Source organism: Aquiflexum sp. TKW24L, from assembly GCF_023502205.1.
Lineage (GTDB): Bacteria > Bacteroidota > Bacteroidia > Cytophagales > Cyclobacteriaceae > Cognataquiflexum.
This window is the reverse complement of record NZ_JAMFLG010000030.1, coordinates 1-56,143: the sequence shown is the minus strand read 5'-3', so window position 1 is coordinate 56,143 and position 56,143 is coordinate 1. Positions and strand designations below refer to the sequence as shown.

Below are 56,143 nucleotides of genomic sequence, written 5' to 3'. Positions count from 1 at the left end.
TGTTAGGCTATACAACAGAGCGCTATCCGAAACTGAAATTATGAGTCTAGCAAATGTTGGAGGCGCCTTTAGGACAAATGAAAATCCGACCATTAAAGGCGGGGAAACAACTTCCTCTGAAAATGCTGATCTGGATGAAAAAGATGCCCAAAAACGGAATACTTCAAAGGTTACTAAGATTTTCCCCAATCCTGTACTTGATGTGATAAATTTGGAACTTTCAGGCATCGAGAAGGATCTAGTACAAATTAGTATATTCGATATGAAGGGTATTCTTTTACTTAACCAGGAATTTGAATCTGATAACGGAGATTTGCTTTTGGATATTTCCCAACTGAGATTAAAGCCCGGCACTCATGTGCTCTTAGTCAATTCCAATGGACAGCAACAGGTATTGAAATTCCTAAAAAAATAATTTTGTAAATAAAATCGGTGAATACCAGCCTCCAGAATCTTAGTTAGATTTTGGATGCTTTTATACAGGGAAATTTTGGGAAATTGTTGATCAAATTAATTCAAACTATGTAAAACAGTCTAGAGAAAGCACAAAAACAAAAAGGTACCAAATATCATACTTTTTTCTAATGCAATTTGGGACTTGAGACTACATTAAAGCTTCCAAAAGATGTTAATTACTTCTGTTCCTAATAACTGTCAAATTTTAGGTTCCAAGTTTGTCCAAAAAATAACAATCTTTAAAACGAAATGGTCTAAGGTTAAAGAATCATATCGTTATTACTTTCTCAAATTTTCCCTCTATGCCCTTCATTCTTATTTTGTACCTCCTTAAAAGTCTCATCACTTTTACATCTGTATCCCAAGAAGCACCTACACCTTTGGCATTTCCCGGTGCAGAAGGTTTCGGAAAATATGCGACAGGTGGGCGTGGAGGAATGGTGTATATTGTCACCAATCTTAATGACAGTGGATTGGGAAGTTTGCGATGGGCAGTAGAAGCCAAAGGGCCTCGCACGATCGTTTTTGAAGTATCTGGAAACATAAGCTTAAAAAGCAGGTTGAATGTCGGAGATGGAAATCTAACCATCGCGGGCCAAACTGCTCCTGGCGATGGAATAACAATTCAAAATTTTCCCTTTAGAATAATCAATAAATCAAATATCATTATTCGTTTTATTCGATTTCGTCTCGGAGATTTGGGAAATGAAGCTGAGGATGCATTTGAGGCTAGAGGAGGAAGTAACAACCTTATTATAGACCATTGTTCTTTTTCTTGGGGCATTGATGAAACATGTTCTGTATATGATGTAACTAACACTACGGTTCAATATTGCATTATTTCTGAAGGTCTTAATGATTCCAAACATCCAAAAGGGAAACATGGGTACGGCTCATTAATGGGAGGATCAAACTTGTCTTTATACAAGAATTTGTGGGCTCATTTTTCGATCAGGATGCCTTCTATGGCACACCAAGGTGGTTCTTGCCTAATTGACATTCGTAATAATGTTATTTACAATTGGGGCATGCGGTCAAGTGATAATGGATCATTTTGTTTAGCAAATTTTGTTAATAATTATTATAAACCAGGGCCTGCAAGTTTCGAAAGGGGAGGGTTCACCCCTCTTCATTTTTTATGGCCTACTGCAGCAAACAAAAATCCTGAAAATTATGGAAAATTCTATTTAGAAGGCAATATTTTGGAAGGAAAAAAGGAAGTAAATTCTGATCAATGGAAAGGTGTACGCTTGGAAAATAGTGAAAATTCTCGTGTTTACTTGGACGCAGTCAAGCATAAAGATAAAAATGGAGGTATTATTCCAATGATTATCCAAAAAGAGATTTATTCCAAAACCTTAACTTCAATTGATGCACTCGAACATGTTTTGGTAAATGCCGGATCAAGTTTATCGCGGGACTCAATAGACATCAGAGTTGTAAGAGAAGTGCGGAGTGGAAAAACGACCTACAAGGGATCAAAAACAGGTCTCCCAGGAATTATTGACAGCCAAAAAGATGTAGGAGGATGGCCTACTTTAAAATCCTCTATCCCACCTAAAGATACCGACCGGGATGGAATGCCAGATGAATGGGAGATTGAAAATGGTTTAGATCCTGAAAAAAGAAACGATCGATTTTATGATTTAAATCCAAATTTCACCAATTTGGAGATGTACTTAAACAGCTTGGTAGAACATCTTAATATTTTTTGATTCAAATAAGGATTCTGGAACCATATACTTCATCCAATAAATAATTTCAAAGGCTTATTTTCTTTCAAAAAGAAAATCAACTATTCTTATTTTTTAAAATTAAACTATTGAAACTGCTGCTTTATTTTTTATTTGAAACAGATAAAATTGATTTAAACCCTGAAAAAACTGGTTTGTAAATCAAAATTTTGGAAAAAATTTTCAAGAGACCATATTTGGGGTAAGGTTTGATACCTGTCAAACCCTTCTGAACGCTTGATCACCCAATCTAGGCAATCAGAGAAATTGATTAAACAGACTTCAAAAAGTCTGATGGAAAGATTATGTCCAAAAAATCAAAATCTTAAACTAGCTTATGAGCCCCACCGTAATAATTAATTTCAAAGTACATGTTGTACTAATATTTTTGCTTTTTTGTTCTCAACCAATTGTCCTTTACAGTCAATCCACTCCTGCCTTTCCAGGCGCATCAGGTTTTGGAAAATATACCACTGGTGGAAGGGGAGGGAAAGTTTTTATTGTAACAAATTTAAACGACAGCGGACAAGGAAGTCTCAGAGAGGCGGTAGAAGCAAGTGGAACAAGGACAGCAGTTTTTGAGGTTTCAGGAAATATTCATTTAAAAAGCAGATTAAATGTTGGAAGTGGGAATTTGACAATTGCCGGCCAAACTGCTCCAGGAGATGGGATTACACTCCAAAATTACCCGTTCCGGATAATGAATAAGTCAAATATAATAATCCGCTTTATTAGATTCCGCCTTGGAGATTTAGCAGGTGAACCAGAGGACAGTTTTGAGGTCCGAGAAGGAAGTAACAATTTTATTATAGATCATTGTTCTTTTTCTTGGGGAATTGATGAAACTTGCTCTATTTATGATATAAAAAAAGCAACTCTCCAGTACTGCTTAATATCCGAAGGGCTGAATAGTTCTGTCCATTCTAAAGGCAATCATGGGTATGGTTCATTAATTGGAGGTGAAGATTTTTCTTTATATCAAAACCTCTGGTCCAATTTTTTGATTAGAAATCCAGCTATCACTACAGTGGGTTTAAATGGTGTCATTGATATCAGGAATAATGTTATCTATAATTGGGGTCAGCGCTCAACCGATAATGGCTCACTTTCTAGTGTAAATATGTATGATAATTATTATAAACCTGGACCGGCAAGCTTTCAACGAGGAGGTCAGACCCCACTCAATTTCTTATGGCCAACTGGGGACCCCGGTACCTACGGGAAATTTTATCTTGAAGGAAATCAATTAGTTGGCAGACCTGAAGTTAAAGATAACCAATGGATAGGTGTAAGGTTGGAAAATGCAGAAGCCACAAAACTTTACCTTGAATCCTGTAAAAACAAAGATTCAAATGGAAAACTTGTACCCTTTCCAATTCCTACAGGATTATATACAAGATCTTTGAGTTCAGAAGAGGGATATGATGCAGTCCTAAATCACGCCGGAGCAAGTTTGTTTCGAGATGCCGTAGATAAGAGATTGGTCGAGGAAGTACGAACAGGAACTGTAACCTTTAAAGGATCAAAAACAGGAATTCCCGGCATCATCGACAGTCAAAAAGATGTAGGGGGATGGCCGGTTTTGAAATCCACTACAGCCCCAAAAGATACGGACCGGGACGGAATGCCAGATGCATGGGAAGTAGAAAATGGTTTGAACCCAAACTTGGCGGATAATAATGGTTATAACCTCAGTAGCAGTTATACGAATATTGAGGTATACATCAACAGCCTGGTTAAACATATTTCTGAGTTAGATGCAACCACTCCCCCCTCTATTCCCCAATTAGAAAGCCCCCTCAACAATACGTTGGGTGTTGCCATCAATCCCACCCTAAAATGGAAAAGTGCCGCTAATGCACTAAACTACCAACTTCAGGTCTCGAAAACCCAAGATTTTGCGACTTTAGTGGCTAACGTAGAAAATCTGAGCTCACTACAGTATTCCTTTCAAAAACTGGCAGGAGATACACAGTATTATTGGAGGGTGAGAGCAAAAAATAGCAAAGGAACGAGTTCATGGTCTAGTATATGGAATTTTAAAACCGTCACTTCTGTGGTTATCCCTGAAGTTCCCAAGCCAATCAGCCCAACAAACGGAAGCTTAGATCTGTCAACATCTTTATTTCTCGAATGGGGGGCTGTCGATGGGGCCAAAACTTACCGGGTGCAGGTGGCAAAGGACGAAAGTTTCACCTCAATCGTTTATGATATTTATAACTTAACAAATCCTGGTATAGAAATTAAAAATCTCACCTCCGGTTCCTCTTTCTTTTGGAAAGTATTGGCAACAAATGGTGCGGGAAGTAGTAATTTTTCAAATGCATGGGGTTTTACAACCAAAACAAGCAGCATCACCGAAACCGTCCCTGTAACAGGTATTTCTATCAGCCCTACTAAAGCAAGCTTAGAAATTTCCAAAACCTTGCAGCTTGTCAGCACCCTGTCCCCCTCAAATGCAAGCAATAAAACAGTAACATGGACTTCCTCAGATCCAACCATTGCGGGAGTTAGTTCCAGCGGATTGGTTACTGGGATAAAAAGTGGTTCTGCTAATGTTACTGCAAAATCGCAGGATGGAAACTTTACCGCAACCTCCCAAATCACGGTATCAACTAGTGTGACTTTAAGTATATCGGGATTTACCTTGGTCAATGCAGATACTGATTCGGACATCATCACTATTTCCAACGGCACAACTATAGATATAAACCAAATCAAAGGAATCAATTTAAATATCAGGGTAAATACCAACCCAACCCCTGTCGGCAGTGTATCCATCAAATTGTCAGGTCCTGTCAGTGAATCTATTACAGAGAATGTAGTCCCCTATGCCCTATTTGGGGACAGCCGGGGAAATTATAATGGAAAAATTTTACCGGAAGGAAATTATATTTTAGAAGCAATACCCTACTCAGAATCTAACCTGGCCGGAACAAAAGGAAATCTTCTTTCAATTGGTTTTACGATTGGGCAAAAGGTTATCGCTCCAACTGCTCCAACCTTAACTAGTCCCGCCAATAACAGCACAGGACTTCCCACAAACCCAAAGTTATCTTGGTCTGCCGTATCAAATGCTGAAACTTATGCAGTGGAGGTTTCAAGAAATTCGGACTTCAGTACATTGGTTTCAAATAGTAAGCTATTATCAATCAATGAAGTAAGTATTTCAGGCTTACAAGAGGATGTATTGTATTATTGGAGAGTAAGAGCCACGAATCAAGCCGGAAGCAGCCCTTATTCCACTGTCTGGAATTTTAGAACCAAAAAGCCGGCATCTCTTCCTGCTGTTCCAACTCTTGTCAGTCCTACCAATGGGGCAAAAGACTTGTCCACCTCGCTTACATTACAATGGAATGCTGGCGTGGGCGCAAAAACTTACGGTGTTCAAATTTCGAAAGAAAGCAATTTTGCCAGCTTATTCTTGGACAATCCGGCAGTCACTTCAACTTCTTTACAAGTCAATAACCTGCAGGCAGGCGTAACCTATTACTGGAGGGTAAGCGCTACCAATGAATCAGGCAGCAGCAATTATTCTTCTGTCTGGAGCTTCCAGACTAAGCTGGCAGTAATTCCTCCGCCTGCCCCTGTCTTGACCAGCCCGTCCAACAATGCTACTGGTTTGGCAACCACTCTAAAATTAACCTGGAATGTAGTCACCTCGGCAAGCGGTTATGCCCTTGAGGTTTCCAAAAATTCTGATTTCAAAACTTTGGATATTGATATTAAAACTTTGAAAACCAACGAATTTACGGTTTCGGGACTCCAAGAAGATACTTCCTATTTTTGGAGGGTCAGGGCTTCAAATTCAGCAGGAAACAGCCCTTACTCCACTGTTTGGACATTCAGGACAATCAAACCAATCCCCGTTCCGGCAGCACCTAATCTGGTAAGTCCTTCCAATGGGGCAAAAGATCTTTCGGTTTCACCAAGATTGCAATGGAATACTGTGACCGGGGCGAAAACCTACCGGGTCCAAATTTCCAAGGAAATTAATTTTGCCACTCTCTCCCTTGACAATGCCGCAGTAACGTCAAATTCACTTCAGGTCAGCGGCCTTCAGGATGGCGTAACCTATTATTGGAGGGTCAGGGCTACCAATGAATCAGGCAGCAGCAGTTATTCCTCTGTGTGGAGCTTCCAGACAAAACTGGCTGCAATTCCGCCACCTGCACCTACATTGAGAAGCCCTTCCAATAATGCTACGGGTTTGGCAACCACCCTAAAATTAACCTGGAATGTAGTCACCTCGGCAAGCGGTTATGCCCTTGAGGTTTCCAAAAATTCTGATTTCAAAACTTTGGATATTGATATTAAAACTTTGAAAACCAACGAATTTACGGTTTCGGGACTCCAAGATGATACTTCCTATTTTTGGAGGGTCAGGGCTTCTAATTCAGCAGGAAACAGCCCTTACTCCACTGTTTGGACATTCAGGACAATCAAACCAATCCCCGTTCCGGCAGCACCCAATCTGGTAAGTCCTTCCAATGGGGCAAAAGATCTTTCTATTTCTCCGAGGTTACAATGGAATACAGTTACCGGGGCTAAAACTTACAGGGTCCAAATTTCCAAGGAAATTAATTTTGCCACTCTCTCCCTTGACAATGCCGCATTAACGTCAAATTCCCTTCAGGTAAATAACCTTGAGGAAGGCGAAACCTATTATTGGCGGGTAAGTGCAGGCAATGAGGCAGGAAATAGTGCATTCTCTTCCGTGTGGAGTTTTAATACCAGAATTTCGCTTGATCCCCCAATAGCCCCTACACTCGTCAGTCCTTCTGACAATGACATCGGATTATCTACTGCGATAAAATTGACTTGGACACTTATTACCGAGGCGGATAAGTATGGTATCGAGGTTTCTACCAATAAGGATTTCAGTTCCATAATTTCCAGCAACTTTACCTTGAAAGATAATGAATTTACAGTGTCTGGATTACAAGAAGAAACCCAGTATTTTTGGAGAGTAAATGCTTCCAATTCTGCAGGAGTGAGTGGATGGTCTTCGGTTTGGTCTTTTACAACAAAAGAAAAAATCAATCCTCCCTCTGCCCCTATTTTACTAGGTCCGGCAAATGAAAGTGTTGGATTAACAGGCAAAACAGTATTTACCTGGACTAAATCCGATGGTGCAGATGTCTATGGCATCCAAATTTCCAAAGACGCGAGTTTTACCCTTATTCAAGTTGATTTGTCCAGTATTCAGGTCCAATCATTCGAAACCAACAGCTTGGAAAAAGGAGTGACTTATTATTGGAGGGTATTTGCTTCCAATGAGGGAGGACGGAGTGAATTTTCAGAAATTTGGAAATTTGAAACATTAAACGTTCCAGATGCTCCTACGCTTCAAAGTCCAAGTAATGGAAAAAAAGATCTGGAAATCAACCCAAAATTAGTTTGGAAAAGTGCAGCAGGTGCAGATTCTTACAGGTTACAAGTTTCCAAATCAAAGGATTTCTCTCAAAACATCGTTGATAACAGTAATTTAGTCGAGACCTTTATTACTATTCAAAACCTTGAAGAAGGAATTACCTACTATTGGAGAGTCAGGGCTACAAATATTGCAGGAAACAGTGCTTATTCGCCTATTTGGGAATTTTCAACAAAAAAACCTTTGAAAGCTCCGACAGCACCCATCTTGGTTAGTCCTATTTCCTCCATCATACTGGACAAAGAGAATATTATGCTTGAGTGGAAACCAGTCATTGATGCAGAAAGGTATCAAGTTCAAGTTTCAAAATATTCAAATTTTAGCCAGGCAATAGTCATTGAAAAAAATTCTATAACAACCGATACATTTAAGGCTGAGGGTTTGGAGCCAAATCAGGTTTATTTCTGGAGAGTGATGGCGATCAATATTGTAGGTACTAGCCCTTATTCGACAGTCTGGAATTTTGTCACCAAACCTCTTCCAATACTGGATTTACCCGTCTTATTAAGCCCGGGAGATAGTACTACTTTGGATAGCACATCAGTAGCGTTCCTATGGGATGCCGTAGAAGAAGCAGAATACTATCAATTAGATGTGTCTTCCGACAGCACTTTTAAAGAAAATGTAATGAGCTTCACACAAATTCTTGAAACGGAATTTGAGTTGGATAGTCTTGAAAGGGATGTTAACTATTATTGGAAGATAACTGCAAAAGGAAAGCGACCATCAAGCGTATCTGAAACCTGGCACTTTATAATAGCAGAAGACCAAGCAGCACTTCTTGCAAGATTATCACCGGTCAAAATCAAAACCTATCCAAATCCATTTACAGATATCATTAATCTGGAGTTTTCCAAACCCATTGAGGGAGAAGTCAACATCAGTATATTTGACGGCAAAGGAAGCCCTGTTTTCGAAAGTAAGGTTACCGATCCAAAAGAAAGGATTTCCCTAGAAATCCCCCAAGGCCTCCCCGCTGGCATTTATGTCATTAAAGTCCAGGGTTTTGGTGTAATGGAAAGTAAGAGGTTGGTTAAACGCTAGGATAGAGCAGGGAAAAAATTGTTTTGAAAATCCCTTAACTAAGAGCAAAGAGATTCTGTGCCAAAAGCTATAGTATCAATGACATAACTTCACGGCAAGCTCGGGGAACGTTGTTATGGTATTTTGGGGAGGAGGAAAAAACAGTTGCACCGCTTTTTCTTTCTTCCTATCAACCATAACAACCCAAATGACCGATATCTATAGCTCGTGGAGCAGGCTAATTTAATTTCATCCAAAGGTCATTACCCTTTTTGAGATTCTTTAATAATGTTGAATACTCAGAATTTTGGATTGAAAATTGAAGAAATAAATAAGGTTATCTGCTTCTTTGCCGGAAACCTAATATTCTACTACTTATTGGACGTCCGCTTGCCGGTAGGCATGGAAGTGTCCAGTCAAAAAACACGCGCTTATTGGAGAAAGACCGCCTGTTGGAGCGAATTTATTTACGTAACATTTCAACCATTTGACAAGATTTCTGTTGGATTAACATTCAATTGGCAAAATTGCGAGCCTACCTAAAATATTTGTTGGGTTTGATTTATTACAACTATATCCATTGGTCATTTATTCTCCCAATCCAGAATTTTTTTAAAATAGTTTTTTTGGATATTTCCAAAGAACCAAATATCTAATCAAAAAATATTTATTCTTCATGATGCCAATAGAAAATTTCTAGGCATTTTTGTTTTGGGAAATAGCCTAAAGCCAAATCGGATTATTGTCAAAGCATCTTTTATGGGCCTCTGGCTTAAATTTGCTTGGTTAATCGTGATAAAAGAAAAAAGCTTAAACAAAAGCATTGACATAATAACAAAATAAATGGCAAGATTTTTTTTTACACAAATTGGAAATATTGAAATGATTGTAGAAGGAGGCAAACCTTTAGGAGGGGCAGTAGTTGCCACTCAAGTGTGGATGAATGCATTACACGATTTAGGACATGAGGTGATTTTGGCCAACTATGAAAATGACAAAAGGAAGGTTTTAGAGGAATATTCATGGATAGAGATTTGCTCCGTATACCACCAACATAAAGGGATGCCTGTTCTTAGATGGGTAAGTTACCGGTTACCTAGGTTTTTTAAAGCGTTAAAAAAATGTAATTGTGATTATTTGGTGGAATCAATTCCCACTTGGAATTCATTTTTCGTTGGGGTTTTGTGTAGGATATTAAAAGTTAAACAAATTATCAGGGTAGCCAATGACAACATGCTTGATCATAGGATTAAATTAACCCATACTTTCTTCGAAAGATTATTTATTGATTTGGCTTTTCGAAGAGCCTCATTCATTCTTGTACAAAATCAATTTCAATTTGAAAAATTAATAAAAAGGTTTCCAAGGCAAAAAATTATCAAATTCTCAAATCCTTTTGTAATTAACACCGATTTTTTAGAGGTTAAACCCAAAATGGAAGGTTATATTGCTTGGGTGGCAAATTTCCGACGTCAAAAAAATCTGGAGTTGTTGTTTAGGATTGCAGTAACCTTACCATCTGAAAACTTTAAAGTTGCAGGAATGCCTAATTCAAGCATTGATAAAGAAACCTCTTTTTTTGTTGATAAGCTTAAGTCACTTTCTAATGTAGAATTTGTAGGACTGATCCCTAGAAATGAAATACTTCTGTTTTTTTCTAAATCCAAATTTTTGTTGAATACCTCAAGGTATGAAGGTTTTAGCAATACCTTTTTGGAAGCCATGATTACAGGAACGCCTATTCTCACCACAAATCATGTAAATCCTGATGGCATAATTGACCAGTATAATTTGGGCATAATCTATGAAAATGAGGATGATCTTCGTTTGAAGTTGAATGGGATTTCGGAAACAAACTACGTAAAGAAATCCACCAACTGTATTGATTATATTCAAGAAAACCATGACCATTTAACCTTGGGTAAATTGCTCCTTGAATTTTTGGGGTTGACCTAGATCTTGCTTTTCAAGTTTTATTCGGATGATTGATTACTTTTATATGCCTGATTTTATTTTTATCGTAATTGCAAGATTCAAATCTACTTCTTTTTTACCTCTCACTCTATTTTGATCGTGTGCTTTATAAATAGTAAAAAAAGATTCTCTAAGATTATTTTCGGCAAGATATTTGTGTGAGAAAAAAAATATTTTCTAAGATTCTTAGAGAATGTAAATCATTTGTAAGCCCTAGTAAATTATAAGCCATGAAAATCTTAAATCAAAGATTACTAATAACATGTTTTTTATTATTTTTTCAATCTCACCTCTTCTCTTCCTCCGCTTTAAGTCAAACTTATCCTCCATCTGATTTTGATCCCAATCTCAGTCAAATAATCGCCTTTCCGGGTGCAGAAGGATTCGGCAAGTATACCACAGGTGGCCGAGGAGGACAGATACTCAAGGTCACCAACTTAAACGACTCAGGGCCAGGTAGCTTGAGGGAAGCCATCGATACACGAGGGGCAAGGATTATAGTGTTTGAAGTCTCGGGAAATATCAAGTTAAAATCAATTTTGAAAATTAGACATGGCAATATCACGATTGCAGGGCAGACCGCTCCCGGAGAAGGAATCACCATTCAAGATTATCCTTTCCAAGTTGCAGATGTTAAAAATGTAATAATTCGATTTATCAGGTCACGGCAGGGGGATTTAGCAAATGTAGAAGGGGACTCTTTTGATGCTAAAAATGTTGTTGGTTTAATAGTAGATCATTGTTCATTTACTTGGGGTACGGATGAGACTTGTTCTATATATGATGTCCATGATGCAACTCTTCAGAACTGTATCATAGCCGAAGGGCTTAACAGTTCAGTTCACAGCAAAGGTAGGCACGGTTTTGGATCCATCATGGGCGGAAACGGATTTTCTTTAATCCACAACTTATGGGCACATTTTGTGATCAGAGTGCCGAGTATGGCAAGCGGATCAATACCTAGTTTGATGGATTTGAAAAACAATGTAATTTATAATTGGGAAAGTAGGGCTGCGAATAATGGGTCAAAAGTCAACGCAAATTTCTTTTCAAATTATTACAAGCCCGGACCTGCAACCTTATCAAATGGAGGATATACCCCTCTTATATATCTTTGGCCAAGTGCAGTTAACTCTGACCGTTCTACATATGGAAAATTTTATCTAGAAAGCAATAAATTGGTTGGTCATTCCATAATTGAAAGTAACCAATGGGCGGGCGTGCGATTGGAGTCTACTGTGTTGACAAATACCTATTTGGAAAGTTTGAAAAACAAAGACCAAAATGGTAAGCTAGTACCCTTTCAGACCCCTGCTAATTTATATGACCAAAACATTTCAGCTGATGCAGCTTTTCTTTCTGTTTTAAATAACGTTGGAGCCAATCTTTTTAGGGACGCAGTTGATCAGCGAATTCTTGACGACGTCAAAAATGGAACAATTACTACCAAAGGTTCAAAAACAGGTTTGTTGGGAATTATAGATAGCCAAAAGGATGTGGGTGGTTGGCCTTTACTCAAAAGCTTATCTGCTCCTTTGGATACTGATCAGGATGGAATGCCAGATGCATGGGAATCGGCCAATAAACTTAATCCAACTCAATCCAATGACCGTGAATACAACCTCAGCCCTTATTATACCGATATCGAGGTGTATATCAATTCCTTGGTAAGTGATTTGGTTAAAGACCAATATCCTTCAACACCCCTTGCCGTAACACCCTTGCTTCCATCCTCAAATGCCAACAATGTTACTCCTATAGATGTCAGTTTTGCCTGGGAACCTGTTGTCAATGCAGATACCTATCAAATCCAAATTTCTAAATCATCCTCTTTCAGCAGTGGAAACATAACTCTCTCCAATCTTAAAAATAAAAGTCTTGTTTATCCCCAATTAGATGCCAATAGCACCTATTTTTGGAGGGTTCGGGCCTTCCTCAGTGGCGTAAGTGGACCCTACTCCGTCTCCAGAAGCTTCCAAACCAATTCTCTCAATGCAGTGCCGGGGAGAACTGTTCTACTTCAACCAAGTGATAACCAATCAGAAGTTAGCCTTTCTCCTATTTTTTCATGGGCCAAAGTCCCCAACACCCAAAGTTACCAAATCCAAGTATCCTCTCTTTCCGATTTTTCTGCTTTAGTGGTAAATCAAAGTGAGTTGCCAGAAACAAGTTTCATCAGTCCAAAACTGGCTGAAAACAAAACATATTATTGGAGGGTAAGGGCAAGAAATGCCAATGGATCTGGAAGTTATTCTAGTGTAGGATCATTTAAAACTGTTTCATATTCCTCCGTGCCAGAGGTGGTCGTGCCCATAAGACCCACTAATGGAGTCAATATCAACCCCGTTAATATCAAACTAGAATGGAACCCAATTTCTAGTGCAGAATCCTACCGGGTTCAAATCTCTACCAACAACGCATTTAGCAGCACCGTACTGGATAAAATCGGAATATTAGACAACTTTTTAGATATCCCCAACTTAAAGTCCAATACCACTTATTATTGGAGGGTTGTTGGAATAAACAGAACAGGGACCGGCTGGTATGCTTCAAACTTCTCTAGCTTCCGAACAAGCCCATTTACCCAGACACCATCTCAAATTGTTTTAATTAATCCAGTAAATGATTCCAATCTATTTTCTACCTCCATCACCTTCTCATGGAATGGGGATCCTATTGCCCAAAATTACACCTTCCAATTATCAACCAACGAAAATTTCACTAGTTATGTAGCCAATATATCCGGTCTTACCTCCACTTCAAGGACTGTCTCCAACTTACAGACCAATACCCAATATTATTGGAGGGTATGGGCTACCAATGATGCGGGTAGCAGTCCTTTTTCTGAAGTCCGAAAGGTTAGGTCTGCTACTTATTCAGGAACTCCACCTGCAACCACATTGGTTAGCCCAGCCAACAATGCGGTTGTAGGATCCACTGATATTTTATTTAATTGGCAAAATCAACCTAATTCTGAATTTTACAGACTGGAAATTTCAGAATCTGTAACCTTCAGCTCTTTGGTTTTTGTGAAGAGTTCAATCCGGGAAACCTCTTGGCTTGTCCCTACTTTGACTTCCAATAAGACCTATTACTGGCGTGTAAGGACATCCAATCCTGCAGGGACTGGTAAATATTCAGAAGTCTGGAAATTTTCGAGCAGCACAGGCACTGTCTCCTTGTCTCAACCAGTTTTGAAATCACCCGATAATACCGCACTCAACCAGGCTACAAACCTGAGCTTTTCATGGTCATCGGTATCAAATGCCACTTCTTACGACATCCAAATCTCGGAGTCCAATACGTTTTCCAATATTGCCTTCTCTCAAAGCAATGTTACCACAACAAGTGCCAACTTTGCCTCCCTATTGGAGGACAAAACTTATTTCTGGCGGGTCAGGGCCAAAACAGGCAGTACCAATTCCAACTGGTCTGACATTTGGAATTTTAGTACCCAAGGTCAAATTGGGACCTCTCCCTTAGATGCAGGTTTGGTAGGGTATTGGACTATGGAGGAAGGTAGCGGCACACGCCTTCTTGACCAATCAGGAAAAAACAACAACCTGACCCTTCTAAATCAAGCAGGTACCTCATGGGCCAATGGGGTTCAAGGTAAGGCCGTATTATTAAATGGAGGTAGCAATACTTTTGCGAGTTTGGCACATAACAGTTCCCTCCAAATCCCAAATGGTCTTACCATCACTGCATGGGTAAGGCCCAATCTCCTTCATCGGGGTACCATCATGAACAAATCCGCCGGTAATGGCTTTGAATTTTGGTTTGATCTTGACGGGCAATTGGAATTTAGGCTTAACCGGACCAACAACGGTTCCTCCTACCGCTTACGCTCCAATTTTAATTATTCCAATTCCCTAAAAACATGGATACATGTAGCCGCTACCTTTGATGGCAGCGCCTGCAAGATCTTCATCAATGGGGTAGAAGACAAATCTATCACCTATAACCCATTCAGCATTGGAACGACATCCGGTAATCTGATTTTGGGAGCCTTAGGTACCATCCAACGCTGGCAAGGAGGAATGGACGAAGTGAGGCTGTATAACAGGGCTCTCAGTATCCAAGAGATCAATCTAGCTAAAGAAAATTCCGGTTCAATAGAATCCCTAAAATTCAGCCCAATGGCATTGTCCGGATATTGGAAAATGGATGAAGGAAGTGGAAACCAATTCCTAGATGCATCCGAAAATGCAAACCATGGAAGTGTTAGTAACACTTCCGGCATGTCTTGGTCAAGTGGGAAACTTGGGTTGGGTGTCAACCTGACAGGATCTTCCAACCAATTCGCCCGCGTTCCCCATCATTCCAGTTTGGAGCTATCCAAGTCCCTAACCATTGCAGCTTGGGTCAAACCGAACGTTATGCATAGGGGAACCATCGTCAGCAAATCTGCAGGAAATGGTTTTGAACTTTGGCTCGATTTAGATGGTAGCATAGAATTCCGCTTGAACAGGACCAACAACGGGTCAACCTACCGGATTAAAACTCCTTACAATTATACCAATGATCTTAAAAAATGGGTCCATGTAGCCGCTACTTTTGATGGACAAACCATTAAGGTATATATCAATGGGGTTGAAAACATCAGCAGAACCTATAGCTCCCCTTTTGAAATTGGCACGCTGTCGGGCGATTTGGTCATTGGGGCATTGGGAACCATTCAAAGATTTAATGGAAGTTTGGACGATTTGCAAATATACGGTGGTGCACTCTCTGCTACTGAAATACAAGCAATCATAGGGCAAAACAACGTTTTCAGGATTAATGATCAAGGCATGGATAAAAACCTGAATCGGACCCAAACACAAGAATCACCAACTCTCCAAATTTTGGAAGAAAAAACCTTATCAAAGGAGGAATCCAAGGCAATTCTTTTTCCAAACCCTGCGCAAGATAAAATCTCTGTAAGCCCACTTTGGATTCAGGAAGGACCTTTACAAGTTGCGATTGTAGATTTGAATGGTAGAACTGCTACTGAGAAAATCATGGAAGTAACGAATCATACTTTGGAAATAGAGTTTTCCGATTTAAATTTGGTATCAGGTTATTACATCCTGATTCTGCAGGATACTCAACATAGAGAAATATTTAAGTTTATAAAAAAATAAGATCCACCTTCATCTAATGATCCTGTCAAAAATGAAGTGAAGATTAAAAATTAGATATTAGATCAGAAAAGTAATGTGGTCAAAAATAGTTGGTGAATTTTACTGAAAAAATTATTATAATGTTTCGCAGATTTGAAGAGGACGTAAGCTCTGCTGAGGAGCAACTTACCAGCAATAAAATCTGCCAAGTGGAATGAAAGGGCTTCGTATTCCGGAGCCCTTTTTTATGCTTCATTCTTCTTTTCCTATGGCTAAGAAAAACCTTTTCTTCTAGCATTTTTAAAGTACAGATACCACTTCAAGAAGCTTTTTCTATTTCTTGTTGAGAGCCAGCGGTGGATATTTAAATTGGTTTTTAAATGTCCAAAAAATGACTCGAGACCGTTGTTTGACTTTGGAATTCTAGTATTATCCAGGTAAGCAAATAGGTTCGATAAAGCGTTTTTCTATACCTAAAAGGAACGTCTAAGCAGTTTGTGTTTATACCAATACTTTCCCGTTATGGGATTGACAGTTTTTTCATGAACAAACTGATGGTGCCTAGCATCCCAATTGGCCTGTTCGAGTAGCCAATAGCTGACTTCCTATTTGGACTGGATAAGGTGAATGGTAGAGAAAATTTTTCGGAGTTTTTGCACGGGAATGCTCTTAGGATTGCTGGAAAGCCATATTCTGCACATTCAATGCACATGGATCACACATCGCTGCAGGGTGACGTGCGGACAAACTGTACGGATTGCCCTGAGCAATCCCCGATATCCATCGCAGGTAATTGATTCGATCTGAACTCCAAGAATTAGCAGATTTTCTAGGTCTTCTTTGAGTTCCTCGTATTATCGTTCACCGTCGCTGAATCGACAGAGCTGGGTGAATTTGATGGTGTTGTCCCGATACAAAATCAGGCATAAATCCTTGGTAAAATACGTACCGTTAATGAGAAGATTTACCCGCTCGGAAAGGTAAACACTCAGCCTTTCCAACAACCCATTTTTCAAACCACACAAACCGATTGGTTTTGGCTACCGAGGGGTTGGAACCGGTCAAGAAAATGCAACAATTTTTAAACTTATACCGTTGCTTACCGGCCTGTTTTCCCCACTTGATTAAGTCAAGAAAACCACAAGCCCAACACCACTTTTTAGGAAATTTTCATGAAACAAAAAAACCTTATTGAAACCGGTTTCAATAAGGTGTTCGTAATTAATTTAAAATCAGATTGTTAAAAGGTGTTTTACCAACTATTTTTAACCATTATATCCCCTTTTCAGAATTAAAGGATAAAAAAGGAGTAAGGTGAAATATTTACCTTACTCCACTTTTACTGAAGGAATTTTCCAAGAAGCCCTAAGAAAGTCTGAACGTACTGCAGTTCTTTGAGTCTGTTTTGAAGGATTATTGCATTAAGCCTCACCTGTTAGACTATGGAAAATCCTTTGGATAACTTTGTTAGGTGCAACAAATTTTTCGTAGTACTCTTTAGCTCCTTTTTCCAGCTTTGCTCTATATTCCGGATCCTCTAATAAATGGTGAACAGCTGATTCAACCTCATCGATGGATGAAATAAAATGTATATTTTTTCCATGTACAAGATCTTCAGGCAATATGTTGGATAGTGGCATTGAAATAATGGCTTTCCCCATTGCTAAAAATTCTCCCAATTTCCAACCATGACAATTATGTACCGTAGGAGTATTGAAAACAATGGCGGATGCTTTTGTTTTGTTTATATATTCGATTGTAGAATAAGGTTTCAAAAAACAAAGGTGCTTATATTCTTCATATTCGGGATGATGCTTCTTCGCCAAAAACCCCCCTTCAAAATTGTAATCCCCATTTAGACAAGCTTCAATGAATTTTTTTCTCATTAAATTAGTCTGTTCAATGCTATTGAAACTATTCCATAATCTTCCGATTAAAAATATATAAGGCTTTGTATCGGAAATTTCGTTTTCATGTTTGGGTGTAAGATAATCATTCAAACTTCCGCGCAGATTTTGAGAACGGTAATTCAAGAAAAAACGTTTCCAAGAAAGATGAGTTGCCGACCTGGACTTTATAAAATTTGTCAAACTATGATAGATAGCATTAGGTTTATCCCATAATTTAATCCCGAAGCCAGGTGGGATACTTACCATTTTTTTCTCTAAATCACTTTTTACCAACTTATCATTGATATTTATTTTTGCATAAATATCAGCCCATTTGTATGCTTCTTCTACAACAACAGATTTATCTTGAAAATCAATAATTATGCGTTTAGAAATTTTGTTTGGTGAAACAACTACAAGTGCCAAATAGCAATTAAATGCTCCTTTAGTTCTATCAAGTTCCTTAAAATATTTATTTGAAAATGAAACATGCTGTTTACCAAATTCATCAATAATACCCTGAATGTAGAAAGTTGAAAATAATACCTTACTCGAAGGCTCAATGAAAACTTTGTCTATATTTCCCATAGTATAAATAATTAATAATCATACACTTTATCAGTATAAGTTTTTGTCCTTAATTGATAGAATAATACACTTTAGTTTTAGCTTACACCTTGAAGCTCAACCATATTTTTAAATTCTCTAGATTCATTTTGTAAACTGTAAAAATCCCCTGAATATTCTATCTGACCCTTATTAAGAAAATAAATTGTGTCTGCTGATTTAATTGTAGAAAGTCTATGGGCAATGATTATCAACGTAAATTTACCTTTTAATTTTTCGAATGATTCCTGAATCTCCTTTTCTGTTGCGGTGTCTAATGCTGAGGTTGCTTCGTCCATCACCAATAAATCTACATCTTTATAAATTTCTCTAGCGATGGCAATTCTTTGTTTTTGGCCACCCGAAACCATTATCCCGTTGTTCCCCAAGGGTGTATCTTCCCCTTTTTCAAGGCCATCCAAAAAACTGGTTAAAGAGGCAAGGTTAACAGACTCCTTAAATTTTTCGAAATTTTTAGGAGTTTTCTCTGACCAAAAAGTAATATTGTTAAACAATGAGTCACTAAAAATTACAGGTTCTTGGGTAATATACCCAATCCTTGCCTGAAAATTATTCAAGTTACTATTTTTAATATCCATTCCATTTACCAAAAGTGTTCCAGAATCAGCAAAAAGTAAGCCTGTTAAAATATTTGTAAGTGTTGTCTTTCCACTACCACTTTCCCCTACAAATGCAACAGTTTTATTTTTTTCAATCACAAGGTTAATTTGTTGGAGAAATTTTCGGTGGTCATAAGAAAATGAAACATTCTCCAATTCAATAGATTCTATGTTTGAAATCCTTTCACCAACATTATAATCCAATTTGTTGGCTTTTAATTCCTCAACAAATTCCTTAAAATTATTTAATGAACCTGAATAGTTCAAAAATCCATTCCAGCTATTTTGATAATTAATTAGTTGATTTAATGACCGGTAGAAAAACATCAAGCTCAAAATAATCGGTCCTAAATCTGACTTAAAATAGGAAACTTGCACTAAGATAACAACTACTACAACAGTGATAGAAAGAGGTTCCTTGGTAGATAAAAGGACAGAATTAAAAAAGCCAATTTTCCTAAAATTAATCGCTAGGCTTGTTATAGTTTTCTTTAACCGAAGGCTAAAGGCATCTACCTGACCTGTAGCTCTTAAATACTTAAAATTATGAACTTGCTGCATCATCAAACCATGAAATACATGGTTTGCATTGGTGATTTTTTTAGATGTATCTTTTGTTTTAGTATATAATTTTGTGTAAAGTAAATTGGACAGGCCTCCCCCAATAGCAACAAAAAGGGCAAATTGGGGGTTAGTGAGAAAGGCAAGTGCCATATAGACCAAAACCGAAATGATCGATTGGACAGATGATGAATAATACCTAAAGGCTTGTTGAAGTCTTTCAATTTCTCCACTCAGTGTATTCTGAATTCGGCCCGAATCGAGCGATATAAAATACCCATAATTGATGCTACTAATGCTGTTTACAGCTTCGATCCTGATTCTTTTAACAAAATTAGTTGTAAGAACCACGTTGTAATAGGATTCACAAAATTTGGCTATACCTTTCATAAGGAAAAAAAACAAGATAATTAACATAACTGATACCAAATTTAAAGGTATACCAATAGAAGTGAGGAAATTCAAAAACACATCAAAATTACCCATCCCTTCGGACACGACCTTTTCTGAACTGCTGCCTGAAGTCCCCCCTACCATTTGAAGCAAAGGAATAAACATCGCTAGCCCTAATCCATCCAATAGGCCGACTGAAAAACTAAGAAACAAAGCAATAAGCATTTTATTACCCAAGTAGGTGTAAAAAAATAGAAAATTTGGTAGCCTCTTTTTAAACATCTTATCGTAAATTACATTATCAATTGTGGTTTATAAATAAAAATACTTTATAATTAAAAAATCTTAAATCCATTTTGTTTTGAATTTATATTATTAACTAAAAGCTGGTTGTATAAACTTATGATCTTGGATGAACTTTCTTCTAAAGAATAATTCTTCTGTACAAAATCAAAAGCTTTATTTAACTCTTTTTCAACAAATTCCCAGTTATTCAAAAGCATCTCTATTTTTAATACATAATCTTTAGGATCTTGGTGAGCGACTAAAAATCCCTTTCCTTCGGATAGTAACTCCATATTTCCACCTGAAGTTGAGGCAATAACTGGTATTTTTTTAGACATAGCTTCCAAGATAGTCCTACCTAAGGGTTCATTATCAGATGGGCAGATTAGAATATCAATTTGAGAATAAACGAGATCGACATCAGGAACAAATCCAAAAAAATTCAAATTAGGAAATTTCTTTAGAATGGAGTTTATTGGAAAATCTAAGGTATTTCCAAAAACATTAAACTTAAATTTGTAGCGATCATTTTTATTTAAAATATCACAGATTTCTAAAAATAAATCAAACCTTTTCCGTTTCTCCAAGTTACCTATAAATCCTAAGTTAATAATTTCAGTAAGTTTTTTTCTATTTGTATGTTCTGATACGACGATGGGGTTTGGAATTTTAATTTTTATATTTTTAAAATTTTCCAAAGGTTTCCCGTTAAATTCTGACAAATATACGTATGCACTGGGGAATTTCTTAAGAAAAGACAAATATCCAAAAAAAGGCAATCTTGAATTTCTTAAATGGAAAACGTGCCTGACTTTTGAAATTTTTGCCACAAGAGTCCATCCAATATGAATCCTATTGTCATTACTATGGATTATACAAACTTGGCTAGATTTTACATATTTAATTAGTCTAGGCATTTCAAAAATCATGAAAAAAAAGAGATTTTTTTTATGATTTATCTTTAAGATATTATTTAATGGAAAAATAACGGGTTTTTCTCCCGTAGAAGTTAAAATCATTGATTCAAGCTTTTTATTTTCCTGATGCATTATAACACTTACATCAACTCCTTTCTCTTTTAATCCTTTGATTAATCCAAGAGAAGACCAATGACTACCACCAATTGTATCGCCTGTATATGGAAATAAAACTTTCATAATTTTGGAGATTTTAATTTAATCTTAAGGTAAGTTACTTGCAGTGAGATAGCCCAAAAAATTTCTTCCAATCATTAAATGGTCATGGTTTTTGGTGACATAATCCACAGTATTTTGTGACATTATTTGAAATTCTGATAATTCCATCGCGTCTAATTTAGACTTGAAATCTTTTGCGTCCTTGTAAAGTATTCCTAAATCAAATTTGTCAATAATACCATCAGGATTGACAGTATCCGTACTGAAAATCGGCATTCCTACCGTCATGGCTTCTAAAAAAGTGTTGCTAAAACCTTCATATCGGGAGGTGCTCAGCAAAATCTTTGCCATTTTCATAAATTCTAACATACCACTTTGGGAAACCTGACCTACAAATTCAACATTTGAAAGTGTTTTCAATTTTTCTACATAAATTTCAGTCTCTTCATCCATCGGAATCAATGGGATTCCAGCAATTTTAAACATTTCATTTTTACAAATTAAGGAAATCTCATAGAGTAGTTTGAGGTTTTTTTGATGCCTAAAATTTGCCACCCAAGCTATATAACCAGTTGCTTCCTTTCTAGGGTGCAAATAATCATAATCTAACACTATCGGATTAAATAATTTAAAAACTTTTTTACCATGAAACTGCGATTTTATGCCTTGATATTGAAATTCATTTTGAGTCACAATAAAATCAGCCAGCCTATATGACATTCCAACCAAGAATTTATCAAAAGGTGATAAAGATTTGTCCAGAGAAAGGTCTACATTTTTATCATTGGCTATCCTAATGATATGCTTGACACCTATAGCTTTACAGATCAAAGAAACATAAAATGAAAATGGACTAGGAATTGAGGTATATAGGTAATTACATTTTGTTTTTTGTAAGGCTAAAAACAGTTTGGGGAGACGGTAAAAATACCTTAGTCCAAATTTAGAGTATTTTTGGGAATGATAAATTTTTACAGGTTTCACCCATTCAAATTCAGGCATTAAAGGACGATCATCATCTTCTAACTTGGCCTGAAACACCTCATGAGCTAATCCGTGCAAGGCTTTCATCCAAACAAGCGTTTCTACCACAGATCCTCCCCGTGGAACACCATTTTCTACAATTATTTCTATGTTGCTATGTTGCAAGAAGAAAAACTTAAACATAAATTTAACTATTTATACCTTTAAATGATCGCATCTTGGATTATTATTGGTGATTGTTTTTTATTATAGGTGAATTTGAATCTGATTTTGCGAAAGGTAAAAACAAGATTGCAAACATCATCAACATGGCATTGGCTGTCGTATATCGCCCGGTGAAAAAATATAGTCCAAAACAAAGTACTATAAACCAAAATTGAAAAAATTCATCTTTGGTTAATATCCGTCTCCATACAGAATAAAATGCAATCAATATCATCATCAAATACAAAAACAAGCCAAGGATTCCAGATGCATGTATCAAATTAGCAAAATCCGTATGCAAAGACCTTTCCCCAAAAATTCTTTTCCCATAATTACCTTTGGAATCATCTAAGCGATAACCAAACCATGGATCATAATCATAATAAACAAACAGGTCTTTATAAATTATGTCTAATTCCATTAACCTTCCTTCACCTTCCAGCTCTCTATTATCTAAATCTCGACTTTCATACCTTTCGAGTAGTTGGGGTAGAAAACTGGTATTTGAAATCACGACAACAGTAATTATCAGTGTAATAAAACTATATAACAAGAATTGCTTGATTTTTTGAAAATCCAATAATTCTACCATCACCAAAATTGTCCCTATCAGTGATAAGACCATTACAGTCCGCCTTAAGGTTAGTAAAACCAAAAATACACTCACAAAATAAACTCCTAAGTATAGAACATTTTTATCCCGGATTCCTCTTCTAAGAATTAAAAATAAAGCTAAGGGAAAAATATTATAATAATCATTTGAAACATTACCAAAAAGTATTCCAGACGTTATTCCATAAATAGCACGGGGATTATATTTAAAGATTGTAGATAGTCCTGTGTTTATACTAAAAATTAACATAACTAAAAATGCCGCTGTACTAAGTTCATAAAAGACCTTTTCACGAGAATATCTTTTAAAAATATATGGTATTAAGGCAACTCCTAAAAACAACCATGTCACATTAATAAAATATGGTCTGATAGTTTTGAAATCTACTTCAATATTCTTCAATAAAAAAAGAAAATATAGAAAAATTAAGATAGAAAAAGGGTTCTGTTTGACAAAGGGTAAATTATAAATCACTACGTAGAACAATATCCCTGCTACAATTAAGAAATGGAAAAAACCTGGAAGCCTTGTTTCAATAATGTGGTAACTAAACAATATAAATGGAACATAAATAATAATTAGGGATTGCTTTTTGACAATCAAATAAATTGTCAAAATTGGCAATGCAAATTCAACCAATAGAAAAAAACCCTTCATTATAGTTTTGTTGTATAATAAATTTATTATACGGCAGCTTTATTGCTGCCAAATATCCCTTTTAACCCTTTTCTTTCTCTTTTTGATTCTTCATAATAGCCATAATTATATCCTCTGTAAGTAAGTTCCTTAGAAGGAACATCATTTAGAATGGCATAAATATTTTGCAAACCCTTTTTATATTTTATAGCGTTGATCTCCTCAATAAATGATTTCTCACTATAATTATATCTTAAAACAAAGGAAATCAGGTCAACATGTTTGATCACTTCAAAAGATTGACTGATCAATCCAACAGGGGGAGTATCAAGAATAATTACATCATATATCTTTTTTAATTGATTCAATAAAGAAATAAATCTTTCAGAAGCCAACAAATCAGAAGGGTTGGGTGGAATACCACCTGAAGTCAATATATCAAAATCAGGATAGGTTGTATTTTGGATAATATCAAATACAGAATCCACTTGTTTACTCAAGTAATTGGATAGTCCAACTTTGCCTTTCAAATCAAATTCCTTAAAGGTTGACGGTTTGAACATATCACAACTCACCAATATGGTCTTCTTCTTATTTACAGCGTAAATAGAAGCCAAATTTATCGCAGTAAAAGTTTTTCCTTCCCCAGACAATGTGGAAGAAACTGCAATAGTCAATTGTCTGTCCAGAGGTACCACAAAAGAGATATTGGTTTTCAAGGCCCGGAAAGATTCTGCAATTGCTGAGCGTGGTTCTTTTAATACTGCTAAGACTATTTGCGTGGTATTCTGGGGGATTTTAGCCAACAAAGGCATAGCAAGCATCCCTTCCAACTCTTTGGGATCTTTGATCCGATTATCTAATACCAGAACAATGCCGATGATTACAACTGGAAAAATAAATCCCAGACCAAAGAATATTAAATATATAGCAGTATGTTTTACAGTTATGGGATTATTATTTGCTTGCGCATATTCCACAATTTTATTGCTTGAAGAACTTGATGCCATCGAAATGGCAGCCTCTGCCCTTCGTTGCTGCAAAAACGTGATGATTGTTTCATTCAATTCTCTACCTCTTTGCAATTTAATAAGGTCTTGTTCCGTAGAGGGTAATCTTCTAAATTGATTTTCACTTCTGGCAATCCTACTTTCCAATTCATTGATTCGGAACTGGGTGTTGTTCGACAAACTTCTCAAAACCTCACCTAAAGATCCACTTGTGTCTTGGATTTTTCTGTTAACTTCCCTCACCCTAGGTGAAGCCTCAGTTTGCGTATAAAGTATATTTGATCGCTCTTGTTGCAGGGTAATCAAACTATTAATAAGGCTATTTAAATTTCCATCCTGAATTCCTAATGCAGAGGGGGCTATAATCTGGTCGTAATTTTCTCTCGCCAAATAATTCTTTAAGTTTTCAAAATAGTCCTTGTTAAATTTTTCCTGAGAAAGCTCACTTTCCAATCGGGTCAGTTCCTGATAAACAGTACTACTTTCCATTTCAATATTATAAGTTTTATTTCCGCTTCTAAATGTTTCTAAATTGGACTCAAAAAAGCTCAGAGAATCAGAAACTCCCGAAATCTGGCTATCAATGAACTCAACTGTATTTTTTGCAATCCTATTCTTTTCCTCCAGTTCCAGTTGAAGATAAACTTCCATTAATGCATCTAAGTAATCCGCTCCCTTTTGCGGATGTGAGGTATTTATGGTCAAACCTAATACAGAGGCTAAATTATCATAGGGAAAAATCTGCACCATATCCCCTGAATATTTTGAAACAAGAGTATTTTTAGTATTCAAATTAATCAGTATTTCACCTTCAGGTAAATTTTTAACAAGAGAAATTCTGAGTTTTAAAAAAGGCAATTCAATATCTTCTCCGAATTTAAACTTGAAGATTTGCGGTGTTTCAAAAATCAATTCTTCACTTTGGGAACCTTTAATATTTTTTTTATATATCTCATCGGGTAAACTTAAGGTAAAGTTTTCAGTATCAGTCCATGCTATTTTTATTTTTCCTCCTGTAAGCTGGGCATGTTCCCAATCCACTTGGGCAACTATTGGAGAACTTTTATACAATTCATTGTCTATGAAAAAACTAGGTTGAAAATAGTCAACCTCAAAATCTAATTTTTCCAATGCTTTCGATGCAACCGATCGAGATTTAAGAAACACAGATTGATTGGCCATTTCTTGGTCAATGCCTCCCGAAACTACAACCTTGGATAGACCGGTTAAGTTTAATACCCCATTATTGCCAACTTCTTGATTGATGTAAAATTTACTGTTTGCTTGGTAAACAGGTGGTGTGGATTTATTAACAAAATAGCCTATTGCCAATGAGATTATTATCGATAAAATAATATAAGGTAAATATTTGATGTATTTTAAAAAGAATTTGATTGGATCAAAGGCCAGACCTTGGTCACCGGGTTTAAAATTATTTTCCATATTCAAATGAGAATCTTTCATGGTTAATTAATTTCAATTTGTTGTGTTATAAACCAATAGAGCCAAGGTTGCAAGGCTTGCAAGGACTTGAATGGTTTGCAAAAGTGTAGTACCCGTACCGAGTTCTCTCACTTTCATAGGTTCAGCATAAATCATATCATTGGGTCTTACAAAATAAAACTCAGAACTCATGATCTGTTTATTGTTGAGATTTATCCTATGAGCTTTTGACCCCTCAGGGTATTGTCTGATTAACATAATATTGTCTCTTTTAGCTACAACTGTTAGATCACCTGCAGTGGCTATGGCTTCAAAAATGGTTACTCTATTCTGCAAGACAGTATACTTACCCGGACGAGCAAATTCACCTAGAGCACTAAATCTGATTCCTCCCAATCGAACTCTTACAAAATAATCATCATCTCGAACATACTTTTTGAGCTCATTTTCTATAGTAACTTTTGCGGTTTCCAAATTCATACCCACCAGCTTCAATCTTCCTAGCACAGGCATGTCCACAAACCCGTTATCATCTAAAGTGTATCCACTTAAATAGAAAATATCTCCTCCTGACATGATACCCCCGCCCATCATCATTCTATTACTATTGGCGGCAAGCACATTGATGTCCAACATTGAATTAAGGAGGGGATCTGAGGTTTTGATGTTGATTTCAATCACGTCATTAAATTGTAACAGGTATTCCTCAAATTTTGCAGGTACCATATCCCCTAATTTGACTAAGGATTCGTCCTTAGGTAAGTTTTGCATGTAGACAACTCTTTTATTTGAGATGCAGCTAAATGCCAAAAGGGCGATACAGAAAAGAAAAAAAATGTTTCTCTTAATTTTCATAGTATTGAATTGATTATTTTGCGGATAGATTATTAGACCAAACTGTAACAATAAACCAAAAGTACAAATTTTATTATTATAAAAATGTATTTCAAATATTAATTTTTGTATTTCATTTTTAATTATGTATTCTAGGCCTTAAAACTATTAAAATTAAATCAATTATCATATAAAACCACATTGGGGTTTTGAAGCATACAGCATCATTAGGTTGTTAATAACCATAATGATGCCAGTAGGGATATACAAAATAAAAGTTTGCACAAATTGCCCACAGTCATTAAATTAACCTGAAGTTATTACTTGAAAAGATAACAAATTATAATATCATCATTTCGCTATTAGTAATGGCCTAGAAGCAGTAATCAAATTTCCTTTTGAATCCTTTGCATAGAGATACACCCTCGAGGACTCAGAAGGAACTTTTATTTCAACAAATTTACCATTTAATTTTGTATCTAGAATTGGACGGGTAAGATTCCAATTTTGGTCATAAACTAACCATTCATACTCCAAATCCCCGGTATATCCATTGGTAATAGCAGCAGATAGCCAAATATTTTCTCCGGGGTTGAGGGCATTCCAATGTCCTACAATCGAGATATCAGGAAAAGACTTGACTATTGGTTTTTCATCCAGCCAAACACTCTGCAGATAATAATAAGAAGGCTTTAATCTGCCCTTATAATCGGTAATCCCAAACCAAGTGGCAGTTCCTTCATAGCGGTCCATCCAACTGAATGCCATTCCCCCAAGGTTTTTACCTTTGTGTTGATCAATATATTCTACCCACTGTTTTTTATAATACTCCGCTTTATTAAGTGAAGAAAGTTCGATCAATAAACTATCTTTCCAATAATCACCCAATTCTTTATTCCAGTAACCTTTCGGACCGAATTCAGTAATTGCATAAGGTTTGCCGGGATAAATTTTCCCGATTATGGAATCCAGTTTACTGATATTTTCCTCATAATAGGAATTTATTCCTATTACATCAATATGGGGTGCATAAGCCCTATACTGACTGATAGCGCCGATTAATCTTTCGTTGTCATGTTCCTCGGAAGAAAATACAGGTCTATCCGGATCAATCTGCTTGATCATCAAGGCCAAGTCATTTAAAAATTCCAGGTAACTCCTTCTTACCATTGTCAGGTAAGGCTGAGCATGGTGTTTTTTCAGCAAACCCCAGGTTTCATTCCCAATATTCCATGCAATGATACTTTTATCATTTTTGTATCGCCTGACCTGTGCCAGCACTTTCTTTTCGTAGGCTTTAAGTTTTTTACCATCCTTTGAATAATCCACCTTTGGATCAAACCAAAAACCAAACATTACTTTCAAATCATGCTCCGCGGCTGCCCTTAGAATATTTTTATCATAGATGCCGGGTTCGTACCTTCGAATGGTATTTGCCCCCATTTCTTTGATCAATTGTAAATCCGTTTCCAATTGTTTTCTTGACAAGGGATTAAATCCTTCTTCCCAATCATGCCCTGTATTGTAACAAATGCCTTTGATATAAAATGGCTGACCTTCCACCCAAAGCTGATGAGAGCCATTTTCGGTTTTCAACATTTTGGGGACAATCCCATGCTTTGGCAGGGTATCAGATTTAACCAAATAATTCCTTTGTCTAAATAATTTGAAACCATTATAGTAATTCCCAAAATTATTTAAATCGAAAGTCCAATCGATATAAGCTGAATTATCTTCAGGACGCCAATCATTGATCCAGTTTTTGTCAAAATCACTGTAGAAAAGCACAGTGGCCATAATTTCAGGATGCTTTCTTTTAATTTTTTTGAGGGATTCTTTAACCCATACTTTGCCATCTTCACTGTAAGACGTAGAACCAAACTCGGCTAACATGACCGGTAGTTTCAATCCTTTTTGTTCGATTTGTTCTTTAAATGGTAAGTAAATTTTATCAAAACTCCTTGATTTTTGCTCTTCATCGGCCAAATCATAATTCAAGGCCGTTAAACCAATCCAGTCAACATATTGCGTGTAAGAACCATCATTTCCATATGGGAAATAAGCCTCAAATCCAGCTGTGGACCATGGGCTCCACACCCATGAAACATTATGTGCGCCCAGCTTTTCAAACCGGAGATGTACATATTTCCAAGCTTCCACGTATTCTTCCGGCGTATTGTCCCCCGTTCTTGACCAAGAATACATGGGATTCTCCATTTCATGCCCAAATCTTAAAAAAACAGGTGAATTGAGGTCTCTTAATGCCTCCGCCATTTGATCGATATAGGCATCAAAATATCCGTCTGTGATGTACTTGAAAATTTTACGGTTGTTTCTTAGGTCCTCTACTTCTGCATAGGCTTCAAAAAGATCAGACCAAGGTTCCCAAGTGACCATGGGTATGGCACCATGGTTGATAATTTTTTGCCATTTTTCCGTAGGCAGTAGGCCATCCCCCCAAGCAACATACGAAGAAATGATAGACCATTGATGACCAGCTTTGGTCTCCAGATCACGGATGATGGAAATATCCGATTCAATATCAAAATGGGGATGGTAAATTCCCGTATAAAAGCCACCCAACTTTTTTTCAATTGGTGGTTTTATTTTTGGATTAAGATATTTATCACTTCCGATTTTAAAAGGACTAATTATAAAAAAAGAAGTGGCAAATAACATGATTACCAAGGCGACATGAAATGCTATCCTGCTCAATTTATTATAGGATAGATTCTTTTTCTGAATGGCCAAAGAGTCTCTAAACTTGTCCATTGAACTTTTTGATCTGTACACCCAAGTAGATTGTCCAATGGCAAAGGCAAAAAATAAAATCACTGCATTGAGAGATGCAAAAAGTGCCATTAGCATGCTGTAGGGTTGCCAATCTTGTGACAATCCATAAACGACTGCAATGACCGAAATCAATGCCACCAAAAGATTGGGTAAACCCAATAAAAACTCTCTCTTAGTGGTATGTTCTTTTGGGGTAGGAATGTAAGGGACTTTAATATTTAACAAGGTGTAGGCAAAACCAATGATAAATATCCACCAAGTACCTACCCTCAATATTCCACCCATTAAGTGTATTCCTATTTCCTCCCGATGATTTAGCCATCCTTGTGCAAAATACCTATAGACTAAGTTCATTAAGAAAAAAGGTGTAAAAAAAATAAAAAACACTATAGGATCCATTAACCATGGATATTCACCTGTGAACAAGGAATAAACAGGCACTATAAAATCAATTACCCCAATCAGGCCAAACAAATAATAAACAGGCAATAACCCATAATGAAGCTTTTGCCTCCATGTGAATTTCCTGAAAAGCTTGGGAAAAAGATTTATCCATAAATCAAATGTTCCCCTACTCCACTTGATTTGTTGTTTATAATATGCCGAAATGCTGCTTGGAACCTGCCCACGGGACAGAATAACCGGTTCGTACACGGACTTCCAACCTTTTGCATGAAGCAGCATGGAAGTATGCATGTCTTCAGTAAGTCCTGGTGCATGTCCACCTATAGAATCAAGTGCCACCCTTCTAAAGGTGCAATTTGCACCAATTGCTTGGGCGGTACCATATTCTCCCATGGCCTGCATATAAGGCCCATAAAAAGTGTAGGTTTGTTCAGCAGCTCCTTGGGCAATCAAAGACTCTCTTTGGTTGCTATAGGCTTGTACTACCTGCACATAGCCAATTTCTGGATTATCGAAATGATGCAACACATAATCTAAAAAATCAGGATAAGGTGCATGGTCTGGATCAAGGATAACACAAATTTCACCTGTGGCTTGTTTCAGCGCATTGTTGATATTCCCTGCTTTGGCATTTTCATGGGTATCACGGGTTACGTGAATTACGCCAAGTTCGGCACATAGTTTTTTTACAAAAGCATCATCGCCTTCATCACAGAGATAAGTAATATGTGGATATTTTACCGCCACCAAGGCCCTTAATGAATTTTCTAACATTTTATATGGCTCACCTGGACAAAAGGTAGTGAGCATATCCACCGTGTAAGGTTTTATGGGCGGTTTGGGTACTTCTGAATTATTCCGAGGTTCTGGCAATCCGGCATAATGATACCATTCAAATCCTATCTTTAATAATTTGAAAAATAAGGAAATGGTAAGTAAATAATACAATACTTGATGGCCAATACCAACCTCGGTAAAAAATCCATAGAGGAAAAAGGCTAATGAAAGAATTCCAAGAATCAGAATAGCTTTACCAAGCAGCAATTTTTGGCTCATAACAATTTAAATGGGTGAATAAAAGTTTAAAATACATTATTTCATATCTGAAAAACAAATTTTTTTATATAAAGAAATAATTTATAATGAAATAAAAATTTATTATTTAAATTTGAGAAAATCAATTTCAAAATAACACTATATGTTTCATATTTCAAAGAGTTTAAAAACATCTCAAATTTTAATCTGTGTGTTTTTAGTTTTTTCTTGTGGTAAAAATGAACAGGAAAACCTCAATCCAACGGTTGAAATAAGATACGAGGAAGGAAGGGCACAGCTTTTTAGACATGGTGAACCCTATTTTATAAAAGGAGCAGGGGGAACAGACCAACTAGAAAAGGTTGCAATGTATGGAGGGAACTCAATTAGAACCTGGAGCCTATATGATGTAGACCGCATATTAGATGAGGCCCATAAATTGGGATTGACGGTTACCCTAGGGCTAGAAATTGGCAGACCTCATTGGGGCAAAGATTTTAGTTACTGGAGATTTTGGGAAGTTGATCAAAAAATTGAAGAATTAAGGCCTTTTATCGAAAAGTATAAAGATCACCCTGCTTTATTGATGTGGGGTGTTGGAAACGAAGTAACTAGATATGGCGGAGGGGGTAGATTAGAGATATTGTACATAATAAATAAGGTGGCAAAAATGGTTAAAGAAGTTGATCCCAATCATCCAACTATGACAGCTGTGGATTTTCTCTCCGGAAAAACGAAAATCGGATCAATCGAAAAAATAATCCCGAATATTGATATATTAGGTTACAATATTTTTAAATCGCCGCTAGATATTCATGATGCCATGTATAAAAATAATGGATGGAGTAAGGCCTACATAATATCTGAATGGGGACCTACTGGTCACTGGTCAATACCAAACTCTGAATGGGGGGCCCCAATAGAACTAAAAAATTCAACGAAAAGAGAATTAATGGAAAAGCATTGGAATTTAATGAATAATGATTCGGTTTTTTTCTTGGGAAGTTATGCCTTCTATTGGGGCTTTAAACATGAAGCGACCCATACTTGGTTTAGTTTATTTTCTTCGGATGGATCTGAGACCGAATCAGTAAATTTCCTTAGATATGCCTGGTCGGGAGAAAATACAAAAAACTTAGCACCAATTGTTGAAAATTTATTTATTGAAACTAAGGAAGGTTTGGTGAGTGACAATGTTTATTTGGCAAACTATCAGGACTACACTGCTGTTGCTACCGTCGATGACCCAGAAGGAGATGCCTTGACATACAAATGGGAAATTAGGCATGAGGAAAACTATTTTATAGATGAGATAAATAAAACTGATGTTAAATTAAATTATTACAATATGAAGTATCTGATTCAGAAGGTTGAAGACAATAAAATTCAATTTAAATCACCTAAAGAGGAAGGTCCATATAGAATTTTTGTTTTTGCCTATGATGGTCAAGGGAATGTGGCGTCTTATAACATTCCATTTTATGTATTTATGAAATAACTTATCTTAATTTTAGTTTCCAAATTGACAAAAAGTAATTACGCATGTATTTTAGACTTATTAAAATCCTTAAAACATTTGTGGATTTATCTGAAATCATGAAGGCAATCCCGTAAGCGTGAGACTACACTCGATATCGGACAGTATGATTTATATAAAAACCCATAATAGACTTGAAGCATGTACATTCCTGATGGAAATCCTGTCCATCCAAATACCAGAATTTGTTGACTTTTTTACCTGGGTAATCGGGAAAGGTACCTACTGGATATCAAAAGAACAATAAATCAGGGGGCCAATTTTATGTTGTCGCAAACACCAAATAATCAAAAAGCGGTAGGTTCGTTTGAACCTACCCTATTTTTATAATCGTTTTTTGAAGACTAGAGATTTAAAGCAATATTTAAAAAGCATTAATTGATCTAATATTAATCATCTCACCATATCTTCTCAAAATCCCCTTTAACAAATTTTCTATTTACCGTTTTAAAAAAACTATTATACTTATTAGAGAGCAAAAGTGGATCATTACTAAACATCCTAGAAACTAGCGCAATCGGAAAAAGAAAAAGATAAAATATTATCGCCATTAAAACAGTTGGAATAATATGTCCCAAAATTTTCGCCAATCCAAACCAAAATTTTTCAATTTGCAATCCTATTTTTGTAGAGGCGACTGCTAAGACCCCGATTCCAAAAGCGAAATAAAGCAACCAAACACTGTCAAACACTAGATACAAAAGGGTAAATCCCAATACAATAACCAGAATCGTGCCTGAAGAATCTTTTTTATTTTTCATAACAATAACCAAAATTAAAACAATGTATAAATAAATGGAGCCAAGGCACTACTGCCGCCAAAAACAATCAAAACACCTAGAAGCAATAAAATAATAATGATTGGTGCGAGCCAAAATTTTTTTCTTTCCTTCATGAAAAGCCATAAGTCTTTTAAAATATCCATAAGATTATTTACTTTTTAAATTCGGTTTAAATTATTAATACTTTGTACTTTTTTCTTGTTATCGGTTAGCTAAAATGTATTCCACAACTAAATTTCCCAAGAGCTGATGTGATTCTGCCGAAATATGCCTATTTCCATTGGGCACATGTGCCAATTTCATCTGACTATATTCTTTCAATAAATCCTGAGAATAAATAAAATAATTACTGTTGTTATTAAATGTATCTAAAAGATTATCAGGGACAGAAGATTGTATGCCAACCCTTGGAATATCTAAAATGATCAAAGGAATAGCAAGTTCAGAGGTAAAATTGTACATTCTTTCCAAAAGTTTCCTTACCAATTTTTGCTCATAATCGGAATAATCATCATCCATCGCAACAGCATATTCGACGGCTATTTCTTTACCTTTTTTTGAAAAAGATTCCTTAACCATCGCCCAAATCGTGTTGTATAAATAGGCATACAAATACGAATTCTGGCCCAAAAACCGAACCAATCCAAACTTGTATATTACATTTTGGATTTTTACACCAGGTAAATAGGTCTTGTTATTCAGGATAAGAGAATCATTATTTATCTTAAAAATTGATGATCTGACATTATCTGCAAAATCATTAGCATAAAATCCTAAAACAACAAAATCCGGATCGTATTTATATCCTTCATTTTCTAAAAACACTAAATGTTCTGCCGTTCCACTTCCAGCAAAACCTGCATTTATTACGGTGACGTCTAAGCCATTTTCCCTTAATAAATATTGCGTAACCGCAGCATAACACTCCTCTTGATTTACCTCTGCCCCGAAGGAATGAGAATCTCCAATTACCAAGACCCTTAATTCATTGGCCTTTTTTGCATATTCAATATCCTCATCACTTCTAAACCCCTTGTTATTTGTTTTAAAATGAAATACGCCATCCACACTTCTATGCTTGAATTTTAAATTTGGGATCATTCTTCTAATACTGAATTCACCATAATGAGCGTCTGTCGTATATCGAGGAAAAAGGGTTATTTGGTCTTTGTAAAGAAGGCGAATGACTCCTTCTCCGATCAAAAATGCAATTGTCAACGAAACAACTAAAATAAGTATGTTACCAAACCAGATTTTTATTTTACCCGCCATAACACAAATGTTAATCTAATTTAAATTTGCCTATCCACTTTTCCCTGTTTTCCCAATCAGGCTGTTCAGTTTTTTTCAGGATATAATTATCTACAACCAGATAATCCATTTCGGTTGCCATGAAGCACTTATAAGCATCTTCGGGCGTACAAACTATAGGTTCCCCACGCACATTAAAACTTGTATTTACCACCAAACCATACCCGGTTTTTGCTTTGAAAGCATTGATTAAATCCCAATACCTGGGGTTGGTTTCTTTATGAACTGTTTGGACCCTTGCTGAATAATCAAGATGTGTTACAGATTGGATATCACTCCTTTCAAAATATAGTCTTTCCCAAAGATCCCTTTCAAAATAATCATCAGGTAATTTTTTTCTCCTGCTTTCATTGACATCTGCTATCAGTAGCATATAAGGAGATATTGCTTTTAGATCAAAGTATTCTTCGACGTCCTCTGCTAGTACAGAAGGGGCAAAAGGTCTGAAACCCTCCCGGTATTTGATTTTTAAATTCAATTTTTTCTGCATTTCAGGATTTCTTGCATCACCTAAGATACTTCTGTTTCCCAATGCCCTCGGACCAAATTCCATCCTGCCCTGAAACCACCCCACAACATTGCCTTCATCCAAATACGCAGATGCCTGCTTGCATATCGTATCAAAATCATCAAAATAATGAAAAACTGCTTTATGTTTCTTAAATGCAATTTCAATTTCTTTTCTTGAATAATCAGGACCAAGATATGACCCCCGCATTTGGTCCATACTTTGATCAATAATTCTTTCTTGGTCATAATATAGATGATGAACAGCCTGCGCAGCTCCAAGCGCACCTCCCGCATCTCCTGCCGCAGGCTGAATAAAAATATCTTTAAAAATACCTTCTTTGATTAATTTACCATTTGCCACGCAGTTCAAAGCTACACCACCTGCCATACATAAATAGTCAGAACCTGTAAGTCGTTTTGCTTCATGGGCCATTTTTATTACAATTTCTTCTGTAACTTTTTGTATAGCATTGGCAAGGTTGCAATGTATTTGGGATACCTCTCCATCAGGTTTGACAGTTGGAAAACCAAACAGTTTCTCCCACTTTTTCTCATTGATCATTTTCAAGCCAGTGGCATAATTAAAATAATCCTGATTTAACCAAATCGATCCATCGTCTTTAATTGAAACAATGTTGTTTTTTATCAATTCAATAAATTCAAGAGTCTGTTTGGCTTCAGGGTTTCCATATGGGGCCAACCCCATCAACTTATACTCACCGGAATTAACCCTGAAACCTAAATAATATGTGAAAGCAGAATACAGCAGACCGACTGAATGAGGAAAATCCATTTCCTTTATTATTTCAATACTTTTACCTTTCCCATGTCCAATAGTTGCCGTAGCCCACTCTCCTACCCCATCAATTGTCAATATAGCTGCTTCCTGAAAAGAAGATGGATAAAAGGCACTTGCAGCATGGGAAAGGTGATGCTCAGGAAACAAAAGCTTAAAACTCTTTTTGTCATAACCTTCGACCTCTTCTAAACCTTCATAGAGCAATTTTTTTAAAAACATTTTTTCCCTTAGCCAAACAGGAATTGAAACCACAAATTGTCTTAATCCTCTTGGGGCGAAAGCGTAGTAAGTTTCCAAAAGCCTCTCAAATTTGAGTAGTGGTTTATCGTAAAAAACCACAGCATCTAATTCATCAATAGTTAATCCAGACTCCTCTAAACAATATTTGACAGCATTAACTGGAAAGTCCGGCGTATGCTTTTTTCTGGTAAATCTTTCTTCCTGTGCTGCGGCGATTATCACACCATCTACAAGAATTGCAGCAGCAGAATCATGATAAAATGCCGATATTCCTAAAATTTTCTTCATTAGTAAAAAGGGTGTAAAAATTTAAAATAAGGATTGGAAATTATGAATAATTTTCTTTAGAAAAATACTACCAAATAAAAACTACAACTTGTAATCGAAAGGAACTTTTCATTTGAGATAGTTTCTGGTCAAGTTCAATAATGATGCTCTTAATGGGTAACGAAAGAGAGAATGCCACTAGACATTTATCACCAATATTTTTTAAATATTAAAATTTATTTTGAATTGCCAAAATATTTTTTGAAAACATACTAAAAACAAAAATAAATATATGACATAATCCATCTCTCGCTACCTCCACCACATCATCTACAAAATCCTGTTTCCTGCCCCTATTAATGCCTTTGGAAAACCCAAATCGTTTTTGGTAATCCGCCGGAATCTCTATTGTTTTTCCTCATGCATTTGAGGACTTCAAATTAGTCTCAATAATTTAAATCTAATATTTACCTAACTCCTAGTATCCCAAATTATGGTTGAATGAATAAATGAGACTCGATTCTAATTATGACTAATTTTCTCAATTTTCTTCGTCCTATTTATACCTCCATATCGTCCACAATATCTTATACCCCGCTCCAATTACACCTTTGATGGTTCCACTTACCTTGGAAACTCCGATTCTTTTTCGGTAATCTACCGGGACTTCGGTCGTTTTCAATCCTGCTTTGGCGGCTTTGATCTGCATCTCGATTGTCCAACCATAGTTCTGGTCCACCATCCCCAAGGCTTTCAACTTGTCCCATTTGATAGCTCGGAATGGTCCCAAATCGGTGTAGTCTGTTTTGTAAAATACGCTCATCAAACTAGTGGCCAACCAATTACCGAATACCTGTGGCAAGGTCATAGAGCCACTTTCTCTAATTCCCCGAGCCCGGGAACCAATGACCATATCGTAATCGTGCTTTAAAATAGGATCAATGACAGCAAGCAGCTGTTCGGGATAATCACTGTAATCCCCATCCAAAAAAACAAGGATGTCAGGCTCCACTTCCAATTTCGCCAAATAGGACATCCCTGTCAAACAAGCTTTTCCATAGCCCATTTTTGGTTCGTCCAATACTATCGCTCCTGCTTTTTCGGCCACTTGGCGGGTGTTGTCCTTGGAGTTATTGTTGACAACGATGACATGCCTTACAGACTTGGGAATGTCCTGGATTACTTTTCCGATCGAACCTTCTTCATTATAGGCCGGAATCAACACGTCAATAATCGGATGTTGAATATGCTGTTTGGCCAAATTGGAAGACATTGTTTTTTTGGGTGAAATTGAAATAGAACTTCTGAATGGCTTTTAAAATTCTTGGTTATTTTAGCCTATAACTTTTCAATGACTCAAAGAAAACCACGGAATATCCAAAAGTCAGCATCAGGTGAAAAACCAACATTTCATAAGTTTGGAAGTGAATCGATAATATTACCATTGTAAAGAAAATAAAAGCTAATAGCCCTTCAACATAGGTAGTAAAAGGAATTTTGATCTGATTGTAAATGTTCTTGGTCCAAGATTTTTGGCTTTTCTCTAGGTTGTATTTTGGAGTACGGATGAAAGGAGACCGTTTTCCTGTCAAGCCTTCCCAAACTGCCTGTGCATTGTGCAAGGCAAGTCCCATGGATACCGCTAGAAACAGTGGCAACTCCCATAAAAATCGCCCGATTCCTTTCCAAGAATAGTCCACTAAACTCAAATTGGCAAAGAAGTAGACCAAAGCAATGATCACAAATCCCACAAAAAATACCGCAGCTCCCTGGAAATAACTTTCCGGAATATGTCCCTGATGGAAAGCCCACCAAATCGGAATGCTGCTAAGACTTACCAATAATACGGCGATGAAAATCACCGCATTGAGCAAATGAGCAGTGGCATGTAGTTTGGTTTTTAGTGGCAGCTTTTTGGAAAGCACATCCCCAAGATGCTTTACCGCACATTCGGCGCCACCTTTTGTCCATCTGAATTGTTGGGATTTGATCGCAGACATCACGGGAGGAAGTTCTGCGGGGGATTTGATATCTGGGCGATAGATAAATTCCCAACCTTTTTGTTGCGCACGGTAGCTCAGGTCAAGATCCTCAGTAAGTGTATCATCATGCCAATTGCCGGCATCGAGGATACAGCTTTTCCTCCATATCCCTCCTGTACCATTGAAATTAATAAATGCATGCTGCCCATTTCTCCCCATCTGCTCCACCATAAAGTGGGCATCCAAAGCAAATGCCTGCAAGCGGGTCAATAGAGAATATTCCTCATTTAGGTGCGTCCATCTCGTCTGTACCATTCCCACTTTGTCATCCTGAAAATGCCCGATAGTCTTCATCACAAAATCAGGATCCGGGACAAAATCGGCATCAAAAATCGCTATAAATTCTCCTTCAGCCACTTCCATTGCCTCTCTCAAAGCACCTGCTTTAAAGCCTTTTCTGTCTATGCGATGGACATATTTGAAATTTACCTCAGGATATTCTTTCAACTTGCGTTTTATGATCTGGGAAGTTTCGTCGGTACTGTCGTCTAATATCTGGATCTCAAGTTTATCTTTTGGATAACGAAATTTGGAGACAGCATCGATCAATCTTTCTACAACATACATTTCATTGTAGACAGGAAGCTGCACGGTCACTTTGGGTAAATCCGTGGCTGCGGGTTCCAAGGAAAAATTTGGATTCTTTTTGAATCTAAAAAAATGATACAGCAAATGAGCCTGGGCAAAACTGTAAAAAAGGATAAACAGCATTGCCAGAATGTATATTCCCAAAAAGAAATAAATGAAGATCATTAAGCTTTTACAGTGATGGATTTGTTGCCGATGATGATGGGCATTTCGTTGATTCTTCCATCCTCATCGCCATTTTCTAGTTTTAATACTCCCCTTGGACAGACTGCCGAACAAACGCCACAGCCGACGCAGGAAGAACGTACAATATTTTGGCCCCTTTGCGCATACCATCTGACGTCAATGCCCATTTCACAATATGTGGAGCAATTGCCACAGGAAATGCACTGTCCGCCGTTGGTCGTGATGCGGAACCTTGATTTGAAGCGCTGAACAATCCCAAGGTATGCTGCCAACGGGCACCCAAATCTACACCAAACCCTGTTACCCATCAAGGGGTAAAATCCTGTTCCTATGACTCCTGCAAATGCCGAACCAATTGCGAAACCGTAAATGCTGTGCAGCTGATCGGTTGCCTGTCCCAAAAGCTCGAATCCTGAAAAATAATTTGCAATGGTAAATCCTGTCATCAATATCGCGAAAACCAAAACACCGTGAACGAGATAACGTTCGATTTTCCAAGCCTTGACTGATTTGTCAGAAAGCTGACGGTAAGGGTCTCCCAAAGTTTCTGCCAATCCTCCACAGCCACAAACCCAAGAGCAATACCACCTTTTGCCATAAAAATAAGTGAATAAGGGAACCCCAATCACTATTAGGATAATTCCCCAGACCAACATGAACATTCCCAAAGCTCCGGAACTGACCATCCCTTCTACTCTGTATTCGTAAAAAAAAGTATAGTCCAAAGGCCAAATGTTTTTAAAATCATGCCAAGGCATATTCATCAACACCAAAATTTCAGGAAGCAAAAATGCAAATGCCAATTGGGAAAACATGACAGAGGTCGTCCTGATTGTCTGATAAGCATTGCCCCGATATTTTCTAAACATTCTGATGCCCATCACGATGATGGCCAAGGTGTAGATGAAACCATATAAAAACCATTGACTTGCAGGATTGCCGGAAACCGCCATGCTGATCGGGTCGACCATCAGGACGAGATTGGTGATGTATTCCGGAAACCAATAAAGCACGATATAAAAAAGGATCAGCCAAGCGCCTGTAATCATTCCCAAAAGCCCCCTTGACTTCATCGAGGAAAAGAAAATCCCGTCATTTTTGATCCCCTCCGTTTGGCCACGGTAAAGGGGAAGAATGTAAAGCAATGCCCCAAAAACTCCTATCAGAACGGTAATCCCCAAAAATAAAAAGGGATTTTCTGCAACGGGGCCTGTTGAGGAGGCTTTGGTCAAGGCAAAAGCATAATTGTCCCAAATTACCTTGTCCCATTCCTGATTTGCTTTCAAACCGTCATTGTATGTATTGAAATAACTTTTGAAATCGCTGATAAAAGCAAAATTTGAAGAATAGGTTTTTCCAAACATGGGAGAAAGCACTTCCACCATTTTGCCTGTATGGATTTCTTTGACGTTGGCCTCGACCGTTCCTTTTTCCAACTGATAAGTGCCAAAAAAAGGAAGCAAGGAGAACAAGGTCAGTCCAAAGACAAAAATTACAAGTCCTATTTTTTGAATAGTTTTCATGCTCTTGAACCGATTAGTTTCTTGAAAAAAGACTCTTTGTGCACCTTTAGGGATTTTCCCTTTTGCTTGTTGTAGTGGTCCAAAACGGCCTTGTAATGGGATTTGAAAAACTCCGGATTGAAGCTCGCTATGTTCAGGTGGGTCAATACTTTTTCAAACATCCAACCTTCTGAGATGGCCTTGTCAAAATAATCATGCCGCAATCTCCAGCGAAAAGCATTCACTCCTTTGATTTTCATGTCCGATTTGCCATACAAAAACCGGATCGCAATTTTCCCTCCGGCATCTTCCCAATACAAACTTTCATATTCCTCCGACCAATTAGCAGGTACAAAACCATAAGTTTGGTATTCAATATCAAAGAATTTGGCAGAATTGAACCAAACACCAGGTTGATAGGGAACAGGGTTGTCTGAAGTCAGGTTGTAGGCGAGCGTCTCCCCGTGCATTCGGCCTGTGTACCAAACCTGTTCGATGTTTTTCCGGTCTGAGGCCGGTGCTTCTTGGAATTCTGCACAGTCGCCGATAGCATAGACGTCGGGAATATTTGTTTTGAAAAACCTGTCTACCACAATGCCTTTGTTGGTTTGCAAGACTTTCTCTTTAAGAAAACCCTCCAAGGGTTTTGAACCCTTGGAGGGTTGCGCGTAAAGAAATTCGATATTTGGACTGACACCTACGGTCAATCCTACAAACTGACATGCAATGGTTTCTCCTGATTTGGTGGTGATGGCCTTCACCATTCCTGATTCATCTCCAATAATTTCTCCCAATTCTGTACCCAATCTCAGGTCAATATGATGTTCCAAAATATGGCGGTTGATCATTTTAGATTCTTCCAAGGGGAGAATATTGTCCCAAAAGTTGTTTTCCCTCACCAAGAAAGTAACCGGAATTTTCCTACTGTTTAGCATTTCTGCCATCTCAATCCCAATCAATCCTCCACCCACAATGACCGCCCTGCTAATATTTTGGGTATTGGCTTGCATAAGTTCCAAATCCTGAAACGAATACATGCCCTGTACGCCTTTCAGGTCTTGACCCGGCCAACCGAATTTATTTGGCTTGGAGCCTGTGGCCAATACCAAAACATCGTAGGCCATGGATTCACCATTGGAAAAAATGAGTGACTTCTCCTCAAAATCAATTTTTTCTACCCATGCCCTTTTCAGGTTAATCCTGTTTTTTTTCCAAAACCAATCTTCGTAAGGTTTTGTATGCTCATATTTCATGTGACCCATGTAGATGTACATGAGCGCCGTTCGGGAAAAAAAATGATCTGTTTCCCCTGAAATGATCGTGATATGGGCGGATTCATCTTTTTTACGGATATGCCTGGCACAGGTCACTCCGGAGATTCCGTTTCCGATGATGACAATATTTCTGTTTGCTTTACTCATTGAGGGACCAATCGTAGTCAAGGTGTGAGACCTTGGCGTTTGGTTTGATTTTGATGGTGGAATATTGGTTAAGGTAATCAATTAAGCTTCCATTTTTTGTAAAGTCACCTTTGAACCAAGAAAAAATTGATGAAATCTCAATCTTATCGGGGGTGATTTTATTCCTTTTGGTATCATTGACAAATGTCCTTGCCACCTTGTCGAGCTGTTGGTCAATTTTTTCGGGAACAAATGCCTCGTTCAACAAAGGAGAACAAGAGAAAGAAGCACAGTTGACCGCAAAATGGATTCTTGGCTCTTCGAATTCCTTCCTCAAAATCTTGTGTTCGATCTCGTCGAGAGAAGCTTCCTTCCCTCCTATTTTGAAAAATTTGATATGCCAAACGGTATTGATCAAAGGGATTTTGACTTTGGGATGTAGGTCCTGAATACTTTTGACAGGATAATTGTCGACGATAAGCTTTACCGTAAAGGCATTGTAAGCGTTGATCCAATAGGCCAATTGCTCTTCTTTTGACCATTTTGCCCGGTCCGGTGCATTGTTGCTCAGGAGATCGAGGTATTTGTCAAGCTTGGCTTTGTCTTGGATAAATCCCTTGTAATTGACAATCCCGTCTTTGCTGACGTGCTTTTTCAGCAACTCATCAAATACCTGATGGGAAGGTGGTGTGGAATTGGCCTGACCAAGTTCGGAGGAACCACAGGAAAGGCCGAAGAGAAAAAGACCGATAATAAAGAGTATTTTCATTTTATCTGAATCAGGTTACAAATTATCTAATCTTAAAGACATACGGAATAGAAATGATTTTAGCTTAGGCATTCCTCATTTAAAGGAAATTAAATGGGAGCAAAGTCAAATTTACACCCTGTTACAAACAACATATGTCGGGAGTAAGACAACAGAAAAAAAGGAGAGAAGGAAATTTAATCTCGGTCAGTTAGTGAAGATTCTATGAACTTTTCCAAAGTTTGGAATTGAGGTTGGTAAATTTTCTGGGTTTCGTTCCAACTTTGGAAAAGATTTACCGGAAGGACATTGGAATATAATTTGAAAATTACCGCTTCGGGGCAAGATTGGGATAATCGGTGATAATTCCATCCACTCCCATTTCTAATAACCGCTCCATCTGCTCGGTAGTATTCACTGTCCAAGGAATGATTTTCATTCCCTTTTGATGGAGTTGGTCGACCGTCTCCTTGGTCAAAGCAATAAAGAAAGGGGAATATATCTGTGGTTGAAATCCCAATTCAGCAAGCTGTTCGGTAGGTTTGGCCGCCGTCTCCACCAACATGGCCAAAGTCACCTTCGGATAAGCCTGATGCACGTATTGCAAAACCCTGAAGTCAAATGATTGAATAGTAACCCGGCTCCAATCGAGTTTTGCGCCTATTACTTTATATACCAAATCTGAAAATTCCTTGGGCGTAGGATGATAACTCCCATCACCATCCGGGCTGCTTTTGATCTCGATGTTATAATTAGGCTTGGGTAAGCCCATATCGGTCACATATTTTTCGACAACATCAATCAAGTCTGCAAGCTTGGGTTTGCTGATAGGAAACTTCACCTGCTTTGGGAAACCCGAATGGTATTTGGAACCACAGTCGTATTTCACCACCTCTGCAAAGTCCATTTGATAAATATTATGAGACTTATCTCCTGAAGCAATCTCTTTTCCCTCGGGCGTCAGGCAAATCACAGGATTCATATAAGGTTCGTGGGAAACAATGACAATCCCGTCTTTTGTAACAGCTAAGTCCAATTCCAAAGTGGTGGCGCCAAGATCCAAGGCTTTGATCATGCCAGGAATCGTATTCTCAGGCATCAATCCCCTAGCACCGCGATGGCCTTGGAGGTCATAGGTAAATTGGGCGGAAGCAGACATAATCAAAAAGGAAAAAAAGAGTGTGGTAAGGATGGTTTTCATTGAGTTCTATTTTTGACCAATTTACTACAGAATTTAAATTTGATGAGGATTTTGGGATTATTGTTTCGTTAATTCCTTAACTGACCAGAGGCCCAAGTTATCCTGCTTCTCCAGAAGCCGGACTTAAACCAAACAGGAAGAGGGAATGCTGCTTTCAGAAAAGCAGATTAACATGTCCCAGCTGTCCTGCTTCTCCTGAAGCTGGACTGAAATTCAACATAAATATGGAATACTGCTTCTGGGGAAGCAGATTAACGTGATCCAGCTGTCCTGCTTCTCCAGAAGCCGGATTATACGATTAAGTGCTGTCCTGCTTCTCCTGAAGCTGGACTTAAACCAAACAGGAAGAGGGAATGCTGCTTTCAGAAAAGCAGATTAACATGTCCGAGCTGTCCTTCTTCTCAGGAAGCTGGACCTAAATCAACAATAGATTGGAGTACTGCTTCTGGAGAAGCATCATAACAGAAGAGAATTTTGCTTCTGGAGAAGCAGATTAACATTTCCGATCTGTCCTGCTTCTCCGGAAGCAGGAAATAAAACACTTTGCTGCTTCCGGAGAAGCAGCAGAACTAGATTTAAAGAAATTACTAATACAATTCAACCTTTACCAAACCTTTTCTACCAGAATAATCACGTGCTGAACTGAATAGGTATTCCGTGGACTCTTCAACAATTAAATCCTCCACGGGATTGTTGTGAATGTAATGTAACTTCTGTTCAAAAAACCAACTTGACTCCACAGAAATCGCATGAAGTCCGTCCTTCCAGAATTTATAATTAGTTATGCGGTTTTGAGATTCTCCCCTTTTTCTCAAAAAATCCAATATCCACTGAGATCTAGATTCAATGGATTCTTTTTCAAGACTTTCTAGGATCTTTTTTGCTGTAAATTTTTTAAAGTCATGAATGGTTTCTGATAACTTCAATGCCTCTTTCGATCTACAAAGCAAATGGAGATGGTTTGACATCAAACACCAAGCAAAAATCTCTAATCCTTTTCTCTCTACACAAAAGTTCAAGCTATCGACCACTTCAAGTTTATATTCCTTTCGGGTAAAAATATCTAGCCATCCTTCAATAGTGAGGGTTAAAAAATATACTGAATGTTGATCAGAAACTTGAAACGGCTTCATAACGTGACCATGCTGTCCTGCTTCTCCAGAAGCTGGACTGAAATTCAACATAAATATGGAATACTACTGCTTCTGGAGAAGCAGATTAACATTTCCGAGCTATCCTGTTTCTCCGGAAGCTAGACTCAAACCCAATGTAAAAAATAAATACTGCTTTTGGAAAAGCAGCAGAACGAGTTTAATAGGACCAGCTGTCCTGCTTCTCCTGAAGCTGGACCTAAATCATCAATAGATTGGAGTACTGCTTCTGGAGAAGCAGCATAACGAACTAGAGAATTCTGCTTCTGGAGAAGCAGAATAACGGTCGCTTCAAATCACATCCCCATACAAATCAAATTCAGTGGCATCGCTGACTCGAACATTCACAAAATCCCCCACCCTGCAATAATGCGTTGAAGCATCGATCAGAACTTCATTGTCCACTTCGATAGAATCAAATTCCGTTCTTCCGACGAAGTATCCGTTTTCTTTTTTGTCCACCAATACTTTATATTCCTTGCCGATTTTGGCCTGATTGAGGTCAAATGAAATCTGCTCCTGAATCTCCATCAGGTGGTTTGCCCTTGCCTGCTTCACTTCTTGGGGAATGATATCCTCCATGGTATGGGCGTGGGTATTTTCCTCATGGGAATACGTAAATACTCCCAAACGCTCAAATTTCATCCTTTCTACAAAGTCTACCATCTCCTGAAATTCAGGTTCGCCCTCTCCCGGATGCCCTGCGATCAAAGTCGTCCTGATCGCAATTTCCGGGATGATGTCTCTTATTGAGTGGATCAATTCCTCCTGCTTTTCCCGGGTTGTGCCTCGTCTCATGGTCTTCAAGACCGAGGTAGAACCGTGCTGAAGGGGAATATCGAGATAGTTACAGATATTGGATCGCTCTTTCAACACTTCGATCACATCCATCGGAAATCCAGTTGGATAGGCATAATGCAGCCGGATCCATTCGATTCCTTCCACATCAGAGAGGTTCCTGAGCAGGTCTGCCAGGTTTCTCTTTTTGTATAAATCCAAACCGTAATAGGTCGAATCTTGGGCAATCAATAAAAGTTCTTTGGTTCCGTTGGCGGCTTTGTGTTGGGCTTCCTTCACCAATTCCTCGATAGGTCTTGAAATGTGTCCTCCACGCATCAGCGGAATGGCACAAAATGAACAAGGCCTGTCGCAACCTTCGGAGATTTTCATATACGCGTAATGCGCATTGTGCGTCAGCAACCTCTCTCCTACAAGTTCATGTTTATAATCTGCTTTGAATTTTTTGAGCAAAGCGGGAAGGTCTCTCGTGCCAAAATAGGCGTCCACCTGAGGAATCTCCTTTTCGAGGTCGTCTTTGTATCGTTGCGAAAGGCAACCAGTCACATATACTTTATCTACCAATCCCTTTTCTTTGGCATCGACGTATTGTAGAATCGTATCAATGGATTCCTGCTTGGCATTGTCGATAAAGCCACACGTATTGATGATGACGATGTTATTGTCCTGATTTTCGGATTCATGGAATGCATTGATTCCGTTTCCCCTCAATTGCGTCAAAAGCACCTCGGAATCAACCAGATTCTTGGAACATCCCATGGTGATGATATTGACTTTGTCTTTTTTTAATGTTCTCGCTTTCACGCTTTTCCTGCTTTGGCTGCAAAGGTAGGGGAAAAAGGGAGGATTGAAAGATTGGAAAATTGGAAGATTGAAAATTAGAAAATTAAAAGGTTACAAGGTTGGAAGGTTGAAAGGTTGGGAGAAGGATTGAAAGATTGAAAAATTGGAAAATTGGAAGATTGAAAAATTCAATGATCAGAAAATTAGAGGAGCGGTAGGTATAAAATTATTGTTAGAATATTTGGCGATTAAAAGAATTTCAGATTACTTTGTAATTCAAAGTACTTTTAAATAAAACTCATCATATCACTATAACCCTTTAAAACTTATGAAAGACATCAGGTTAAAATTAATCCTAGCTGTAATCGGCGGCTTATTACTCATTCCGCTTGTAGCCATGCAATTTACGGACGAGGTGGATTGGTCTCTCTTTGATTTTATCGTGATGGGGATTCTGCTTCTCATCACAGGAATGGCAATAGAATTAGTCCTGCGAAAATTCAGAAGTCTTCAAGCAAGGATTCTTGTTTGCGGAGGCATTCTTTTCGTTTTCTTCCTAATTTGGGCAGAACTTGCTGTTGGCATTTTCGGATCTCCTTGGGCAGGATCTTGATCCGATTGGGAAAATTGGAAGAAAGAAAAATTACAAGGTTGGGAGAAGGATTGGAAGATTGTAAAATTGGAAAATTATAAGGTTGGAGGATTTTAAAGTTTTAAGGTTTGACCTTTTTTATTTCAATTTATTTCAACCGTATTTCCAATTTATTTCAACCGTATTTCCACTTTATTTCAATCTTGCTCTCGCTTCTCGGCTCTCGGCTCTCGCTTCTAATTTCCCGTAATCTCTTTCAATAACTTAAAAAATCCCTTTTTCCGCTCTGAATTGGTCCCCCAATCAACAGGTACACTCTGATATCCTTGCTCAAAGCCTTCATCTTTCATGCGGTAATCAAACAGTCCCCATGATGTATAGGCTGATACAGCCGCTTTAAAATTATTGCTATCTTTGTCAAAATCAAAATGATCGTCTTCGTTAAAAAGTATCGGCATTTTTTGATATCCTTCTACTTCTTTGGTCAGATTAACCATTTCAACAATTCTATCCGGATTGCTTACCCCATTGCCATGTAGCAATATAAAATCAGAGACTTTGACCACATTTGGTTTGGGAATGCTTCCTCCTCCATAACTCGTACTCACATAAAACCTGTACCCCTTTTTTTCTATATTCTTAGCCAACGTTATCAATTCATGAACTCTTGCAGGCTTTAAAATTTCGTGGTCATAAGCATCAACATCACATTCATTGTTTATTTCGATCAATACATTCCTGTATCCACCATCATGCAACCAATCTGTCGCGTTTTGCACTGCCGCAATGACAGCCTGTTCGTCCTGCAATCTTTGGTCCTGACCAAAATAAAAATACCCTACAATTGGAACCATCCCTAGTTCATCCGCTTTGTCAAGGATTCTTTTTAACCGCCCCATATAATCTCCCCTCAATTCACCCTTTTCGGTAAAAGCCGAATTATACCAAGGTTGACTTTGGGAATATCCAAATGGGCTTCCACCCTGCAAATTGATGGTGAAAGAAAGCAATCCATGATTTCGCCATTCTTCCATATTGGCTATAAATTCATCTGTGTTTCTTTCAGGATCCCATTTTCCCGAATCCGGGTATTCCCAATTAAATACAGTTTCAGGATTTAAGTCATCAAATATCCCCTGTACCATCCTGGAATTCATCAATAATCCTTCAATCTTTTGGCCGTTCCAAACTCTATTCTGATAAGTTGGCTTGCCATTAATGTAAAATTGATCTCCCTTGATTGCGACGGTTGTTTTTCTTTTTTCCTGATCAAAATCATTGTTTAAAATCAAACTAAGGAGAAATATTAAAATTTTAGAAAGTACCATAGGTCCCGAATATTTATGTAAAGGTGTTCTTTAGCAGGTCATTAAGTTAAAAGATTATGTGTTCAAAAAAATAATAAATGGCAATTTTGATTTGAAAGGCATCAAACTGGACCTCTTATATTATTTAAATATTAATTTTTGAGGATTTATTTGGGTTTAAATTAAAGTATCCTTAACGGTTAATTTCCTTTTGCGGAAAGGTTTATATCTACTTTTGAACCCGTACAGCAAACGAAAATTTTTTCATTAACCTTGCATTACTTTTAGGCGTCGATGTGAATCGACGCCTTTGCTTTTTTTTACAGTATTGAAAGATTGGAAAATTACAAAATTGGAAGATTGGAAAATAAAGGGTTTTAAGGTTGAGTCCTAGTGGAGGTGTCGGCTTAAACCCACAATAAAAAAAATTTGATCCAAACACCAACTTATTTCCTCAAACTTACATCCCGACTCCCCTACTTCCTAACCTCCCACTTCTTACTTGTCACCTCTCTTCCTAACTTCCCACTTCCCGACTTCCCAACTTCCTTACCTCCATCCTTCCTCAACCTCCTATACTCACTTGGCGTCATGCCTGTGATTTTTTTGAATTGGGAAGAAAGGTGCTGAACGGAACTGTAATCTAATTTATACGCCATTTGGCTCAAGGTAAGTTCTTCATAAAAAAGCCATTCCTTTACTTTTTCGATTTTGAGGCTGATGAAATATTTTTCAATCGTAATTCCCTCCATGCTGCTAAACAGGTGACTCAGCATGCTGTAATCTTCCGGGATATGGGAATTGATATAGGTGGAAATATTCAAGCCCGAAGGAATTTCATCTCTCTGAAACAACAGGGTGAACAGGTTTTTGATCTTTTCGATGCGCTGCACATCTCTGTCCTTCAAGATTTCAAACCCAAGTTTTTCAATTTCGGTTTCAAAGATCCCGTAGGCAACTTTATCCATTTGGGTATTTAACCTCACTTTCCCAAGTTCTACCCTTTCAAACCCAATATTTTGTTTGTTCAGGACATTTTCAACTGCCATGATACAGCGCGGACAAACCATATTTTTGATCAGGATATCTACCATAAATATTTCCTCCTTTGCTTATTGAATGAAAGATTTGGATTTAAGTAAACATAACCCATTTTGGTACAAGATAAGTTCTATCCAAACCTTGGGGAGAAAGCTAAATTCAGCTAATTTGGCATCAAATTATAAACCCTATGCCCAATCCAAGCACCGAAGCGCAAGCAATGATTTTTGATAGAAAAGAGTATTCTGACAAAACTTTATTGGATTTGTACGAATCCCTTTTGATACCGAGAAGGATTGAAGAAAAGATGCTCATCCTCCTCCGTCAAGGGAAAATCTCCAAATGGTTTAGCGGTTGGGGACAGGAAGCCATCTCCATCGGCGCGGTCAATGCCCTCCACGAAGACGAATATATCCTTCCGATGCATCGAAATCTTGGGATATTTACCGGTAGAAATCTTCCTTTGGAAAAGCTCTTTGCACAGTTTCAGGGTAAAAAATCGGGTTATACCAAAGGGCGCGATCGTTCCTTTCACTTTGGTACCAACGAACACCATATCGTGGGGATGATTTCCCACCTCGGTCCACAGATGGCGATTGCCGATGGCATCGGTTTGGCACACAAACTTTCAAAAGAAAACAAAGTCACCTTGGTTTTTACCGGGGATGGGGCAAGTTCGGAAGGGGATTTTCACGAAGGACTCAATGTAGCCGCAGTATGGAAACTCCCCGTAATCTTTGTCGTCGAGCACAACGGATACGGACTTTCCACTCCAAGTGAAGAGCAGTTTGCTTTCAAATATTTTACCGAAAAAGGCCCCGGATATGGTATGGAGGCTGTTCGGGTGGATGGAAACAATGTTTTGGCAGTCTATGATACTGTCAAAAAATTAGCAGAAGATATCAGGCAAAGCCCGAGACCGATTTTGTTAGAAGCCATCACCTTCCGGATGCGTGGACATGAGGAAGCTTCGGGCACGAAATACGTTCCCAAGGAACTCATGGAAACGTGGGCGTTAAAAGACCCGGTGGATAATTACGAAAGGTTTTTGGAAGAATCAGGTGTATTGACCCCAGAAGCCAAAGATAAAATCAACAAAAAAATCAAAGCTGCGATCAATGAAGGTTTGGATATCGCCTTTGCCGAAGAAGCAGTCACTGCGGATATTAAAGAGGAAATGGTAGATATCTATGCGCCATTTCAGCAGGAAGTAATTGCTCCAAAATCAGATCAAAAAACCGAAAAACGCTTCTTGGATGCCATCGCCGACGGACTCCGCCAATCCATGGAAAAGTATCCAAACCTTATCCTAATGGGTCAGGACATCGGAACTTATGGTGGGGCATTTAAGATTACGGATGGGTTCAAAGACAGATTCGGCGCCAACCGAGTACGCAACACTCCGCTCTGCGAAAGCGCCATCATCGGAGCTGCTCTCGGATTATCCATCAAAGGTTATAAGTCAATGGTGGAAATGCAATTTGCGGATTTTGTGTCTGTGGGATTCAATCAAATCGTAAACAACTTGGCTAAAATCCATTACCGATGGGGTCAAAATGCCGATGTTGTCATCCGCATGCCGACCGGTGCCGGAGTCGCCGCAGGACCTTTCCATTCCCAATCCAACGAGGCTTGGTTTTTCCACACTCCGGGATTGAAAATCGTCTATCCTTCCAATCCTTACGATGCCAAGGGATTGCTGAATGCGGCTTTTGAAGACCCGAATCCATACATGTACTTTGAGCATAAGGCGCTTTACCGCTCCATTTCGGAAGCCATTCCTGATGACTATTATACCGTCGAAGTGGGCAAAGCCAACTTGGTACAGGAAGGGGAGACGCTCAGTATCATCACCTACGGCATGGGTGTTCATTGGGCAAAAACAGCGGTAAAAGAATTGGGTGTTTCGGCAGACATTTTGGATTTGCGGACTTTACTTCCTTGGGACAAAGAGGCGGTTGAAAAAACGGTCAAGAAAACCGGGAAAGTGATTTTTCTTCAGGAAGATTGTCTCACAGGCGGAATAGGTTCGGAGATAGTGGCCTGGATTTCGGAAAACTGCTTTGAGTCCCTTGATGCCCCTGTGATGCGGGAAGGAAGCTTGGATACACCGGTTCCTTTTGCGCCAAGTCTGGAAAAGAATTTTCTTCCTGTGGGGAGGTTCAAGGAGAAATTGAGGAGGCTGATGGAGTACTAGGGGGTTGGAAAATTTCAAAATTGGAAAATTGGAAAATTTCAAAATTGGAAGGTTTTAATGTTATAAAGTTTCAAGGTTGTGTTGTCGTGACGTCATCCTGAGTTTTTAACAATTTTAAGAATGTTCAGAATGGGGAATGACAAGTTGGAATATTGAGGTTGAATAGGAATGTAGCTTTAGCCCATTCACAAATAAATGCCGAGTAAAAATCGGCTTTAGCCAAAACATTGAGACAGAATTAAAAATGCCCGCAGCTCCGATGGCGTCATCCTGAGTTTCAAACGTTTTCAAATGTTCAGAAAAGGAATGACGGTTGTTCTAGCGTCATTCTGAACCGTAGCTTGCGGAGGTGAAGAATCTCATACTTAATAAATGTGGAGACTCTTCTCTGCCAAGGCGGATCAGAGTGACGAACCAAAAAACGACTATTCATACAGCTTTCATCAAAATCAATTTCACCAAGTTTTTCATTAAATTAGAATGATGAAAACCGAAGAAACCGAAAACAAAGTCAGCGAACCTTTCACCGAGTATGGTAAGTATTCCTATGCGGATTACCTGACTTGGCAAATGGATGAAATGGTGGAAATCATAAAAGGAAAGGTTTTTAAGTCTGCTGCAGCGGCCCCTAGGAGAATTCATCAAAAAGTTTCACTGATAATTTCTAATAAAATCTTCAATTTTCTCGAGAATAAATCCTGTGAAGTATATACTGCACCATTTGATGTAAGGCTTCCAATTAAGTCGAAGAAAAACGAAGATATTTTTACCGTAGTTCAGCCTGATATCTGTGTGGTATGTGACCAGAGTAAACTGGATGAAGCAGGATGCATCGGCGCGCCGGATCTGATTATCGAAATTCTTTCTCCCGGTTCCAACCGGAAAGAACTCAAGTACAAATATGATGTCTATGAAGAAAGCGGTGTCAAAGAATATTGGGTGATCCACCCAAATGAACAGACATTATTGGTCTATACTTTGACAAATGGCAAATACCTTGCCTCCCGCTTTTATACTCCCGGCGATATTGTCCCTTCCGTTTGTATTGAAGGTTTTATCTTAAAATTGGATGATGTATTCACTGACTAAAATTGACTTTTAAGACTATGAAAACCGAAGAAACCGAAAACAAAGTCAGCGAACCCTACACCGAGTACGGTAAGTATTCCTATGCGGATTACCTGACTTGGCAATTGGATGAAATGGTGGAAATCATAAAAGGAAAGGTTTTCAAACTTGCCGCCGCAGCGCCAAGAAGGATTCATCAGGAAGTAACTTTAAAAGTTGCCAGAAAACTTGCTGATTTTTTGGATCAAAAGCCCTGCAAAATATTCGTTGCTCCCTTTGATGTCAGGATTCCTGTCAAGTCAAAAAGAAACGAAGACATCTACACCGTCGTGCAACCAGATATCTGCGTGGTCTGCGACCGCAGCAAACTGGATGATGCAGGCTGTATTGGTGCTCCTGACCTTATTATCGAAATTCTTTCTCCCGGTTCCAACCGGAAAGAACTCAAGTACAAATATGAAGTCTATGAAGAAAGTGGCGTAAAAGAATATTGGGTGATCCACCCAAATGAACAGACGCTATTGATCTATACGCTGACTGAAGAAAAGTACGTTCCCTCCAGACTTTTTTCACCCGGAGATATTGTAAGTTCAGCTTGTATTGAAGGATTCAGTTTAGATTTGGAAGAGATATTCCAAGACTTGGATTGAAATAAAATTTCTAAAACTGCATTAGGTTCTTTCTGTATTTATTCCAAAAACACTCAAATGACTCGGATAATCTGTCTAGCCATCTTCCTCCTGTCCGCATCTGTTTCCCAAGCCCAATATTTTTCCACAGGTTTTCAGGCCAATCTTGGTGTACCTGTGGGTGATTTGAGGGAAATAATGGATGGCTCGGTTTTTCCTGAATATACCATGTCTTTCTATTACAAATTCCCCATGAAACCCATTGAGGTGGGGTTTGGAATTGGATATGGAAAGTATGGGACAGAACTCGAAGAAAGAAATGATCTCTACCCTGGGTTTAACAACATAGTGAGACTGAGAAGAAACAATAACCTGATGACTTTTATGGGGATCTTCAGGTATAATTTCGAAAGTGAAAAGCGGATCATCCCATTTTTGGAAGCCCAGGTTGGCGCCAATTATTTCTACACCCGATACAAAATCAGGGAATCGCAATTTGAAGAACCAATCGAAGAAGGGATGGATTTCAGTGATTGGGTATTGGGTTACAGGTTTGGTGGTGGATTTAAAATCCCATTCAAAAACAGAGAAATGGGGCATTTTGAGTTCAAGGTTTTATATCACGACAGCGGTCCGGTGGATTTTCTCAGAAAACAGGATACCGAATACCTTCCCGATCAGGGCGATGGCGAATTTGTCTATGCGCCGCAGCGGTCACCCATTACCGTGATCCAACCCGGAATCGGATTTATTTTCACAATTGGCAACTGAAAAGGCAATGGCACAGGATTTGTTTCGTTAAAATAGAATCTAAACCAACTGTATATATATCCTAAAACCGACAGGCAACTGCCGGTTTTTTTATTCCTTAATTTTCACTTTGTAGAAAATATTGTAATCCCGTTCTTCCTCCGGATTGGCATTGTCATTGACATAAAGGATTCCTTTTCCGTCCAAAAATTCCAATCCTCCATGAACCGGTAGCTCATCTATGATCCCGATCTGCTTGCCGTCTTTGACTACGATATGGTAATTTTTCACATATTTTTTCAATGCTTCTTTGAACTCGGGCAGTTTGTAATATTCTTCTGACTTGGCTCGCAACTCGGTCATAACAGATACCGGAACTTTGGTACTAAAGGAAGCAATCAGGTAATCGCCAGCAAATAGGACATTGGCAAATTTGGGATATTCTGAATCCTGATTTTCCCCTTCCGTATCAAACAATGGTGCCGCATCAGGTCTTAAAGGATGTGAAAGTGGAATATCCGATGTCAGGACAGGCTTGCCATTTTGGAATTCATAAATAAACACCTGATTACCGACCAAAGGCAGCAAAGCATATTTCTTTTTGGAATCATGAAGCGCCACGAAGGGTAGGTCCGGTCCTACAAACCGTTTATTCAGTCTTGGTTCCCAAGATTCGGGGAAAGATTCCAGGATTTCATTTTCTTCAGTTCCAAGGTTGTAACGGTAGATGCTGCTGATTTTGGAATAATAATCCATTCCTAGAGTTTTGTAGTCCGACTCCTCATTTGAGAAAAAATTCTGTTCCTCCCCTATCATCATGTCCTGACCATTTTCGACATAAGGATGAAAAGTAGTCCTGGTGTTGTAAATTGAAATTCGGTATAATTCTTTGGCATTGTTGGCGACTTTTCGGATCTGCTTCCCCTGAAGGTCATAAATAAAATACCCTGTAAAAAGTCCCTGCGCCACAAACCTGTCTTTATCAAGGAACTTATAGCCAAAAGCACCATTTCCTCCTGTACCGTTTGGTCCCTCCCCTTTCAGGTCAAACTTATTGAGGATTTCACCCTTTTCATTGACCAAAAACGGGTTTTTGGACTTGGAATCAAAAAGCATATACAATCCTGCCTCAGGTGAATAATCCTGAAGCCTGAGCGGAACCAGTTCATCCACTATCAGAGAATCCACTAATTCCAATTGGAGTTGGTTGAGTGGATTATCGGCGAGAGTTTCATCCTTTGAGGTACAATAAGAAAAGAGGAGAAGTGAAAAAAGGAATAAAATAGAATTGGGTTTGAGATTCATATAAAGAATGGAATTTGGGAGTTGGACAAAATGAGTTTCAATATTTGTTAGTGCAGGGAGGACAGAATTATATGACAAATATGCGTTGAATTTAAGGGAAAAAACCAAAGCAGCCCTGAAGGGACAAAATTCCTTAGAATTCCTGAAAATATTCCGCCCTTTCAGGGCTTTACCAGAATTCCCAATTCATTTGATGGATGGGCTGCACCCATCCCTTTGATCTCTCGCCCCGTTGGG

Annotated in this window: 35 protein-coding genes; 11 read left to right on the top strand and 24 right to left on the bottom strand. The window is 38.0% G+C overall.

Annotated elements, in window-relative coordinates; genetic code table 11:
* The 5 genes from M3O96_RS16940 to M3O96_RS16920 all read left to right on the top strand — a co-directional run.
* Nucleotides 1–415: T9SS type A sorting domain-containing protein (locus M3O96_RS16940; protein ID WP_249722508.1), on the top strand; the 415-nt coding region annotated here is incomplete at its 5' end.
* 421 nt (nt 416–836) lie between these two features.
* On the top strand, nt 837–2,171 hold the full coding sequence (locus tag M3O96_RS16935; RefSeq protein ID WP_249722507.1) for a pectate lyase family protein: 1,335 nt from the start codon (nt 837–839) through the stop codon (nt 2,169–2,171).
* A 355-nt stretch (nt 2,172–2,526) separates the two neighbouring features.
* Nucleotides 2,527–8,667 carry a fibronectin type III domain-containing protein gene (locus M3O96_RS16930; RefSeq protein WP_249722506.1) on the top strand — a complete coding sequence of 2,047 codons (6,141 nt, stop codon included), beginning with the start codon at nt 2,527–2,529 and terminating at the stop codon, nt 8,665–8,667.
* Between the two features lie 1,413 nt (nt 8,668–10,080).
* Nucleotides 10,081–10,602: a glycosyltransferase gene (locus M3O96_RS16925; protein WP_249722505.1), complete on the top strand. Its 522-nt coding sequence runs from the start codon at nt 10,081–10,083 to the stop codon at nt 10,600–10,602.
* A gap of 248 nt (nt 10,603–10,850) precedes the next feature.
* Nucleotides 10,851–15,746, top strand: coding sequence for a LamG-like jellyroll fold domain-containing protein (locus M3O96_RS16920; RefSeq protein WP_249722503.1), 4,896 nt, complete (start codon nt 10,851–10,853; stop codon nt 15,744–15,746).
* A gap of 680 nt (nt 15,747–16,426) precedes the next feature.
* Here the strand turns inward: M3O96_RS16920 and M3O96_RS22205 are convergent.
* The 9 genes from M3O96_RS22205 to M3O96_RS16880 form a co-directional block, all read right to left on the bottom strand.
* A complete protein-coding gene (locus M3O96_RS22205; protein WP_502798919.1) occupies nt 16,427–16,528 on the bottom strand; it encodes a transposase in 102 nt (33 codons plus the stop codon).
* A 618-nt stretch (nt 16,529–17,146) separates the two neighbouring features.
* A complete protein-coding gene (locus M3O96_RS16915) occupies nt 17,147–18,202 on the bottom strand; it encodes a glycosyltransferase (RefSeq protein ID WP_249722502.1) in 1,056 nt (351 codons plus the stop codon).
* A gap of 77 nt (nt 18,203–18,279) precedes the next feature.
* A complete protein-coding gene (locus M3O96_RS16910) occupies nt 18,280–20,076 on the bottom strand; it encodes an ABC transporter ATP-binding protein (protein WP_249722501.1) in 1,797 nt (598 codons plus the stop codon).
* Nucleotides 20,077–20,129: 53 nt separating this feature from the next.
* Nucleotides 20,130–21,236: a glycosyltransferase family 4 protein gene (locus tag M3O96_RS16905; protein WP_249722500.1), complete on the bottom strand. Its 1,107-nt coding sequence runs from the start codon at nt 21,234–21,236 to the stop codon at nt 20,130–20,132.
* Nucleotides 21,237–21,260: 24 nt separating this feature from the next.
* Nucleotides 21,261–22,382 (bottom strand): glycosyltransferase, encoded by a 1,122-nt coding sequence (locus M3O96_RS16900; RefSeq protein WP_249722499.1) that lies wholly within the window; start codon nt 22,380–22,382, stop codon nt 21,261–21,263.
* Between the two features lie 43 nt (nt 22,383–22,425).
* Entirely contained in the window at nt 22,426–23,673 is a 1,248-nt protein-coding gene (locus M3O96_RS16895) for an O-antigen ligase family protein (protein WP_249722498.1), read from the bottom strand.
* Between the two features lie 26 nt (nt 23,674–23,699).
* The gene (locus tag M3O96_RS16890; protein ID WP_249722497.1) at nt 23,700–26,126 is read right to left on the bottom strand and encodes a tyrosine-protein kinase family protein; all 2,427 of its coding nucleotides are present in this window, start codon (nt 26,124–26,126) and stop codon (nt 23,700–23,702) included.
* A 12-nt stretch (nt 26,127–26,138) separates the two neighbouring features.
* Nucleotides 26,139–26,960 (bottom strand): polysaccharide biosynthesis/export family protein, encoded by an 822-nt coding sequence (locus M3O96_RS16885; protein WP_249722495.1) that lies wholly within the window; start codon nt 26,958–26,960, stop codon nt 26,139–26,141.
* A gap of 330 nt (nt 26,961–27,290) precedes the next feature.
* Nucleotides 27,291–31,193, bottom strand: a complete 3,903-nt coding sequence (locus M3O96_RS16880; RefSeq protein ID WP_249722493.1) for a glycosyltransferase — start codon at nt 31,191–31,193, stop codon at nt 27,291–27,293.
* Nucleotides 31,194–31,335: 142 nt separating this feature from the next.
* Between M3O96_RS16880 and M3O96_RS16875 the strand changes: the two genes are divergently transcribed.
* Entirely contained in the window at nt 31,336–32,670 is a 1,335-nt protein-coding gene (locus M3O96_RS16875) for a glycoside hydrolase family 2 TIM barrel-domain containing protein (RefSeq protein ID WP_249722491.1), read from the top strand.
* Between the two features lie 437 nt (nt 32,671–33,107).
* Here M3O96_RS16875 and M3O96_RS16870 read toward each other — a convergent pair whose 3' ends face one another.
* The 12 genes from M3O96_RS16870 to rimO all read right to left on the bottom strand — a co-directional run bounded on the left by M3O96_RS16870 (nt 33,108) and on the right by rimO (nt 47,038).
* Nucleotides 33,108–33,470 (bottom strand): hypothetical protein, encoded by a 363-nt coding sequence (locus M3O96_RS16870; protein ID WP_249722489.1) that lies wholly within the window; start codon nt 33,468–33,470, stop codon nt 33,108–33,110.
* A 14-nt stretch (nt 33,471–33,484) separates the two neighbouring features.
* Nucleotides 33,485–33,634, bottom strand: a complete 150-nt coding sequence (locus tag M3O96_RS16865) for a DUF5989 family protein (protein WP_283774021.1) — start codon at nt 33,632–33,634, stop codon at nt 33,485–33,487.
* A gap of 58 nt (nt 33,635–33,692) precedes the next feature.
* Nucleotides 33,693–34,763 carry an SGNH/GDSL hydrolase family protein gene (locus M3O96_RS16860; RefSeq protein WP_249722488.1) on the bottom strand — a complete coding sequence of 357 codons (1,071 nt, stop codon included), beginning with the start codon at nt 34,761–34,763 and terminating at the stop codon, nt 33,693–33,695.
* A 10-nt stretch (nt 34,764–34,773) separates the two neighbouring features.
* Nucleotides 34,774–36,639: a carbamoyltransferase family protein gene (locus M3O96_RS16855; protein ID WP_249722486.1), complete on the bottom strand. Its 1,866-nt coding sequence runs from the start codon at nt 36,637–36,639 to the stop codon at nt 34,774–34,776.
* Nucleotides 36,640–37,174: 535 nt separating this feature from the next.
* Nucleotides 37,175–37,891 (bottom strand): glycosyltransferase family 2 protein, encoded by a 717-nt coding sequence (locus M3O96_RS16850; protein ID WP_249722484.1) that lies wholly within the window; start codon nt 37,889–37,891, stop codon nt 37,175–37,177.
* 55 nt (nt 37,892–37,946) lie between these two features.
* Nucleotides 37,947–39,413, bottom strand: a complete 1,467-nt coding sequence (locus tag M3O96_RS16845; protein ID WP_249722482.1) for a cellulose synthase family protein — start codon at nt 39,411–39,413, stop codon at nt 37,947–37,949.
* Entirely contained in the window at nt 39,413–40,957 is a 1,545-nt protein-coding gene (locus tag M3O96_RS16840; protein ID WP_249722481.1) for a 4Fe-4S binding protein, read from the bottom strand. The genes M3O96_RS16845 and M3O96_RS16840 overlap by 1 nt, the downstream gene beginning before the upstream one ends.
* On the bottom strand, nt 40,954–42,357 hold the full coding sequence (locus M3O96_RS16835) for an NAD(P)/FAD-dependent oxidoreductase (RefSeq protein WP_249722480.1): 1,404 nt from the start codon (nt 42,355–42,357) through the stop codon (nt 40,954–40,956). Before M3O96_RS16835 ends, M3O96_RS16840 begins: the two co-directional genes overlap by 4 nt.
* Nucleotides 42,350–43,105, bottom strand: coding sequence for a DUF547 domain-containing protein (locus M3O96_RS16830; protein ID WP_249722479.1), 756 nt, complete (start codon nt 43,103–43,105; stop codon nt 42,350–42,352). Before M3O96_RS16830 ends, M3O96_RS16835 begins: the two co-directional genes overlap by 8 nt.
* A gap of 307 nt (nt 43,106–43,412) precedes the next feature.
* Nucleotides 43,413–44,285 carry a glycerophosphodiester phosphodiesterase gene (locus M3O96_RS16825; protein ID WP_249722478.1) on the bottom strand — a complete coding sequence of 291 codons (873 nt, stop codon included), beginning with the start codon at nt 44,283–44,285 and terminating at the stop codon, nt 43,413–43,415.
* Between the two features lie 587 nt (nt 44,286–44,872).
* Nucleotides 44,873–45,469 carry an REP-associated tyrosine transposase gene (locus tag M3O96_RS16820; RefSeq protein WP_249722477.1) on the bottom strand — a complete coding sequence of 199 codons (597 nt, stop codon included), beginning with the start codon at nt 45,467–45,469 and terminating at the stop codon, nt 44,873–44,875.
* Nucleotides 45,470–45,727: 258 nt separating this feature from the next.
* Nucleotides 45,728–47,038 carry a 30S ribosomal protein S12 methylthiotransferase RimO gene (gene rimO, locus M3O96_RS16815; protein WP_249722476.1) on the bottom strand — a complete coding sequence of 437 codons (1,311 nt, stop codon included), beginning with the start codon at nt 47,036–47,038 and terminating at the stop codon, nt 45,728–45,730.
* Between the two features lie 307 nt (nt 47,039–47,345).
* On the opposite strand from rimO, the gene M3O96_RS16810 reads away from it, so the two are divergent.
* Nucleotides 47,346–47,630 carry a hypothetical protein gene (locus M3O96_RS16810; RefSeq protein ID WP_249722475.1) on the top strand — a complete coding sequence of 95 codons (285 nt, stop codon included), beginning with the start codon at nt 47,346–47,348 and terminating at the stop codon, nt 47,628–47,630.
* 215 nt (nt 47,631–47,845) lie between these two features.
* Here M3O96_RS16810 and M3O96_RS16805 read toward each other — a convergent pair whose 3' ends face one another.
* Together M3O96_RS16805 and M3O96_RS16800 are read right to left on the bottom strand one after the other, a co-directional pair.
* On the bottom strand, nt 47,846–48,937 hold the full coding sequence (locus M3O96_RS16805) for a hypothetical protein (protein ID WP_249722473.1): 1,092 nt from the start codon (nt 48,935–48,937) through the stop codon (nt 47,846–47,848).
* Between the two features lie 455 nt (nt 48,938–49,392).
* Nucleotides 49,393–50,010: a helix-turn-helix domain-containing protein gene (locus M3O96_RS16800; RefSeq protein WP_249722471.1), complete on the bottom strand. Its 618-nt coding sequence runs from the start codon at nt 50,008–50,010 to the stop codon at nt 49,393–49,395.
* Between the two features lie 137 nt (nt 50,011–50,147).
* Between M3O96_RS16800 and M3O96_RS16795 the strand changes: the two genes are divergently transcribed.
* From M3O96_RS16795 to M3O96_RS16780, 4 genes are all read left to right on the top strand, one after another.
* Nucleotides 50,148–52,154 carry an alpha-ketoacid dehydrogenase subunit alpha/beta gene (locus tag M3O96_RS16795; protein ID WP_249722469.1) on the top strand — a complete coding sequence of 669 codons (2,007 nt, stop codon included), beginning with the start codon at nt 50,148–50,150 and terminating at the stop codon, nt 52,152–52,154.
* 483 nt (nt 52,155–52,637) lie between these two features.
* A complete protein-coding gene (locus tag M3O96_RS16790) occupies nt 52,638–53,243 on the top strand; it encodes a Uma2 family endonuclease (protein ID WP_249722509.1) in 606 nt (201 codons plus the stop codon).
* A 17-nt stretch (nt 53,244–53,260) separates the two neighbouring features.
* The gene (locus tag M3O96_RS16785) at nt 53,261–53,872 is read left to right on the top strand and encodes a Uma2 family endonuclease (RefSeq protein WP_249722468.1); all 612 of its coding nucleotides are present in this window, start codon (nt 53,261–53,263) and stop codon (nt 53,870–53,872) included.
* A gap of 57 nt (nt 53,873–53,929) precedes the next feature.
* Nucleotides 53,930–54,622: a hypothetical protein gene (locus M3O96_RS16780; RefSeq protein WP_249722466.1), complete on the top strand. Its 693-nt coding sequence runs from the start codon at nt 53,930–53,932 to the stop codon at nt 54,620–54,622.
* 90 nt (nt 54,623–54,712) lie between these two features.
* On the opposite strand, the gene M3O96_RS16775 is transcribed toward M3O96_RS16780, so the two are convergent.
* The gene (locus tag M3O96_RS16775) at nt 54,713–55,906 is read right to left on the bottom strand and encodes a hypothetical protein (protein ID WP_249722464.1); all 1,194 of its coding nucleotides are present in this window, start codon (nt 55,904–55,906) and stop codon (nt 54,713–54,715) included.
* Nucleotides 55,907–56,143 lie beyond the last annotated feature (237 nt).

Coding starts and splice junctions, on each gene's coding strand:
- M3O96_RS16930 (WP_249722506.1), top strand. CDS start 2,527: ATGAGCCCCACCGTAATAATTAATTTCAAAGTACATGTTGTACTAATA.
- M3O96_RS16925 (WP_249722505.1), top strand. CDS start 10,081: ATGGAAGGTTATATTGCTTGGGTGGCAAATTTCCGACGTCAAAAAAAT.
- M3O96_RS16920 (WP_249722503.1), top strand. CDS start 10,851: ATGAAAATCTTAAATCAAAGATTACTAATAACATGTTTTTTATTATTT.
- M3O96_RS16915 (WP_249722502.1), bottom strand. CDS start 18,202: ATGGGAAATATAGACAAAGTTTTCATTGAGCCTTCGAGTAAGGTATTA.
- M3O96_RS16910 (WP_249722501.1), bottom strand. CDS start 20,076: ATGTTTAAAAAGAGGCTACCAAATTTTCTATTTTTTTACACCTACTTG.
- M3O96_RS16905 (WP_249722500.1), bottom strand. CDS start 21,236: ATGAAAGTTTTATTTCCATATACAGGCGATACAATTGGTGGTAGTCAT.
- M3O96_RS16900 (WP_249722499.1), bottom strand. CDS start 22,382: ATGTTTAAGTTTTTCTTCTTGCAACATAGCAACATAGAAATAATTGTA.
- M3O96_RS16895 (WP_249722498.1), bottom strand. CDS start 23,673: ATGAAGGGTTTTTTTCTATTGGTTGAATTTGCATTGCCAATTTTGACA.
- M3O96_RS16890 (WP_249722497.1), bottom strand. CDS start 26,126: ATGAAAGATTCTCATTTGAATATGGAAAATAATTTTAAACCCGGTGAC.
- M3O96_RS16885 (WP_249722495.1), bottom strand. CDS start 26,960: ATGAAAATTAAGAGAAACATTTTTTTTCTTTTCTGTATCGCCCTTTTG.
- M3O96_RS16880 (WP_249722493.1), bottom strand. CDS start 31,193: ATGAGCCAAAAATTGCTGCTTGGTAAAGCTATTCTGATTCTTGGAATT.
- M3O96_RS16875 (WP_249722491.1), top strand. CDS start 31,336: ATGTTTCATATTTCAAAGAGTTTAAAAACATCTCAAATTTTAATCTGT.
- M3O96_RS16870 (WP_249722489.1), bottom strand. CDS start 33,470: ATGAAAAATAAAAAAGATTCTTCAGGCACGATTCTGGTTATTGTATTG.
- M3O96_RS16865 (WP_283774021.1), bottom strand. CDS start 33,634: ATGGATATTTTAAAAGACTTATGGCTTTTCATGAAGGAAAGAAAAAAA.
- M3O96_RS16860 (WP_249722488.1), bottom strand. CDS start 34,763: ATGGCGGGTAAAATAAAAATCTGGTTTGGTAACATACTTATTTTAGTT.
- M3O96_RS16855 (WP_249722486.1), bottom strand. CDS start 36,639: ATGAAGAAAATTTTAGGAATATCGGCATTTTATCATGATTCTGCTGCT.
- M3O96_RS16850 (WP_249722484.1), bottom strand. CDS start 37,891: ATGTCTTCCAATTTGGCCAAACAGCATATTCAACATCCGATTATTGAC.
- M3O96_RS16845 (WP_249722482.1), bottom strand. CDS start 39,413: ATGATCTTCATTTATTTCTTTTTGGGAATATACATTCTGGCAATGCTG.
- M3O96_RS16840 (WP_249722481.1), bottom strand. CDS start 40,957: ATGAAAACTATTCAAAAAATAGGACTTGTAATTTTTGTCTTTGGACTG.
- M3O96_RS16835 (WP_249722480.1), bottom strand. CDS start 42,357: ATGAGTAAAGCAAACAGAAATATTGTCATCATCGGAAACGGAATCTCC.
- M3O96_RS16830 (WP_249722479.1), bottom strand. CDS start 43,105: ATGAAAATACTCTTTATTATCGGTCTTTTTCTCTTCGGCCTTTCCTGT.
- M3O96_RS16825 (WP_249722478.1), bottom strand. CDS start 44,285: ATGAAAACCATCCTTACCACACTCTTTTTTTCCTTTTTGATTATGTCT.
- M3O96_RS16820 (WP_249722477.1), bottom strand. CDS start 45,469: ATGTTGAATTTCAGTCCAGCTTCTGGAGAAGCAGGACAGCATGGTCAC.
- M3O96_RS16810 (WP_249722475.1), top strand. CDS start 47,346: ATGAAAGACATCAGGTTAAAATTAATCCTAGCTGTAATCGGCGGCTTA.
- M3O96_RS16805 (WP_249722473.1), bottom strand. CDS start 48,937: ATGGTACTTTCTAAAATTTTAATATTTCTCCTTAGTTTGATTTTAAAC.
- M3O96_RS16800 (WP_249722471.1), bottom strand. CDS start 50,010: ATGGTAGATATCCTGATCAAAAATATGGTTTGTCCGCGCTGTATCATG.
- M3O96_RS16795 (WP_249722469.1), top strand. CDS start 50,148: ATGCCCAATCCAAGCACCGAAGCGCAAGCAATGATTTTTGATAGAAAA.
- M3O96_RS16790 (WP_249722509.1), top strand. CDS start 52,638: ATGAAAACCGAAGAAACCGAAAACAAAGTCAGCGAACCTTTCACCGAG.
- M3O96_RS16785 (WP_249722468.1), top strand. CDS start 53,261: ATGAAAACCGAAGAAACCGAAAACAAAGTCAGCGAACCCTACACCGAG.
- M3O96_RS16780 (WP_249722466.1), top strand. CDS start 53,930: ATGACTCGGATAATCTGTCTAGCCATCTTCCTCCTGTCCGCATCTGTT.
- M3O96_RS16775 (WP_249722464.1), bottom strand. CDS start 55,906: ATGAATCTCAAACCCAATTCTATTTTATTCCTTTTTTCACTTCTCCTC.